Source organism: uncultured Methylobacterium sp. (assembly GCF_964242245.1).
Classification (GTDB): Bacteria; Pseudomonadota; Alphaproteobacteria; order Rhizobiales; family Beijerinckiaceae; genus Methylobacterium.
On sequence record NZ_CAXTBY010000010.1, the window covers coordinates 1 to 54315 of the forward strand.

Below are 54315 nucleotides of genomic sequence, written 5' to 3' on the forward strand. Positions count from 1 at the left end.
CCGGCCGGCACCTCGCGCGGCTTCGGCGTCGCCGAGTTCAAGCAGATCGGCGGCTTCATCGTCGAGGTGCTCGACGGCCTCGTGGCCAGGGGCGAGGCCGGCGACGCCGAGGTCGAGGCCGCGGTCAAGCACAAGGTCCACGCGCTGACCGACCGCTTCCCGATCTACGGCTGAGGGATCGTCGCCGCACGCCCTCCCCTTCCGGGGCGGGATGCACCACGTGACCGAACGGCCGCGGACCGAGGAGGTTCGCGGCCGTTCGCACGTCTCGACCATGAGAGGTCCGCCGGATGCGGTGTCCCTATTGCGGCGGCTCCGACACGCAGGTGAAGGACTCGCGCCCGAGCGAGGACGGCGCCGCGATCCGCCGCCGCCGGGTCTGCCCGGAGTGCAGCGGACGCTTCACCACCTTCGAGCGGGTGCAGTTGCGCGAGCTCGTGGTGCTCAAGCGCTCGGGCAAGCGCGTGCCCTTCGACCGGGACAAGCTCCAGCGCTCGATCGGCGTGGCGCTGCGCAAGCGCGCGGTCGAGCCGGACCGGATCGAGCGGCTGGTCGACGGCATCGCGCAGCAGTTGGAGAGCGGCGGCGAGGCCGAGATCCCCTCCGAGACGATCGGCGCGCTGGTGATGGAGGGGCTGAAGGGTCTCGACGATGTCGCCTACGTGCGCTTCGCCTCGGTCTACAAGAATTTCCGCGAGGCCAAGGATTTCGAGGATCTCCTTGGAACGCTGGGCGAGGCGGGTGCGGCGTCGGACGATGCGCCCGCGCCGAAGCGGCGCTCCGCGCGGGCGCGCCCGTGAGCGGAGCCGATGACCGCTTGATGCGGCTCGCCCTGGCGCTGGGCCGGCGCAACCTCGGCCGCACGTGGCCGAACCCGTCGGTCGGGGCGGTGGTGGTCGCGGGCGAGGCCGGTGCCGAGCGGATCGTCGGCCAGGGCGTGACGGCGCCCGGAGGCCGTCCGCACGGCGAACCCCTGGCGCTCGCCCAGGCGGGGGACGCCGCCCGCGGCGCGACCCTCTACGTCACCCTGGAGCCGTGCTCGCATCACGGCCGCACGCCGCCCTGCACCGATGCGGTCATCGCCGCCGGCATCGCGCGCGTCGTCAGCGCCCTGGAAGACCCGGACCTGCGGGTCTCCGGCCGTGGCCACGCCGCCTTGCGCGCGGCCGGCCTCGCGGTGGAGACGGGCCTGATGCGCGCAGAAGCCCTTCGCGACCATCGCGGCCACGTCGCGCGGGTGACGCGCGGCCGTCCGAGCGTGCACCTGAAGCTCGCCCGCACGCGGGACGGCTTTGCGGCCGCCTCCGGGCCGGAGCGCCTGCGCATCACGGGCGAGGTGGCGGGCGGCGCCGTCCACCTGTGGCGGGCGCACGCGGACGCACTCATGGTCGGGATCGGCACCGTGCGGGCTGACGACCCGTCGCTCTCCGTGCGCCTGCCCGGCCTCGCGGAGCGCTCGCCGCTGCGGGTGGTCCTCGATTCGGAGCTGCGCCTGTCGCCGGCGAGCGTTCTGGTCCGCGGCGCCCGCGACGTGCCCACCCTCGTCGCCACCACCCGCCGCGCGCCGGCTCACGCCAAGCGGATGCTCGACGCGTTCGGCGTCGAGGTGGTCTGCGTCGCCGACGACGCGCGGGGCCGCGTCGACCTGCGAGCCGTGCTGGCGATGCTGGCCGAGCGCGGGGTGACCCGGCTGGCGAGCGAGGGCGGGCCGCGGCTCGCGGACGCCCTCGCCGAGGCGGACCTGATCGACGCCTGTACCCTGATCACCGGCCCGTCCGAGCTCGGCGCGCGCGGCGGCCTTCCGGCCGTCGGCCCGCACCTCGCCGGACGGCTCGCGGGCGAGACTTTTCGCGCGGTCGAGAGCCTGGACCTCGGGCCCGACCGGGCCGTCACCTACGAGCGGAGATTTCCCTAGATGTTCACCGGGCTCGTCAGCGATGTCGGCACGATCCTCAGCGTGGCGGGCGACGCGCGCCTGCGCCGGCTGACCATCCGGGCCGCCTACGATCCGGCCACCCTCGCGCTCGGGGCCTCGATCGCCTGCTCCGGGCCGTGCCTCACGGCGGTCTCGGTCGAACCGACTGGGGGCGGCTGCGTCTTTTCCGTCGATGCGGCGGCCGAGACGCTGGCCCTGACGACCGTCGGCACGTGGCAGGCCGGCACCCGGATCAACCTGGAGCGCTCGCTCAGGATCGGCGACGAACTCGGCGGCCACCTCGTCACCGGCCACGTCGACGGCGTGGCCGAGGTCGTGTCGCGCGAGAGTGTGACCGCGGGCGACTGGGGCGCGAGCGAGCGCTTCACCCTGCGGGCGCCGACGGACGTCGCCCGCTTCATCGCGAAGAAGGGCTCCGTCTGCCTCGACGGCACCTCGCTCACGGTCAACGCGGTCGCGGGCGACACCTTCTCGGTGCTGCTGATCCCGCACACCCTTCAGGTGACGACGTGGGGCGAGCGGCGGGCGGGCGACCGCCTCAACCTGGAGGTCGACCTGATCGCGCGCTACGCGGCTCGGCTCGCCGAGGCGCGCGGGAGCGATGCGTGAGTTTGGTTCAGAACGAGCGGATCGCGTTGATCGCGGCCTGTCCGAATGCCACGGCTGGTGACCTGTTCACGGTAGGCGTCGTCCTGAGAGGCCTCAAGCCATGACAGACGTTCAGATCGTCGCCTTCGTCGTCGCCCCCCTGATGGCGGTCGCCGTCGGCTTCGGTGTCGCCCTCTGGTCCCGTTACGCGGATCGATGAAGGCCCGGAAGCCCGCTCAGCGCGGCGGGATCGAGTAGGTCCCGTTCGCCTGGGCGACGAGGTCGTCGGAGCCGGGCGCCGCGATCAGCACCTCGCCGACGGCGAGCCGGCGGCCGAGCTTCAGCAGCCGCGCCTGCGCGATCAGGTCGAGTCCCGCGGGCTTGCGCAGGAAGTTGAAGGTGAGGCTCGTGGTGACGGCGAGCGCCACGGGGCCGATCTGGGCGAGGATCGCGGCGTAGAGGGCGTAGTCGGCGAGCGCCATCATCGCCGGTCCCGATAGCGTGCCGCCGGGCCGCAGGAAGCGCTCGCTGCCGGCAAGCCGCATCCGGGCCGAGAGCGGGCCGACCGCCTCCAGGTGGTAGGCCCGCCCGCCCGCGTGCATCTGCGGGAATTCCCGGTCGAGGAAGCCTTGCGTCTCGGCCAAGGTCATCATCGTGGCAGCGCTCACGGTTCCCCCCCGCCTGCACGGCCGCGCCCGAAATCGACTTCGGCCGTCTCCTGTCCCTGCGCGACGATGCCGCGGCGGATGGCGCGGGTGCGGGTGAAGAGCCGGTGCAGGGCCTCGCCGTCGCCCCAGCGGATCGCCCGGGTCAGCGCCGACAGGTCCTCGTTGAAGCGGCCGAGCATCTCCAGCACCGCCTCGCGGTTGGTGAGGAAGATGTCGCGCCACATGGTCGGGTCGGAGGAGGCGATGCGGGTGAAATCGCGAAACCCGCCGGCGGAGAACTTCATCACCTCGGATTCCGTCACCGCTTCGAGATCGGCGGCCGTGCCGACGATGTTGTAGGCGATCAGGTGCGGCACGTGGCTGGTGATGGCGAGCACGAGGTCGTGGTGCTCCGGGGTCATCGTCTCGACGACGGCCCCGAGCCCCTGCCAGAGGGCGCGCACCCGCTCGACCGCGGCCTCGTCCGTGCCCTCCGGCGGCGTCAGGATGCACCAGCGGCCGGAGAACAGCGTCGAGAATCCGGCATCCGGGCCGGAATACTCCGTGCCGGCGACCGGGTGGCCCGGCACGAAGGCGACGCTCGCAGGAAGGTGCGGGCCGACCGCGGCGACCACCGAGGCCTTGACCGAGCCGACGTCGGAGACGACCGCGCCCGCCCTCAGCCGCGGCGCCATCTCCGCCACCACGGGACCGATGGCGCCCACCGGCACGCACAGGATCACGAGGTCGGCCTGCGCCCCGCCCTCGGCGGCGTCATCCGTGACGTGGTCGGCGAGGCCGAGATCGCGCACCCGCTCGCGCACGGTCGCGTCGGCGTCGATGGCGACGATCCGCTCGGCCAACCCGTAGCGGCGGGCGCCGCGGGCGATCGACGAGCCGATCAGGCCGAGCCCGACGATCGCGAGGCAGCCCAGCGGCGGCGCGGCCGTTGCCGGCACGGACGGCTCAGGCATCCGCACCTCGCGCGAACGCGGTCAGCGCATCGAGGAAGGCGCCGTTCGCCTCGGCGCCGCCGACGGTGACGCGCAGCGCCCCCGGCAGGCCGTAGGCGGAGACCCGCCGCACGATCACGCCGCGCCCCGTCAGGAAGGCGTCGGCGTCGGCCGCCGTGCGGCCGTGCGCTTCGGGAAAGTGGACCAGCAGGAAGTTGGCGACGCTCGGCGTCACGGCAAATCCCAGCGCCCGGACGCCCTCGGTCAGCCGCGGCAGCCACGCCGCGTTGTGGGCGATGGCGGCGGCGACGTGCGCCTCGTCGGCGAGCGCCGCCGCGCCCGCGGCGATCCCGGCCGTCGACAGGTTGAACGGCCCCCGGATGCGGTTGACCGCGTCGATCACGTGGGCGGGCCCGACCATCCAGCCGATCCGCAGGGCGGCGAGCCCGTGGATCTTCGAGAAGGTGCGGGTCATCACGACGTTCTCGGCCTCGCAGGCCAACTCCAGTCCATCAGCGTAGTCGCCGGCCCGCACGTACTCGGCGTAGGCCCCGTCCAGGACGAGGAGCACGTGCGGGTCGAGCCCGGCATGCAGGCGGCGCACCTCGGAGAACGGTAGGTAGGTGCCGGTCGGGTTGTTAGGGTTGGCGATGTAGACGATCTTCGTCCGCGGCGTCACCGCGGCCAGGATGGCGTCCACGTCCGCGGTGAGGTCGCACTCGGGCGCCACCACCGCCGTGCCGCCGGCCGCCAGGATCGCGATGCGGTACACCAGGAAGCCGTGCGCGCAGAAGATGCCCTCGTCGCCGGGGCCGACATAGGCGTAGGCCAGCAGCGACAGCAGTTCGTCCGAGCCCGCGCCGCAGACGATCCGCCCCGCGTCGAGCCCGTACCTTTTCGCGATGGCCTGCCGCAGGGTCGTCGAGGTCCCGTCCGGGTAGACTTCGAGCTTGGCCGCAGCCTCCCGCATCGCGGCGACCGCCGCCGGGCTGGGCCCCAGCGGCGTCTCGTTCGAGGAGAGCTTGTGGACCTTGTGCGCCCCGAGCGCCCCGCTTTTGCCGGGCACGTAGAGGTCGATCGCCATCACGCCGGGGCGCGGCACCGGTCGGGCGAGGGAGGAGGCGGCCATTCTATCGCGATCTGAGGCAGGGCTTCTGGACAGCGCCCGTCTACAGCATTTCGAGCACTGATGAAGCAGGCGCTGCGGGATGGCGCGGCTCGCGACCCGCGAGCATCGCAGCCGCCCGCATGGCCGCTCTCGCGCAGGCCCCGAAGCCGTGGATGTGCCCGCTCCGCCGAGCGCTGCGTACTCACACCCGAAACCGCGCCGCGTGGCTTCCGGTCTCGTCCAGCGCCGTGACCTCCGCGCCGGCGCGGTCCAGTGCATCCCGGAGCTGGCGGGCACCGACGCCGCCGGGCGCGGCGAGCAGCAGCCGCTCCGCGCCGGTCTTCTCTGCGCCGGTCTTCTCCGCGCCGGCCTTGGGCTTGGCGCGGGCCACCACCTCGCCGTAGAGGTCCTGCAGGGCGCGCTCGGCCCCGGCCGTCCACGCCGCGCAGCGGACGGCATGGAGCACCCAGTCGCGCTGGATCGCGGCCGGGTCGTCGAGGGGCTTGGCCACCACGAAGACCGGGGTGCCGGCCGGATGCGTCGGCCGCTCGATGAAGGGCAGCCGCGCGATCACCTTCGGGCGGCCGGTGCCGACGAGCCCGTCCCACCATGCCTCCCCCTTCGCGCCGCCAGCCGTCGCGCGCGGGTCGAAGCGGAAGATGCCGAGGTCGCCGCGGGAGGCGGCCACCGCCTCGATCACCGCCGAGCAGGTCGGATGAGGCCGGTAGGGCACGGTGAAGCCGAAGTGGAAGCGGGCCGAATCGCGCATCGCCGGGTCGCCGCCGGAGATGTCGGCGTGCACCGAGAACGGCGCCTGCACGAAGGTGAAGGTCGCGATGATGACGCGCCAGATGCCCTCCACCGTGTCGAGGGGTAAAAGCCCGCGGTGGCGCTCGGCCACGCGCCGCATCATCGCGGCCTCGCGCCCGGGACGGAAGGCGGAGCCCGAGGCCGAGGTGCCCTTCACCGCGATCAGGCGGTCGATGATCCCGCCGCGCTGGATCAGCAGGGCGTGCATCTCGGCGTCGATCCGGTCGATCTCGGCCCGCAGCGCGGCGAGATCCTCCGGCGGCGTCGCGTCTCGTTTGGAAAAGCGCATGGTGTGACGGGCTGAGGTCGGTTTCGGCTGGGCGCGCCTGGAAGCGTCTCACGAACTGCCCCAGGGTGCCTCGAATGCCAGGGACAGGACCGGCGGCGCCTGGCGCTTGGCGAGAATCTCTTAGGGCCCGCAACGCCGAAGGGCCAGCGCCCGGCCCACGCGCACCTGACGGCCGCGCCGATGGGGCGGGAGCGATCGTGCCCTTTCGTTGACGCATGAGGGCGCGCACATTACCTCGGTGCTGCGGCGGGCGCGGGAGGCCTGGGGTCTCGCAACCCTTTCAGCGAGCCCGACAAGAAGCCGTTTCCAGATCCGCCATGGACAATCCCCTCGACACCGCTCGGCGTCCGGAGCCCGAGCCCGAAGGCCGCGAGCGGTCCCAGGCCCGGGAGCCCGCGGGCCTCGTCGCCCGGTTCGGCACCGACCGGCCGCTGGCGATGGATTCGGGTGCGCAGCTCGCGCCGTTCCAGGTCGCCTATCAGACCGCCGGCACCCTCAACGCCACGCGCTCGAACGCGGTGCTGATCTGCCACGCGCTTACCGGCGACCAGCACTTCGCCCAGCCCCATCCGGTCACGGGGAAGCCCGGCTGGTGGCAGACGCTGGTGGGCCCGAGCAAGCCGATCGACACCGACCGCTACTTCGTCGTCTGCGCGAACGTGATCGGCTCCTGCATGGGCTCGACCGGGCCGGCCTCGACCGACCCGGGCACGGGCCGCGCCTACGGCCTCGACTTCCCGATGGTCACGATCCGCGACATGGTCCGCGCGCAGGCGATGCTGCTCGACCACCTCGGGATCGCCGACCTGTTCCTGTGCATCGGCGGCTCGATGGGCGGGATGCAGGTGCTGCAATGGGCCTCGCTCTATCCCGAGCGCGTGTTCGCGGCGATGCCGATCGCGACGGGCGCGCGCCACTCGGCGCAGAACATCGCCTTCCACGAGGTCGGCCGGCAGGCGATCATGGCCGACCCCGCCTGGGCCGACGGGCGCTACCTGGAGGCCGGCACCCGGCCGTCGAAGGGTCTCGGCGTCGCGCGGATGGGCGCGCACATCACCTACCTGTCCGAGCCCGCGCTCCATCGGAAGTTCGGCCGCCGGTTCCAGGGCGGCACGGCGCCGACCTTCTCGTTCAACGCCGACTTCCAGATCGAGAGCTACCTGCGCCACCAGGGCCTCAGCTTCGTCGAGCGGTTCGACGCCAACGCCTACCTCTACCTCACCCGGGCGATGGACTACTTCGACCTCGCGGCCGACCACGGCGGCGTGCTCGCCAACGCCTTCCGGGCGACCCGAACCCGGTTCTGCGTGATCGCCTTCACCTCCGACTGGCTGTTCCCGACCGCCGATTCCCGCGCGATCGTGCATGCGCTCAACGCGGCCTCGGCGCCCGTCGCCTTCGTCGAGGTCGAGAGCGACAAGGGCCACGACGCCTTCCTCCTCGACGAGCCGACCTTGTTCTCGGCCGCGCGCGGCTTCATCGACGCGGCCGCCCGGGCGCGCGGCCTGTGAGCGAGCGCGACGCGCAGGCGATCACCTTCGGAGACGCGGCCTCCGGCACGCCCTGGGAGGCGGCAGCCGACCTGCCGCGGGCAGCCGGGACGGGGGGAACCCGGGTCGATCACCTCGTGGTGCTCGGCCTCGTGCCGCCGGGTGCCCGCGTCCTCGACATCGGCTGCGGCGACGGCTCGCTGCTGGCGCTGCTGCGCGACCGCCGCGGGGTCGACGGGCGCGGCATCGAGCTGTCCCGCGAGGGCGTCAACGCCTGCTTGGCCCGCGGCCTGCCGGTGATCCAGGGCGATGCGGACACCGACCTCGAAAACTATCCCGACGACGCCTTCGACGTGGTGGTGCTGTCCCAGACCATCCAGGCGACGCGCAATCCGCGCCTCGTGCTGGAGCACCTGCTGCGCATCGGCCGGCAGGTGGTGATCTCGTTCCCGAACTTCGGCCACTGGCGGGTGCGCACCGAACTCGCCTTCCGGGGCCGCATGCCGATCACCGAGATCCTGCCCGAGGCGTGGTACGAGACCCCCAACATCCACCACTGCACGATCCGCGACTTCGTCGGCCTGTGCCGCGTCGTCGGCGCCCGCATCGAGAAGGCGGCCGCGCTCGATGCGCGCGGTCGCCCGATGCGGTTCTCGATGCCGTGGTGGTTCTGGAACCTGATCGGCGCGCAGGGGGTGTTCCTGCTGCGGCGGGGGAGCCCACCGCGGACCTGAGGGCGAACCGTCAATGCCCGTTCAGGAAGTCCAGCATCGCGGCGTCGAAGCGCTCGGTCGCCTCCATGTGGACGAGGTGGCCAATGCCCTCGAACACGATCGCCTTGCCGTCACGCATCCGCGCCGCGAGCGCCTGCGCGTTCTCGGCGTTGCGGCCCATCTTGGCCGCGAGCTCCGGCGGGGCGTAGGGCTTTCCGGGCGCGTTGCGGTCGGCCGCCCCCATGATGAACAGCGTCGGGACGTGAAGCAGCGGGATCTCGTGGACGACCGGCTGGCCCCAGATCATCGTGTAGGAATTGACGAAGGACTGAAGCCAGCGCGGATACTCGCCCGCACCCTTGACCCGCTCGCGGACTTCCACGAACGGCGCGATCGCCGATTCCGGAAGCGACAGAGCGTAGCTCGTCATCAACTGCTTGCGGTAGGCCGCCGCCGTCAGTTCACCCTCGCGCCTGAGCAGGGTGTCGTTGTCGACCGGCGGCACGCTGAAGCGGTAATCCTCCAGGCCGAGCGGCGCCTCCAGGACGAGGCTGTTGACGCGATCCGGCGCGGTGCGGGCAAGCCGCACCGCGAGCATCCCGCCCATCGAGTGGGCCACTACGTCGACGCGGCGCAGACCGAGGCTGTCGAGGAGACCGAGCGTGTCGGCGGCCATCCGGTCGAAGCTGAACGGGCCGACGGGCTTCGCGGACTTGCCGAAGCCGAGCTGGTCGGGGACCACCACCCGGTAGCCGGCTCCCGACAGCGCCGCGATCACCGGCGCCCAGTAGCTCGCCGGGAAGTTGCGCCCGTGCAGCAGCAGCGCCGTGCGCCCGTTGGCGGCGGCGGTCGGCGCCACGTCCATGTAGGCGAGGCGCTGGGCCTCCCCGTCGCGGGAGAGCGCAAGGAAGCGGACCGGGTACGGGTATGCGAAACCCTCCAGGCCGATGCCGAGAGGCTGCGTCGCGTCCTGTCCGCGTGCCGCCATCGGCAGCAGGGGGAGCAGGGCGAGCAGCAGGGTTGCAGGACGCATGATGGGCACTCCGGGTCGGATCGATCCGGACCGTGACATAGGGCGCACGCCGTGCCGCGAAGGCCGGGATTCCGCGAGTGCGTCGATGACCGGCGCGCGGGCCGCGCCATCGCCCCGACCGCCGCGACCTCACCCGCGGGCGGGCGGTTCAGGCGCTATGTCCCTCACCATGTCCCTCGCGGACCTGCCTGTTGCCGCCGCGAACCGCTATGGCCGACGCGGCGCGGGACGGTTCGCGACGGCCGACGCGTTGCCTGGGACACAGGACAGCAGGGTGCAGGACAGCCAAGTGCAGGACGGTCGAGGGCGGGACGAAGCGACCCAAGCGGGTAAGATACAGGACGGACTGCCGGTGCGCGAGCGCCTGCTGGCGATGTCGGCGGTGGGGCTTGCCATGACGATGGCGGTGCTCGACGGGGCGATCGTCAACGTCGCGCTTCCCGTCATGGCCAAGGACCTCGCGGTCGAGCCGTCGGCGGCGATCTTCGTGGTCAACGGCTACCAGATCGCGGTGACGGCGGCGCTCCTGCCCCTGGCCTCGCTGGGCGACATCCTGGGATACCGGCGGGTCTACCTCGCGGGGCTCGCCGCCTTCGTGGCGGCCTCGCTCGCCTGCGCCCTGGCCCCGAGCCTCGGGTTCCTGATCGCCGCGCGCCTCGCGCAGGGCTTGGGGGCGGCAGGGGTGATGAGCGTCAACATCGCGCTCGTGCGCTTCATCTACCCGAACCGGATGATCGGCCGCGGCGTCGGCAACGTCGCGCTCATCGTCGCCGTCGCGTCCGCTGCCGGCCCGACGGTGGCCGCCGCGATCCTGTCGGTGGCCTCCTGGCCCTGGCTGTTCCTGGTGAACCTGCCGGTCGGCCTGCTCGCGCTCGCGGTCGCCTCACGGACGCTGCCGACGACGCCGCGGAGCGGTGGGCGGTTCGACGGCCTGAGCGCGGTGCTCAACGCCCTCACCTTCGGCCTGCTGATCGTCGGCATCGACCGCCTCGGCGACGCGGGAGCACACGCCTGGGCGCTCGCCGAGATCGCGGGGGCGCTGGTGATCGGCGCGGCCTTCGTCTGGTACCAAGTGCGGCTGCCCGCACCCCTGCTGCCCGTCGACCTCCTGCGGATTCCCGCCTTCGCCCTCTCGATGGCGACCTCGATCAGTGCGTTTGCCGCGCAGATGATCGCCTACATCTCGCTGCCGTTCTACTTCCAGGACGTGCTGCACCTGTCCGGCACGCGGACCGGCTTCCTGATGACGCCCTGGCCGATCGCCATCGCGACGATGGCGCCGGTCGCCGGCCGGCTGGCCGACCGCTACCCGCCGGGCCTGCTCGGGGGCATCGGTCTGGCGCTGATGGCGGCGGGCATCGCAAGCACGGCGCTGCTGCCGGCGGCCCCCACCACCCTCGACATCGCGTGGCGCCTGACGCTCTGCGGCCTCGGCTTCGGGCTGTTCCAGACCCCCAACAACAAGGTCATCATCACCAGCGCCCCGCGCGAGCGCAGCGGCGGGGCGAGCGGCATGCAGTCGACCGCCCGGCTCACCGGCCAGTCCCTCGGCGCGGCGCTGGTCGCCGTGGTCTTCGGGCTGACGCAGGGCGCGGGCGCGGATCGCGCCGTCGTGGTGGCGCTGTGGTCCGCGGTGGCGCTCGCGGGCCTCGGCGCCTGCGCCAGCGTCCTGCGCCGGGGGCCGGGCGGGTAGACGTGCACGATCCGTTCGGTGCCCGCGCATGCCACCGGACCCGAGGTGGTGCGTTGACCGGGCGGAACAGGACGGATCATCGGCGATGGATATGGACCTGACGGGCCGGCGCGCCCTCGTGACCGGTTCGACCGGCGGCATCGGCTTCGGCATCGCCCGGACGCTCGCGGGCCTCGGCGCCAGCGTCGGCATCAACGGACGCACGCGCGAGCGCGTCGAGGCCGCGGTCGCCAAGCTGCGCGCGGAAACCGGGGCGGGCGAGGTGTTCGCCGCCGCGGCCGACGTCTCGACGGCCGAGGGCGTCGATGCGCTGCTCAAGGGACTGCCGACGATCGACATCCTGGTCAACAACACCGGCATCTTCGAGCCGAAGCCGTTCTTCGAGATTCCGGACGCCGACTGGCAGCGCTTCTTCGACGTGAACGTGATGAGCGGCGTCCGCCTGTCGCGCGCCTACGCGCCGGGCATGGTCGAGCGCGGCTGGGGACGCATCGTCTTCATCGCGAGCGAGTCGGCGATCAACATCCCCGTCGAGATGGTGCATTACGGGATGACCAAGACCGCCCAGCTCGCGGTCGCGCGGGGGCTGGCCGAGACCGTGGCCCGCACCGGCGTCACGGTGAACAGCGTGCTGCCCGGCCCGACGCTGTCGGAAGGCGTGGCCGCGTTCATGACGCGGATGGCGGAGGGCGCGGATTCGGCCGACCTCGACGCGATCGGTCGCCGCTTCATCGCGGAGCACCGCCCGACCTCGCTGATCGGGCGTCTTGCCGGCGTCGACGAGGTGGCCAGCATGGTGGCCTACGTCTGTTCCCCGGCCGCGAGCGCGACGAGCGGCGCGGCGCTCCGGGTCGACGGCGGCGTCCTGCGCGGCATCGCGTGATGGTTGACCCGCGGGGCGGCTTCGGCGCCGCCCCGTTCGATCGCGTTCGCCCGAGACCTGTCGTGCGGTCCAGCGATCGGGCCTTGGAAGCGGCTCAGGACTTCAGGTGGGCGGCCAAGTGCTTGTTCATCTCGAACATGCTGCACTTGTCCTTGCCGAAGATCTTCTTGAGCTTGTCGTCGGCGAGGATCTCGCGCTTGTTCTCGGGATTCTGAAGCTTGTGCTTCTTGATGTAGTCCCAGACCTTACTGACGACCTCGCCGCGCGCGATCGGGCTGGTGCCGACGATGGCGCCGAGATCGGCCGAGGGCTTGAGCGGCTGCTGGAGCGCGTTCGGCTTGGCCCCGGCCGGGGCCTTGGTCGCCTTGGGCGCGGCCTTCGTGGTCGCAGGCTTTGCCGCCTCGACCTTGGTCGCCTCAGGCTTGGTCGCCTTCGCCGCCTTGGGCGCGGCCTTTTCCGTCGTCTTGGTCGCCATGGGGTTCCTCCGGTTCTCACTGCGAGCGCAAACGTGACAACCCCGCAGCAGGGCGTAGCATAGCAGCAACAACTAAACGCTGCCGCGGGCGTTCCAAGGGGAAACAGGAACAGTTCCCGCGCCCATCCACAGGGCGTATCCGAAGGCTGGCCCCGGGCGCATGAATTCCGGACCTCGAAACCCCGTCCTCACCACAGTCCGCGCAGGGTGCCGGCATGCTCAGCACCGCCCGCGCCGCCGCGCGCCTGCGAGCGCTCGCCCCCGTCTGCGATCCCGGGGTCGGCATCGCCGCGGAGATCGATCCGCCCGCCGACGCGCGCCCGGGCGCCGGCCCGGTCTGAGACGGCGCGCGTCGGCGCCGCGCCGCGAACCGGCCACCCGCTCGGGCGTTGGCGCTGCTCATGCCGACGCTTGCCGGGCCGGCTCCGCACCGAGGGAACCCTTCGCCTCAGCATGTCGGACCTCACGCCGTTGACCCTCGACAGCACCGCCCACATCATCCAGGTGGCGCTGACACCCGTCTTCCTGCTCTCGGGCATCGCGACCCTGCTCAACGTGTTCGGGGCGCGCCTCGCCCGCGTGGCGGACCAGGCCGAGCGGGTCTCGGGGCTGCTCGCCGGCGCCACGGAGCTGGAGCGCGGGACGATGGGACGGCGGCTCGACCGGCTGCGGCTGCGATCGCTCCTGCTCGATGCCGCGGTGATCCTCGCGGCGCTCGCCGGGGTCTCGACCTGTGGCGCGGTGCTCACGCTGTTCGTGGGGGCGCTGCGCGACGCCACCGTGGCGAGCGTGCTGTTCGGCTCGTTCGGCGCGGCGATCCTCTGCACCCTGTGCGCGCTCGTCGCCTTCGGCGTCGAGGTGCTGCTCGCGAGTCGCGGCGTCCGCGACCGCGTCGCCCAGCGGCGCCTCGACGCCGAAGCAGGTTCCGAGGCCTGATCGGCCGCGGAACCAGCGGCACCCGCGGGCTTTCCCTCTCGACGGAGTGGCCTTCCCATCGCGGAGGATGACAGATGCCGACCGAACTGCCGAACGAACGCAGCATCCGCAAGCCCGGTTCGATGGAGCTCGATCCGTCGGGCGAGGGCGTCGCGATCGACGAGACCGCTCGGCTGATCGCCTCGAACAAGGTCGAGGGCACGGCGGTCTACGACCGGGCCGGCACCCATCTCGGGGCGGTGCACAACTTCATGGTCGACAAGGTCTCGGGCCAAGTCGCCTACGCCGTGCTCGCCTTCGGCGGGTTCCTGGGGCTGGGCGAGAACCACCATCCCCTGCCGTGGAAGGCGCTGACCTACAGCGTCGAACTCGGCGGCTACGTCGTCGACATCGACCGCGACACCCTGGCCGGCGCGCCGAGCCACGGTCCCGGCGAGGACGGTTTCTCGAATCCCGCCTATGGCGGTCGTCTCGACGACTACTACGGCCGGCGCGCGCCGACGGCCTGAGCCCGACCGTCGGGAACAGTCAAGAACAGCGGTGGTCGACCGGTCACCGCTCCCGGTTCAGGATCAGCGAAAGGGTCAGAACTTGCCGCCGAGGCCGACGCTGCCGCCGGGCGTGAGCGCGGGCGTCATTCCGCTGGAGCCCGAGCGGGAGGCGGTCTCGCCCTCGATCTCGTCGCGGCCGATGCGGCGGGACCCGTCGCTGCCCGCGCGTGCCGCGTTGCGCTTGTCCTTGGGCAGGTCGAGGCTGCGCGTCGGCGCGGTCTGAAGCGGCTGGCCGTCCGCGTCGACGTTGGCGGTGCGCGCCGCGCGGCCGGGCAGGTTGCCGCGCAGCGACGGCGGCGGCCCGACCTCGGTGGCCGGCATCACGCCGCCTCCGCCCCCGAGCGCGCCGCCGAGGGCTTGGCAGCCGGCAAGCGCGGTCGCGAGGCACAGGGCGGCGGCGATTACCGACGCCGGCCGGCGCGGCCGGAACGAGGCAGGCGAGGGCGTGGCTGGCACGGACATGGGCGCGATCCTGTTCCACCGACCGTCGGCGTCGATCACGCGGCCGGGTTCGTCGGGCGGCTGTCTACGGTGCGGTTGGGGCGAAAACCAGACGGCGGAAAGGCGTCCCGGCGATTTGCCGGGCCTGCGGGACCGCAGCCCGGCCCGGAACTTGCCGCCCTCGACCCCGCCGCCGGGTTCACAACTTTGCCTTGGTGCTGCGGCACCCAGGCGCCGTCGGCCCGGAGGAACTGCCCGATACGGCCACGGTTGGGCCGTCGCGACGCCATCACCCGAGGAACCTGCGTGACCACAACGATCCGGATGATCGCGACAGCGACGATCACCCTTTGGGGCGCCGCTCTCACCGGGGCCGCGACGGCGCAGACGAACGGGGATGCCCCGCCCGCCGTCCCGCAGCAGCAGGGGACGCCCGCGACCGTCCTCGACACGCAGGATTACGAGAGCCTCCTCGGCAAGAGCGTGCGCAGCGCCAACGGCGACGAACTCGGCCGCGTGATCGACCTGATCATCGACAAGGAGGGGCGGCCCCGCGCAGCGATCATCGATTTCGGCGGCTTCCTCGGCGTCGGCTCGCGCAAGATCGCCGTCGATTGGCGGGCGCTCCGCTTCACCTCGGACGGCAAGGTCGGCCGCCTGTCGCTGCAGCTCAGCCGCAACCAAGTCCGCGTCTCGCCCGAGTACAAGGCCGGGGAGCCGATCGTGGTGCTCGGACCCGCGAGTCCCGGCCCGAACGAGGGCGATCCGACGGCAGCGGCCGCGCCGATGCCGGCCGCGCCCGCCACGGGTCCGGCGCCTCCGCCCGCCAAGCCCGCGCCTGACAGGTCTTCGGCCGACAAGCCGACGACCGACAAGGTGCCCGACAAGGTGCCCGATAAGTGACGGTGGCCCGGACGAAGGACCGTCGCGTCATCCCCGCGCGCGAGGCGCAGCGCCCGCCCCGCCCCGACCACGAGCTCCGCGGCCGGCCCGTCCGGCTGCGCGAGACCGTCGCGGAGCCCGCGGGGGACGCGAAGCCCGTCTCCACCGGGCCCTCGCGCGCGAGCCGCCGCGGCCTCGACGCCTTCGCCTTCTTCGTCGCCAACCTCCAGACCGGCTTCGGACCGTTCCTGGCGGTCTACTTCACGCAGTCGAAGTGGACGCAGGCCGACATCGGCTTCGCGCTCACCGTCGGCAGCCTCGTCAGCCTGCTCGGCCAAGTGCCCGGCGGCGCCTTCGTCGACGCGATGCGTTCCAAGCGCTTCGCCGCGGGGGTCTCGGTGGCGGCGATCTCCGGCAGCGCGCTGGCGCTGGCGCTCTGGCCGAACTTCCTCATCGTCCTGATCGCGATGGCCGCGCACGCGGCGGCGAGCTGCATCCTGACGCCGGCGATCGCCGCGATCAGCATCGGGCTCGTGGGTCACGACCACGCCGGCGAGCGGCTCGGGCGCAACGCCAGCTTCCAGGCGATGGGCAACGCGCTCGCCGCGGCCGGCATGGGCGCCTGCGGCTACTACCTCTCGAACGACGCGGTGTTCTACCTCACGGCGGTCCTCGTCGTGCCGACGATCATGGCGCTCTCCGCGATCCGCGCCGACGAGATCGGCCATGGGGTGAGAACCCGGGAGGCCGGGCCCGCGGACCTACGGGCGGGCGGCGTGCGCGCGCTGCTCACCAACCGGGCGCTCCTGAGCTTCGCCGCCTGCATGACGCTGTTCTTCCTCGCCAACGCGGCGATGCTGCCGCTCGTCGGCAGCGTCCTGACCCTGCGGGCGAGCGAGACCGCCACCGCGCTCGTCGCCGCCTGCATCATGGTCCCCCAGGCGGTGCTCGCGCTCCTCGCCCCCGCCGTCGGCCGGGCCGCCGAGCGCTGGGGCCGCTATCCGATCCTGCTCGCGGGCTTCGCCGCGCTGCCGGTTCGGGGCCTGCTCTTCGCCTATACCGGAAACCCCTACCTGCTGGTCGCAATCCAGGTGTTCGACGGCGTCTCGGCGGCCGTGCTCGGCGTGATGGTGCCGCTCGTCGTCTCCGACCTGACCCGCGGGACGGGACGCTTCAACCTCGCGCTCGGCGCGGTCGGCACCGCCATGGGCGTCGGCGCCGCGCTCTCGACCGCGCTCGCCGGGCTGATGGCCGACCGGCTCGGCAGCCACGCCGCCTTCCTCGGCTTGGCGACGGTGGGTGCCGCGGCCTTGATCCTGGTCGCCCTGATCATGCCCGAAACCCGGCGCAGGGACGCACCGTGAGGCGCGGGCGGCATCGGATTCGCATACGCCAGATCCGCGGGCCGGGACGTTCCCGACGCGCCGACATCAGGCCTTCACGATGAAGCCCCATCAGGCGCGTGGACGGTCTTCTCCGCGGAGGCGGGACCGCTTGCGCTCAACCGCCGTTCAGCGTCCGTCGATAAAACGCCTGCCCACGGGCGGGGCTCTGCAACGTATGGCGACGTCGTTGCGTTGCTCCGCCGAGGATTTTCGCAGTGCGCGTCGCGTCGTCGTCCCGCCCGCCTTCCATCCGCCGGCCCTCCGCGTCGCCTGAAATCGAGATGCTCATCGCGATGGAAGACCTCTGCCAATACGCCGACCGGCCCTTCGCGTTCGTCGGCCGCTACCTCAGGCGCCGCGCCCTCCCGCACGCCGTCATCCTCGCCGCGGTGCTCGGCGCGGTCGGCTTCTCGGTCTCGACCGACTACGCCCTCAAGGGCGTGGTCGACGCGCTCAGCAAGGGCCCGCAGGCCGGGCTGATCTGGGGGGCGCTCGCGGTTCTCATCGCCTTCATCGCCGCCGACAACATGCTCTGGCGGGTGGCCTCGCTGGTCGGCTCCTTCACCTTCGTCGGCGTCACCGGCGACATCCGCCGCGACCTGTTCCGGCACATGACGGGGCACTCGCCGAGCTTCTTCGCCGACCGGCAGCCGGGTACGCTCGCGTCCCGCATCACCGCGACCTCGAACGCGATCTTCACGGTCGAGAACATGTTCGTGTTCAACGTGATGCCGCCGTGCGTGGCCGCCTTCGGCTCGATCCTCTACATCGGCACCGTCAACCTCACGATGGCGCTGGTGCTCGCCGGCATCTTCGCCGCCGTCGTCGTGCTGATGTTCAAGATGGCGGCGGCCGGCAAGCCGCTCCACCACGACTTCGCCTCCAAGGCCGCCTCCGTCGACGGCGAGATGGTGGATCTCGTGGGCAACATGCCGCTGGTGCGCGCCTTCTCGGCGTTCAAGCGCGAGTACCAGCGCTTCGACGGCACCATCGGCGTCGAGATGCGCGCGCGCCGCTCCTCGCTGCTCTACCTCGAGAAGCTCAGGATCGTGCACGCGATCCTCACCGTGCTCGCGGTGCTCGGCCTGCTCTACTGGGCGATCACCATGTGGGAGGCGGAGCAGGCGACCAACGGGCAGGTGGTCCTCGTCTGCACGCTCGGCATCCGCATCCTCGCCGCCACCCGCGACCTCGCCGTGGCCCTCGTCGACGCGACGCAGCACACCGCGCGCCTGTCGGAGGCGCTGCACACCCTGCTCCAGCCGCACGACCTGATCGACCATCCGGAGGCCGCGCCGCTCTCGGGCAGCGGCGCCAAGATCGATTTCCAGCACGTCGCCTTCGCCTACCCGGACGGGCGCTCGGTGTTCACCGACTTCGACCTCGCGATCGAGCCGGGCCAGCGCGTCGGCCTCGTCGGCAAGTCCGGTGGGGGCAAGTCGACGCTCTTCTCGCTGATCCAGCGCTTCTACGACGCCAAGGGCGGCAAGATCCTGATCAACGGCCAGGACATCGATCGGGTGACGCAGGACAGCTTGCGCGAGGCGATCACGGTCGTGCCCCAGGACGTGTCGATGTTCCACCGGACGCTGCGCGAGAACATCCGCTACGGCCGGCCCGAGGCCTCTGACCAAGACGTGTGGAAGGCGGCCGAGGCCGCGCACTGCACGGACTTCATCAACGCCCTGCCGGAGGGCTTCGACACGATCGTCGGCGACCGCGGCGTGAAGCTCTCGGGCGGCCAGCGCCAGCGCATCGCCATCGCCCGCGCGATCCTCAAGGACTCGCCGATCCTGCTCCTCGACGAGGCCACCTCGGCGCTGGACGCCGAGTCCGAGGAGGCGATCCGCCACGCGCTCGCCAACCTGATGAAGGGCCGCACCGTCATCGCCATCGCCCACCGCCTCTCGACGCTGAAGGATTTCGACCGGATCGTGGTGCTGGAGGGCGGGCGCATCATCCAGGACGGTTCCCCGGACAAGCTCACCCACCTCGACGGGTTCTACCGCGAGCTGATGAAGAAGGAATCGATGGGCATGGCGCTCGTCGCGGCGTGAGGGAGCCTATCTCGTGACGAAGGCGGTGCCCGGCCCCGAGCACCATCGCGTCCGTCAGGCCACCTTCATCGCCCTGAACATGAATCGCTTGGCCTCGTCGTCCATCTCGGCCTTGAAGGCGTGGCGCCCCTTCAGGGCCTCGGCCCGCCGAGCGGCCGGTCGCGCGTTGACCGTGCCGAGCAGCCGCCCCACGTTCGGGAATTCCAGGATCGCGTCCTCGCCCAGCACGAAGGGCAGCATCCGCGCCCAGCCCCAGACCGCCATGTCGACGATGCCGTATTCGGCGAGCATGAAGGCGCGGCCGGAAAGGTGCGCGTCGAGCACGCCCCAGTGGCGGCGCGCCTCGAACACGTAGCGCTCGGCGGCGTAGCCGGCCCGCTCGTCTTGCGGGGCGAAGTGGCGGAAGTGGACGCACTGGCCCGAGAACGGCCCGATGCCGGTGGCCACGAACATCAGCCAGGACAGCATCTCACCCCGCGCCGCCTCGCCGTGGGGCAGGAAGGCGCCGGCCTTCTCGGCCAGATGCAGGAGGATCGCGCTCGAATCGAACACGGTGGCGTCGCCGTCGACGATCGCCGGCACCTTCGCGTTCGGATTGATCGCGGCGTAGGCGCCCGCGAACTGCTCGCCCCTGCGGGTGTCGACCGGGATCGGCTCGTAGGCGAGCCCCGTCTCCTCCAGGCAGAGCGCCACCTTCATCGGGTTCGGCGAAAGGTTGTAGTAGAACCGGATCATCGGCCATCCTGCCTGCTTCGGACGCACCGCGGTTCGGCACGCCGGCCTTGTAGCCCATCGGCGCAGGCCGAGGGCACCCGGGAGGGACGACATCGTGACGGCCCTGTCGCGCCTGACCGCCGCCGCGATCGCCTCGACGGCCTGGGCGGGTCTCGGGATCCAGTTCGCCTCCACCTATGGCCGCAGCGGATCGATGTCCGGGACGCTCTGGGCCATGCTGCGGTACTTCACGGTCACGACGAATCTCGCTGCGGCGATCCTGCTCACCGGATTAGCCGCGAGCGTCGCGGCCTGCGTCGCGCCGCGTGTGCTCGCCGGCATCGCCCTGGCGATGGGGCTCGTCGGCATCGTCTACCACACGCTGCTGCGTGGCCTGCTCGCCGTCAGCGGCGGCGATGCCATCGCCGACCGGCTTCTGCACGCGGCGATGCCCGTGATGGTGCCGCTGTTCTGGCTCGCCTTCGTGCGGAAGGGCGCGCTCGGCCGCAGCGACCCGTTTCTGTGGCTGCTCTATCCGGCGCTGTACTGGCTCTACGCGCTGGCCCGCGGGCTGGCGGATGGCCGCTACGCCTATCCGTTCCTCGACGCCGAACGCCTCGGCTGGGGACGAACCGCCCTGAACGGTGTCTGCCTCGCGCTGGGCTTTCTGGCGGCCGGCTTCGCCCTCGTCGGCCTCGACGCCACCCTCGGGCGCCGGGCGCGCTGACCGCGCCCTATTCCACCACCACCTTGTAGCTCTGCCCCGGCTTGACCGGCACGCCGCGCTCCAGCCCGTTGAGGACGAGGAAGCGCTCCAGCGCCCGGTCCGGCACGGCCATGCGGCGGGCGAGATCCTCCGCGCTCGCGGACGGCGCGCTCACGATCTGAAGGCGGAGCGGCTTCAGCGCCGCGGCCTCAGCGGGTGACACCGCGGCGAGGCTCTCGATCCAGCGGCGGAAGGCGGCCTCCGGGTCCGTCGCGCCCCTGGCCGCCATGATCATCCGGAAGGTCGCGTCGCCGACGCGGATCGCCGCCAGCCGGAAGGTCCAGTCCTTGCCGCGCGAGAGCGCCGTCGCCGCCGGGTGGCCGCCGACCGTCCGGGTCTCGAACGAGCCTGGATCGATCGTGTCGTTCCAGGTCGCCCTGAGCACCGCGTCGAGGCCCTGGTCCGCCGCGGCCTCGACCTGATCGAACAGCAGACGCCGGCTGCCCTCGCCGGTGGTGCCGAGCACCGCGCTGCGAGTGTTCTCGATAGACACGCCGTCCGGCACCTCGAAGGCGATGCCGAGGCCCGGGTGGACGAAGCGGCGCCCGCGCACCGCGCCGTCGCCGGGATTGTCGCCGTAGACGACTCCGTCGATAGCCGCGAGGTACGCCGTCCGGTCGTCGGTTCCGATTCCCGGAGCGCCCGTCCGGCGGGCCGCGCGGGTGACGAGGCCGATGCGCTCGGCGGTGCCCGGATGGGTCGCGAGCATGTCGGTCTCGGACGGCCTGCCGCCGGACTTCAGTTCCAGCGTCCGGTTCAGCGCGGTGAGGAACCGGCCGGCGCCGAAAGGGTCGTAGCCGGCCTTGGCGAGCGTGCGCACGCCGGCCGCATCCGCCTCGAGCTCCTGCTCGCGGGAGAAGCGGGCGAGCGCGAAGCGGGACTGGCTCTGCAACTGCGCCCCGGTCACGGGATCGTTGAGCACGTCGGCCACCACGCGGCTCACGAGCTGGGACCTCAACTCCAGTTCGGTCCGGGCGGTGGCGTGGCTGAGTGTGACGTGGGCGATCTCGTGGGCCAGCACCGCGGCGATCTCCGAGGTGTCGCTGGCCAGCGCCACGAGCCCTCGGGTGACGTAGAGCCGGCCGCTCGGCAGGGCGAAGGCGTTGACCACGGGCGAATCGAGCAGCGTCACCGCGTAGGTCTGGTCCGGCCGGTCGCTCGCCCGGACCAGCCGGTCGGTGACCTCGGCGAGCAGGTGCAGGGTGGCGGGCGCCCGGTACTCGCCGCCGAAGGAGGCCACGAGCTTGAGGTGGTCGGACTCGTTGGCGGTGTGCGCCCGGCCGGTGGTGCGCGGCGCCCCGGCGGGCACCGCGACGGCGGCGGGCGCCAGCACGGTGCCGGTCTGCTCGCCCGCGCAGGCCGAGAGGGCGAGCAGCAGCGCGAGGCCGGCGACCGCGGACGGCTTCACCGCGCCGCGCCGCTCCGCGAAGCCGCACCCGTTGACGTCCCCAACGCCCGCCATGCCGTTCAGCGCCGCAGCGCCCGCTCCCTGTCCGTGCCCGCGCCGGAGGCCGCCGTCGGCGGCTCCTCCAGCACCTCGATCATCTCCGGCACCACCACGTCGAGGCTCGCGCCGCGCCGGACCTCGACGACGCCGCGCACCCGCACCGGCCTGCCCCGGAGGCGGTCCGCACTCAAACCATGTTCGAGCATCCTGCGCCAAGTGCGTTTCGACACCGTCACCGTGAGACCGTCCGCGCCCTGGGCCACGAAGTCCAGGTAGGTCCGCGCCGGGCGCTCGCCGACGTGGCGGACGATGCCGCGGACCACCACGAACCGGCCGGCCGCCTCGCGCAGGGCCGCGCCGTCCCCCGCCTCCGTCACGGGTCGGCGCCAGAGGCCGAGCGTGCCCGCCCGCGCGGTCTCCTCGACGGCGAGCAGGGCGGGACGGCACAGGGCGTCCCCCTCCCCCGCGTCGGCCAGGGCCAGCCCGGCACCGATCAGGCCGCCCGCGAGATCGACGGTCCGATCCTCGGCCTCCGCCGTCGCGTCGATCCGCCCGCGGCCCCAGCGGTCCGGCTCGCCGCGGGCGACGACCGTGAGCCTGCGGCCGCGATGGGCCATCAGCCAGTCCGTCGCGGCCTTCGCGGCGTCCGGGTCGTCGGGCCAGCGCAGCGATCCGAGCACCGCGCGCGCGCCGGACCCGAGCACGATCTCGCCGCGCGGTCCGACGGCTTCGAGGACCTCCTCGCGCGCCGCGGCGGGGCGGCACTCGGCCGGCCCCGACCGCGGCGCGGCCCGAGCCGAGGTCGCGGCCAGCACGAGGGCGCACAGGCCCGCCGCGAGCCCCCGCATCATCCTGCCCGCGCTCCCTTCCACGACACCCCTCCCCGCATCGGCTCCGTCGCGCGATCGATGATGGCGCGGATCGCGCCCGCACCGGCAGGGACGGGCACGATCCGTCTCACGGGCAACGGCCGCCGATCCGGTTGGCCTCGCCCGGCGAGGGTGATACAGAGGCCACGGTACGTCTCCGTAGCTCAGCTGGACAGAGCACAGGTTTCCTAAACGCAAATTGGGCGCCGCATCGGGAAACCGCGCGGCGGATCCGCTCAAATTCGGGGAACGCTCCCGGCGCCGCGCGCGCCCTGCCGATCCCGAGCCAAGCCCGCGCACGCCACGCACGGGAAGGTGTAGAGACTAGACGGGCGGCACCTAAGGGCTCCTCCGGGCGCCTAGGGCGAAGGGATAGTCCAGGCCACGAACGCGGGCTCCGGCCCGCGGCGGCGAAAGCCGAAGTGGTATGAAACCTGGGGTCGCAGGTTCGAGCCCTGCCGGGGACGCCACCAGCCACGAAGGCCTTGACCCGCCTGAAACGCTGCCGACGTCGGTGCCTCGCAGCCACGTCCGATCGCGTTGCACTCGGTCGTGCCTCGAAGTCGTTGCTTCGCCGCGCTCTCCATCGCCGAACCGGCGTCCAGTTCGGCGGGGCGCGCTCCGGCCGTCGCCGGTCCTGGCATCCGGCGATGCGACCGCCGCAGTCGAGCCGACGCCGGGGGGAAGCGCATTTCCGCCGCTATGTTTCAGGAGAACGCGTGGGCTGAGCGGAGGTGCGAGATGGAAGCGAGCGGCGTGATACGGGCGGACGCGCCCAGGCGCTCGGCGAGGGAAGCCTACCTTCACGTGCTGGCCGCGCTCATGCTGCGCGACATGCGCACGCGCTTCGGCGGGTCGCACTGGGGCTACGCGATCGTCGTGCTGTGGCCGGTCGTCCACGTCTTCATGCTGGTGCTCATCTACGTCCTGCGCAACCTGCCCGCGCCGATCGGGGACAACCGACCCCTGTTCTTCGCCAGCGGCGCTGTTCCCGTGCTCGCATTCCAATACATCTCGCGCGAGGTGATGAAAGCGGTCATAGCGAACCGGCCGCTCACGTACTATCCGCAGGTCAAGCTGTTCGACGTCCTCTTCGCGCGCATCCTCGTCGAGATCGTAACCGGCTTCCTGGGATTGCTGACGGTCTTCGCGATCCTCGTCGCCAGCGGGGTCAATCCGGTGCCCGTCGCGCCGTTCACCGCCATGTGCGGCTACCTCGCGGCGATCCTGCTCGGCATCGGGGTCGGAACGATCAACGTTGCCATCATAGCCTTCTTTCCTGCCTGGATGATGGGCTTCATCCTGTTCACGATCATCATTTACATCACCAGCGGCGTGATGTTCTTGCCGAATTTTCTACCAGAGCCAATCTACCAAGTACTCAAATATAATCCAGCGGTACAAGTCATCGAGTGGGTTCGCCTCGGTTACTATCCTGATCTTCCTGTGACGGTCGATTATGCCTACACCGTCCTGTTCGGATTGACGTGTCTGACGATCGGATTGTTCCTGGAGAAGCACGTCATTCGGAAATTGACCTGATCCGTAGGGTGCCCGGCGGAGAGATCGGTGCGATGTCTCCGGGAAGCCCGTCGCGTCCCGAAGGAAGCGCCGGGCGTCACGTGGGACCATCCCACCGCCCGTCGTCGGAACGCCGGCGGCATGGTCAAGGCCATCGCCGTCGGACGGCGAGGAACCGCCGAGCCATCACGGGCTCGGATGTCAGATGCGGCGGCCGGAGCCATCCGGATCAGCGCCCACCACCTCGATCAGCATCGCGTCCGTGCGCGGCCGGCCGTACTCGTCGATGACCTCGACGCTGGCCCGATGCGTGCCAGGGGACAGGTCGGCCGGCAGCCGCATCGTCCAGATGTGCGTCGAGGGCTCGGCCTTGACCCACGGCTTCTTCGTCGCAGCGTTGCGGGCGTAGACCTGCTCGACGAAGGGGTCCGGGCGGCGCACCTGCCGCATCGCCATCGGCGGCCGATCGCCGATCCGGCAGGTCACCCGGGTCTTCGGGCCGCCGTCGAAGACGTTGACGACGAGGTCGGTCGCGCCGGCGGCCTCCGCCGGGATGGGGGAGCCGAGCAGTTGCTGGACCGTGTAGTCGCGGGCGACCTCCGGGTTGCGGCCGTGGAACTGGCTCTCCAGGCAGATCCGCATGGCGCGCTCGGGCTCCGCCGCCGGCACGAGCCGGGTGGCGTAGCGGGCGCCGTCGACCGAAAGCACGTGGTAGCCGTTCGGATTGCCGTCCCGGCTGTCGGCGCAGGCGATGCCGCGGCGGTCGAGGGGGCCGCTCCACCACGAGCCGGAGACGGCGGTCAGCACGTGGTGGTGGTGCGCGCCGTCGACCCCGAGGTAGTGGTGCTCCGTCGTATGGGTGTGCCCGGCCACGCTCAGGCTCGGCCGACCGGCGAGCAGCGCGAGGAGCGCGTCCCGGTCCGCGGTGGTGTTGGCCGGGTCGCTCGGTGCGGTATCGGTCACCAGCGGGATGTGCATCGCGACGACGACGAGGCGGTCGGGTGGCGTCCCGCGCAGGACGTTGGCGACGAAGGCGAGTTGGCGCTCGCCGAAGCGGCCCTCGTAGCGCCCGCCCTGGCCCGGCCGGTCCGTCGCGACGCCGAGGTAGCGCACGTTGTCGAGCATCAGGAACAGGGCCGCGCCGTGATGGAAGGCGTAGTAGGGCGCGCCGTAGACCCGCTTGAAGGTCTCGCGGCTCTCGCCCGCGTCGGGCGCCTCGAAGTTGAGGTCGTGGTTGCCGCCGATGTGCCACCACGGGATGCCGACGCCGCCGATCAGCCGGTTGTAGCGGGGATAGAGCGCGAGGTCGTCGAACATGATGTCCCCCGTCGTCATCCCGAAGGCGGCGCGGGTGCCCAGCACCCCGGCCACCGCCGTGTCGCGGACGTAGCCGAGTTCGGCCGCGCTCTCGGGCTGGGGATCGGTGAACAGGATCACGTCGAAGGCCGACGCTTCCTCGGCGCGGGTCAGGCCGAAATCCACCGAGGCCGGCAGCGGACCGGTCGGGTCGATGCCGCGGAAGCGGAGTTCGAGGTCGGGGCGCGTGCCGCCCGGCTGGTGGATGTAGGAGAAGCGCGGCAGGTTGTTGCCGTCGCAGGCGACGCGCCAGCCCGCGGGCTTGACCACGAAGATCACCGATCCATCCTCGACGGGCAGGGCATAACGGCCCTCGCGGTCGGTTCGGACGACGTCACGCCCGTTCGAGACCATCACGTCGGCGATGCCGGCATCGCCCGGCTGCCGGCGCCCGGTCCCGGACCGGTCCTCGAACACGATGCCGGTCACCGTGCCCGAGGGGGCGCCTTCGGCCCGCACAGGTCCGGCCAGCGCGATGCCGACCGCGGCCCCGAGGGTGGCGACCGCCTCGCGCCGCGTGGGCCCGGCATCGGCGGCATCCGTCATCGCTGTCTCCCTGGCATCCGAGGACGTCGACCGGTCTGCCCGCGTCGCCCCACCGCGGTCGAGCCGCTCAGAAGACGTGGCGGAGGATGAAGAAGAGGATGCCGGCGAGCGTGATCGCGGCCGGGAGCGTCAGCACCCAGGCGAGCGCCATGTTGCGCACGGTCGACATCTGCAGGCCCGAGCCGTTGGCGGCCATGGTGCCGGCCACGCCGGAGGACAGGATGTGGGTGGTCGAGACCGGCAGGCCGTAGAGCTCGGCCAACCCGATCGTACCGGCGGCGACCAGCTCGGCCGAGGCCCCTTGCGCGTAGGTCAGGTGGGTCTTGCCGATCTTCTCGCCGACCGTGACCACGATGCGCTTCCAGCCGACCATGGTGCCGAGGCCGAGCGCCAAGGCGACGCAGACCTTCACCCATCCGGGGATGTAGCGCGTGCCGTCGTTGAGCAGGCTGGTATAGGCCTTGAGCGTCCCGGTCTCCGCCTCGGAGAGGCTTGCCCCGGCCTTGGGCAGGAGGCGGATCGCGTCGGAGGCGAGGTACATGTCGTTGCGCAGGTTCGAGGTCTGCGCCGCCGGCACCTGCTTGATCGCGCCGTAATTCTGAACGTTGGCCGCGATGTCGGTGGAGAGGGCGGCAAGCGCGCCGTACACGGCCGGCTGGTTCAGGTCCTTGGTGCGCAGGGCGTCCGCGACCTGCTTGCGCGCCGCGGCCGCCTCGGTCGCCGCCGCACCGGCGGCGTGGCTCGCGAACACCGCGCTTGCCGCCTGCGAGGTCTGGACGAACTTCGGCGTGGTGTCGTCGGACATGGTGCGGTTGAGGGCGTAGGCGGTCGGCGCCGCGCCGATCAGGATCAGCATGATCAGGCCCATGCCCTTCTGCCCGTCGTTGCCGCCGTGGAAGAACGACACGAGCGTGCAGGTCAGGATCAGCAGGCCGCGAATCCACAGCGGGGGCGGCGTATCGCCCTTGGGGGCCTCGTAGAGGTCCTTGCGCCGGACGGTGTACTTGAGCGCGAGGAGCAGGAGGGCGGCGGCGAAGAAGCCGCAGAGCGGGCTGAACAGCAGCGCCTTGAACACGCCGAGCGCTTGGCCCCAATCGACGCCGGAGGTGGCCGAACCCTCGGCGGCCATGAGCTGGTTGGCCAGCCCGACGCCGATGACCGAGCCGATCAGCGCGTGCGAGGAGGAGTTCGGCAGGCCGAAGGCCCAGGTGCCGAGGTTCCAGATGATCGCGGCGATGAGCAGGGCGAAGATCATCGCGTAGCCCGCCCCCGAGCCGACCTGAAGGATCAGTTCGACCGGCAGCAGGGTGACGATGGCGTAGGCGACCGCGCCCGAGGACAGCAGCACGCCGAGGAAGTTGAAGGTGCCGGACCAGATCACCGCCACCAGAGGCGGCATCGAGTGGGTGTAGATCACGGTGGCGACCGCGTTGGCGGTGTCGTGGAAGCCGTTCACGAACTCGAAGGCCAGCGCGATCAGCAGGGCGAGGCCCAGCAGCGCGAAGGCCCCGACCGCGAGCGGCGCCTCGCCCACCGCGTTCATGTCGGCGATCAGGCTGACGACCGCGTAGCCGAGGCCGGCGACGAGGACGAGCAGGAAGGCGACCACGCCGCCGAGGTGCATCCCGTGATCGAGCTTCGGGCCGGTCGCCTGTATGGGCTGCCCTGTCGAGAATGCGGTCGGCGCCGTGGCGGAATCGGACATCTAGATCTCGCTGAGGGTTGGGCTTCGCCGTCGACCGCTTAGGCCGCCTGCATGACGCTCCGGTGACAAGCTTTCCGAAATCCGCCGCCGGTCGTTTGCCGGACGGAAGCTTTCCCGCACGGTCGCGCCGAGACTGTCGAGCGAGACTGTCGAGCACGCCTCACCGCTCAGCGAGACGCCCTCGGTGAGCACGAACGGACCAGTCCCCCACGGACCGGGCGCGTCGATCACTCACCAATGGCCTTCGGCCGACACCCTCTCCGGGTCGATGAAGCCCCACGCGCTCCAGAAATCGCGTCGAGGGCAGGTGCATGCCCGGCAGCTTCATCACCGCAGCCGAATCGCCGCCGGGGAAGCGCATCCGGATGGTCTCGTCGTCGACCGCCTCGCAGGTCTCATCGCGGGCGAAGTTGAGGAAGGCCCCGGGGGAATGCGGGTTCGTCCATTCCTGCACATTGTCGAAGTCGAGCTTGAACATCGCGGCATCGAACCGCTCCCCGTCCCGGTGGACGGCCTCGCGCATCGTCAGTTCCAGCGTCTCGCCGTCGAGCCAGCCCCAGCCCTCGGCGAGGCTCGGCTGGCCGATCCCGTCGTGATCGACGCGGTTGGCCTCCTCCAGGGTGTTCCAGGTGACGGAGAGCCAGTTCACCGGCGAGGGATCGATCACCGTCACGGTGGTGTGGGGTCCCCGGTCGCAGGCGTGTCCATGCCTCCTCCTCGTGTTTGCAGAGCCCGCATGGCGTGCGGGCAGGGCATCCCTGCGCACCGGACGCGGCGCCCTCAATGCCCTGGGTCGAGGCTCGGGCGCATCTCGCTCGCGCGCAATGGACCACCCGATGCCGTCGACGTGATCCTCGGCGGACCGAATGGCATCCATGCCCCGCAACCGCGGGCTTGCGCGATCGCGGCGAGGCCATCCTCATGGGCGGGCGGGCGCCTACCTTGTCTTCCGCGCGGCACGATCCGCGCCGCGATCCGGAAAGCGTCAGGCATGGACACATCGACGGGCCACGGCCGCTACGGCTACAGCGCGCTGCCCGACCGGACGCCCTACGACTGGCCGGGCGGCAGGCGGCTGGCCGTCTACGTGGCGCTCAACCTCGAGACCTTCGACTTCGGCGCGGGGCTCGGTGCCGAACTCGCGCCGGGCGGCCCGCAGCCGGACGTGCTCAACTACGGGTGGCGCGACTGGGGCAACCGCGTCGGCGCGTGGCGGATCAAGGCGATGCTCGACGTGCTGGCCCTGCCCGCGAGCGTGCTCGTCAACAGCCGCCTCTACGCGGATTGCCCGGGTCTCATCGCGGCGTTCCGCGCGCGCGGCGACGAGATCGTCGGCCACGGCCGGACCAACGCCGAGCGCCAGGGCACCCTGGACGAGGCGGAGGAGCGGGCACTGATCGCGGAGGCGACCGCGATCCTGACCCGCGAGGAGGGCCGCGCACCCGCGGGCTGGCTCGGCCCGTGGATCTCGCAGTCGCGGGTCACGCCCGATCTTCTGGCCGAGGCCGGCTACCGCTACCTCCTCGACTGGGCGCACGACGACCAGCCGGTCTGGTTCGCGACGCGCGGCGGCGGTCGCATCCTCTCGGTGCCCTACCCGCAGGAGTTGAACGACATCCCGGCGATCGTCGCGCGCAAGGAGACCGGGCGTCAGTTCGCCGATGCTGTGGGCGACGCCTTCGACGAGATGCTGGAGCAGTCCCATTCCGCGCCGCTGGTGATGGGTATCGCGCTGCATCCCTACATCGTCGGGCAGCCGCACCGGCTGAGGCCGCTGCGCGCCGTGCTCGCCCGCATCGTCGCCCGCCGGGACGAGATCTGGCTGACGACGGCCGGCCGGATCGCGGACCACGTGGCCGCCCTGCCGGCATGAGGACCCGATCCTCCACGCCTCGGACGGTCGCACCCTGCCCGGCTCCGCCGCCCGCCACGGACCGGACGCATCCGTTCCGAGGCTGAGATCGCTGGAAACGCGCGTTGTCGCGCCTGCCCGCCTGACGCGCGAACGCGTTACGCAACCGGAAGGCAGCCTGCGACATTCTGTAGGTTTGCGCGACCCTTAACCCCCGAGCGATGCCGTCCATGACCGACCCGATCCGCCCCCCGACGCCCACCGCCGGACGAGAGTCCCTTCTCTGGACGCTGGCGCTGGCCACGACGCTGGTCGGCATCGCCGCCCTCCCCTACCGACGCGGGCAGGATCGCGGCGGCGGAGCGTCGGGTCAGGGGCCGCGGGAACCGTCGCCGTCCCATGCCGGAGACGACGCGCGCGCCGTGGCGCAGACCGAGGGCAATCGCGGGCGGCAGGCCGCGACGCCTTCCGAGATCCCGGCGAGCGGCTGGAAGGACATCGGCCTGCGGGTGTTCCACGACCTCTCGGAGAACCGGCTCGTCTCGGTCGCGGCCGGCGTGACCTTCTACGTGCTGCTGGCGATCTTCCCCGCGGTCGCGGCGCTCGTCTCCTGCTACGGGCTGTTTGCGGATGTCGCCACCATCAACGACAACCTCGCCAGCCTCCAGGGGGTGATGCCGTCCGGCGCCCTCGAAATCGTCGGCGAGCAGGTGAAGCGCATCGCCGCCAAGGGCGGCGGCACCTTGGGGCTGACCTTCTTCACCGGAATCCTGCTCTCGCTCTGGAGCGCCAACGGCGGCATGAAGGCGGTCTTCGACGCGCTCAACATCGTCTACGAGGAGCGCGAGACCCGCAACTTCGTCTGGCTCAACCTGCGCTCGCTCGCCTTCACCGCGGGCGCGCTGCTGTTCATCGTCCTCGCCCTGGTGGCGATCGTGGTCCTGCCGGTGGTGTTCAACACCCTCGGCCTGTCGTCGGACGCGTGGTACCTCGCGCTGCTGCGCTGGCCGGCGCTGCTCGTCGCGGTGCTCGGCGGCCTCGCCCTGCTCTACCGCTACGGCCCGTGCCGCGACGCGCCGCGCTGGCGCTGGGTGACGTGGGGCAGCGCGCTCGCGGCCGTGTGCTGGCTCGCCGCCTCGCTCGGCTTCTCCTGGTACGTCGGCAACTTCGGCAAGTACAACGAGACCTACGGGTCGCTCGGCGCCGTGATCGGCTTCATGACCTGGATTTGGCTCTCGACGGTGATCGTGCTGCTCGGCGCCGAGGTCAACGCCGAGATGGAGCACCAGACCGCGCAGGACACGACGGTGGGCCGGCCGCAGCCGCTCGGCACGCGGCGCGCGCGGATGGCCGACACGGTGGGGGCGGCGAGCTGAGGCGGCCTTCAGCCGGGCCGCGATCCGGGTTAGGCTCACGCCATGGATCGCGGCGCCGCCATCGACATCCTCCGGGCGAACGAGGCCGCGCTGCGCCGCCTCGGCGTGCGGCACGTCGCGTTGTTCGGCTCGGTCGCCCGCGGCGAGGCGCACGCGGGGAGCGATCTCGACGTGATGATCGATCTCGATGAGGACGTGGTGCGCGACGTCTACGATTACGCCGGTGTCATCGGTTTTCTTGCGGACCTGTTCCCGATCGCGGTCGATGTCGCCAGCCGGACCATGTTGAGGCCGCACGTCCGGCCGAGCGCGGAGCGCGACGCGATTCATGCTTTCTGAGGCTGGACGCGACGCGCTGCCCGGCATCCTCGAGAACGCCGAGGCCGCGCTGGACTTCGTTGCCGGGATGGATCTCGCTGCCTTCGAGGCGGATCGGCGCAGTCTCTACGCCGTGACCCGTTGCCTCGAAATCATCTCCGAAGCGAGCCGTCGCCTCGATGCCGAAACGCGGGCGCGCCACCTGCACATCCCGTGGCGGCAGATCGCCGACGCCGGCAACGTCTACCGGCATCGTTACAAGAGCGTCTCCGCGGCGCTGGTTTGGCGGACGGTTCACGACAGGATGGCAGACATCTTGGTCTTGTGCAGGACCGAATTGCGCCAGCCGGACGCCGATCCGTGAGCACCGCGACGACGCGCTCCCAGTTCTCCGGTAAGATCGCGCGATGACCAGCAGCGCAGCCGAACCCGCGATCGTGCCCGAGCCTTCCCCCGTCGGTCCCGGCGATCAGGTGATCCTGGTGGACGGCTCGTCCTTCATCTTCCGCGCCTACTTCCAGTCGATGAACACGAAGGAGGGGGACAAGTACAACTTCCGCCCCTCCGACGGCCTGCCCACCGGGGCGGTGCGGCTGTTCTGCACCAAGATCGCGCAGTTCGTGCAGGAGGGCGCGGCCGGCACGATGCCGACGCATCTCGGCATCGTCTTCGACAAATCCGAAAACTCGTTCCGCAAGGAGATGTTTGCCGACTACAAGGGCCATCGCCCGGACGCACCCGACGACCTCAAGCGGCAGATGCCGCTGATGCGCGACGCGGTGCGCGCCTTCGGCCTGCACGCGATCGAGATGGAGCGCTACGAGGCCGACGACCTGATCGCCACCTACGCGCGCCAAGCCGAGGCGCGGGGCGCGGGCGTCATCATCGTCTCCTCCGACAAGGACCTGATGCAGCTCGTCGGGCCCCTGGTGCGGTTCTACGACTTCGAGTCGGGCGCCAGGGGCAAGCCCGGATACCGCCCGGAGCGCAACCTCGACGTCGAGGCCATCGTCGCCAAGTGGGAGGGGCTGGCGCCGGCCCAGATCGGTGACGCGCTCGCGCTCATCGGCGACACCTCCGACAACGTGCCGGGGGTGCCCGGCATCGGCCTGAAGACGGCGGCGGCGCTCATCAAGGAGTTCGGCAGCCTCGACGGGCTCCTGGAGCGGGCGGGCGAGATCAAGCAGCCCAAGCGCCGCGAGACCCTGCTCGCCAACGTCGAGCAGGCGCGTCTCTCGCGAAGACTCGTCGCCCTCGTCGAGGATGTCGCGGTGCCGGTGGCGCTCGACGACTTACGCCTGCCCAATCCCGACCCGGAACGCCTCGTCGGCTTCCTCAAGGCGATGGAGTTCAACACGCTGACGCGCCGCATCGCCGCGATGCTGCACGTCGACCCCGAGGCGGTGAAGCCCGATCCGCGGCTGCTCCCCGGCGGCGCGCCGCACGCCTACGCCAACCCGCAAGGGGGCAGCGACGCGGTGCCGTTCTTCGGCGATGCCGTGCCGCCGGACTCGGAGACCGCGGCCGCCGGACCCGAGCGCCCGGACGGGGCGGCGCCCCCCGCCTCCGCCGAGATCGATCCCTTCGCCGACCTCGGCCTTCCGGACGCGGCGCCGAAGCCGCGCGGCCCGGCCGAGCCGACGCCCTCGAACCTCGTCGCCGCGCGCGCGGCCGAATCGATCAAGCCGTTCGACACGGCCGCCTACGAGACGATCCTGACGCTCGAACACCTCGACGCCTGGATCGCGGAGGCCGAGGAGGCCGGCGTGATCGCCGTCGACACCGAGACCGACAGCCTCGACGCGCACCACGCCAACCTCGTCGGCGTCTCGCTCTGCGTCGGCCCGGGCCGGGCCGCCTACATCCCGCTCGCGCACGTGCGCGCGGTGGAGGGGCCGCCGAACGCGGGCGACCTGTTCGGCGGCGGCGCGGCCGCGACCGATCTGGTCGAGCCGCTGCCCGGGCAGATCCCCCTCGACGACGCGGTCGCGCGGCTGAAGCCGCTGCTTCAGCGGCCCGGCGTGCTCAAGGTCGCGCAGAACCTCAAGTACGACTGGCTGGTGTTCTCCCGCTACGGGATCGACGTGGCGCCGTTCGACGACACCATGCTGATCTCCTACGTGTTGGACGCCGGCAAGGGCGGCCACGGCATGGACGAATTGGCCCGCCGCCACCTCGGCCACCAGCCGATCACGTTCTCGGACGTGGCCGGCACCGGCCGGGCCAAGGTCACCTTCGACCGGGTGCCGCTCGACAAGGCGACCGCCTACGCGGCCGAGGATGCCGACGTGACGCTGCGGCTGTGGCGGATGATGAAGCCGCGCCTCGTCGCCGAGCGGCGGCTTGCCGTCTACGAGACCCTGGAGCGTCCGCTCGTGCGGGTGGTGGCACGGATGGAGCAGCACGGCATCCGCGTCGACCGCAACATGCTCTCGCGGCTGTCGGGCGACTTCTCGCAGATCCTCCTGCGGCTGGAGGAGGAAATCCAGGAGGATGCCGGCGAGCGCTTCCAGGTGTCGTCGCCGAAGCAGATCGGCGACATCCTGTTCGGCAAGATGGGCCTGCCCGGCGCCAAGAAGACGCCGTCCGGCCAGTGGGCGACGCCCGCGACGCTGCTGGAGGAACTGGCACAAGGTGGATACGCGCTGCCGAAGAAGATCCTCAACTGGCGCCAGCTCGCCAAGCTGAAATCGACCTACACCGACTCGCTCCAGGAGCACGCCGACCGGGGCACCGACCGGGTCCACACCTCGTTCTCGCTCGCCGCCACCACCACCGGCCGCCTGTCCTCGTCCGAGCCGAACCTGCAGAACATCCCGATCCGCACCGAGGAGGGCCGCCGCATCCGCCGCGCCTTCGTGGCCAATCCCGGCAACCGCCTGATCTCGGCCGACTACTCGCAGATCGAGCTGCGCCTGCTCGCCCACATGGCCGACATCCCGCAACTGCGCCAAGCGTTTGCCGACGGCATCGACATCCACGCGGCCACCGCCTCGGCGATGTTCGGGGTCGCGCTCTCCGAGATGACGCCGGACCTGCGGCGGCGGGCCAAGACCATCAACTTCGGCATCATCTACGGCATCTCGGCCTTCGGGCTCGCCGACCGCCTCGGCATCGGCCGCGAGGAGGCGTCCGCCTTCATCAAGCAGTACTTCGAGCGCTTTCCCGGCATCCGCGACTACATCGACACCACGAAGAAGACCTGCCGCGACAAGGGCTACGTCACGACGCTGTTCGGGCGCGTGTGCCACTATCCCCAGATCCGCTCCAACAACCCCTCCGAGCGCGCCAGCGTCGAGCGCCAGGCGATCAACGCCCCGATCCAGGGAACGGCCGCCGACATCATCCGCCGGGCGATGACCCGGATGGATTCGGCCTTGCGGGCGAAGGAGCTCGACGTGCGGATGCTGCTGCAGGTGCACGACGAGCTGGTGTTCGAGGCGCCGGAGGAGGAGGTCGCGCGGGCGATCCCGATCATCGCCGGGGTGATGGAGGAGGCGCCGGCGCCCGCGCTGAGCCTACGCGTGCCGCTGGTGGTTGAGGCGCGGGCGGCGGGGAATTGGGAAGAAGCGCATTGAGAAGCGATGGGACGCGGGGGCTTATCGGCGCCTAACTATCGAAGCGTCGATCGTCGCCGATCAGCAAATCCCGCATGTTGCCGGGTACGGGAAATCCGTAGCCATCGCCGAGCGCCCCCCCAGGCCAACCTGCCCTTCGCGTGAGGCTCGCTTTTGTAAAGCTCAAGCCCGATCTTCTGAAGCGTGAGATGGATCGCCTGCACGGCATCGAACCCGGCACCGTAGCTCGACCGCGTGCCCTCGGGCCATTCGATCTCGTAGCGGCAGATCCAGGCGCCGTCGTCCAACTCCGGCGCATGAAGATGCACGGGCATCTCCCGCGTTCCATCAAGATCGCGCAGGGTCAAAATTCAGGTGGCGATGATCATGCGTTGCCCGACGGCGAGGAATGTGCCGGCTCTCCCATCGAACCACCCCGTTCCCGATGAATGCCCTCGTCCGGCCCCATCGGCAGATCGCTGCGGGACGCCGTGAGCTGGGGCAATTGACGGAGCCACTCATTGGAGGCCCTGCGATGAGCGATTCCGCGCGCATCGACCACCTCGAAATGCGCCTGACCGAGCAGGACGCGACGATCGACGCCCTCGACCGCACCGTCACCGAGCAGTGGCGGCTGATCGACCGGCTCACGCGCCAAGTCGCGGCGCTGACCGAGCGGGTGGAGGAGGCCGGCACCCGGGCGGCGACGGGGGCGGCCGAGCCTCCGCCGCCGCACTACTGAGCGCGGCCCCGCCCTCATCCGGGGAAGGGCCGGGTGAGTCGGTTCAGAAACTCGCCTGGGTGACGAACTTGGTGGCGAGGTAGCCATCGAGCGCCTCGGTGCCGCCCTCGCTGCCGTAGCCGGATTCCTTGACGCCGCCGAAGGGCGTCTCGGGGAGCGCGATGCCGTGGTGGTTGATCGAGACCATGCCGCTCTCGACCGCGTTCGACACCCGCGCCGCCCGCTCGGACGAGCGGGTGTAGGCGTAGGCCGCGAGCCCGTAGGGCAGGCGGTTGGCCTCCGTGTAGGCCTCCGCGTCGTCCGAGAACCGCTGGATCGCGGCGACCGGCCCGAACGGCTCCTCGTTCATGATCCGGGACGTGAGCGGCAGATCAGTGAAGATTGTGGGCTCGAAGAAGTTGCCCCGGTTGCCGATGCGCTCGCCGCCGGTGCGGAGCGTTGCGCCCTGCGCGCTCGCGTCGGCCACCAGCGCCTCCATCGCCTCCAGGCGGCGCCCGTGGATCAGCGGGCCCATCTTCGTGTCGGGATCGAGCCCGTCGCCGACCTTCAGAGTGCTGGCCAGACGCGTGAAGCCGTCCACGAACCGGTCGAACACCGAATCGTGGACGAGGAAGCGGGTCGGCGCGACGCAGACCTGGCCGGCGTTGCGGAACTTGTTGGCGCCGAGCACGGCGACCGCCTTCTCGACGTCGGCATCCTCGAACACGATCGCCGGCGCGTGGCCGCCGAGCTCCATTGTCGCCCGCTTCATGTGCTGGCCGGCGAGCGCGGCGAGCTGCTTGCCCACCACCGTCGAGCCAGTGAACGAGATTTTCCGGATGACCGGATGCGGGATGAGATAGGCGGAGATCGTCGCCGGGTCGCCGTAGACGAGCGACAGGCAGTCGCCGGGCAGGCCGGCGTCGAGGTAGGCGCGCACCAGTTCGGCGCAGCTCGCGGGCGTGTCCTCCGGTCCCTTCAGGATCACCGAGCAGCCGGTGCAGAGCGCGGCGGCGATCTTGCGCACCGCTTGGTTGATCGGGAAGTTCCAGGGCGTGAAGCAGGCCACCGGCCCGACGGGCTCGCGCACCACGAACTGCAGCACGCCGTCCGCGCGGGGCGGGATGACGCGGCCGTAGGCGCGCTTACCCTCCTCCGCGAACCAGTCGGTGACGTCGGCGGCCACCAGCGTCTCGATGCGGGCTTCGGCCAGCGGCTTGCCCTGCTCCAGGGTCATGATGCGGGCGATGTCGTCCACCCGCTCGCGGAGCAGGTCGGCGGCGCGGCGCAGCACCTTGGCCCGGTCGAAGGCCGAGACCTTGCGCCACTGCGCGAAGCCGCGGTCGGCGGCGGCGAGCGCCCGGTCGAGGTCGGCGTGCGTGGCGACGGCGCACGCGCCGATGGTCTCGCCGGTGGCGGGGTTGAGGACCGGCAGCGTCTCGCCGTCCGAGCCCGCGCCCCAGGCGCCGCCGATGTGGAGCTTCACGTCCGGATACATGATGGCGGTGCGATCCCTGCTCGGCCGGCACGGGGCCGGCGACGGGAGGCAATGTCGGGCGCGCACCGACCCCGGGCAAGGCGGGCCGGCGAATGGCGGCGGCGGGACGCCCGCGTCAGGCGGCGATGCGGCGGCGGGCCGGCTCGGGGCCCTTCACCACCGCAGGACCGCCGCGACGGGCGCGCAGGGTGCCGCCCTTCGGCACAACCTGCCAGCCGCCCTTGGCGCCGTCGATCGGCTCCGAGACCACGACGAGGCCGGCCTCGGTCTCGCGGAAGTACAGGCTCGGCGGGCGGGCGTCGCACGCCCAGCGATAGGCGACGATCTCGTCGCCGTCGGTGAACAGGGCGGTGAAGCGCAGGGGCTCGGTGACGGAGGCCGCCCGCATCAGGTCGCGCACGGTGGCGAGCGTCTCGGCCATGGCGCCGATCGGGTCCTCGGCGAGCCCGTTGGCCAGCGCCAGGAGGAAGATCGCCTCGGAATCGGTGCTGCCGCGGCGGCCGTCGTAGAAGGCGTCGGGGATCAGCGCCTCGAGGCGGCGCTTGATCCGGTGATAGCCGCCGATCTGGCCGTTGTGCATGAACAGGTGGCGCCCGTTCACGAAGGGATGGCAGTTGGTGCGCGCGGTCGCCGTTCCGGTGGAGGCCCGCACGTGGGCGAAGAAGGTGCGGGCGCGAACCTGGGCGCACAGGTTGACGAGGTTCTCGTCCGACCACGCCGGGGAGATGTCGCGGTAGATGCCGGGCTCCGTCCGCTCGCCGTACCAGCCGATGCCGAAGCCGTCGCCGTTGGTCTCGGTCTTGCCCTGCTCGGCGTGGAGCGACTGGTGCACCAGCGAATGCGCCGGGGCGCAGACGAGGTCCGACAGGAACACCGGCTCACCGCTGTAGGCGAGAAAGCGGCACATGGCTGAGGCCGATCCGTTCTGTTCGCGATGCCGCGTGCCCGCCGGGCCGCCCCGTCTTGCAAGCCCGGTGCCGCGCCGTCATCCGGCCGTAACAGTCCGGCCGAGGAGATGAACAGTTCGCTAACACACTCCGCAGTGCCCGGACTCCGTGCGCCATGGAGGGCGGCGAACGAGCCGCAGGGCAGGCATGCGGCGTGAGACGAATTCAGACTCTTGTTACCGGCTTCCGCACGGCGCAGCATGACCGGCCCGGGAATCAGCGGCCCGAGGACGAGGCCGCATCGCCCGAAGGCATCCGGCATCCGCGTTCGCGCCATCCGCAACATCCGAGAAGGAGTTTCAATGGGCCATGCCCGTGCCGCCTGTGCCGTCGCCCTCGTCGTCGAGGACGATGCCGCGGTCCGCAACCTCGCCGCCGCCGTGCTGGAGGAGACCGACCTGGGGGTGATCGCCTGCGAGAGCGCCGAGGCCGCGATCTCCGTGCTGGAGCGCGACGACGTCACCGTGGCGCTGCTGTTCGCGGACGTGCGCTTGCCCGGCGCGATGGACGGGCTCGCGCTGGCGCGCACCGTCGGGCGCCGCTGGCCGGACGTGCGGGTGGTGGTCACCTCCGGCTACGACGCGCGCGGGGACGCGCGTCTTCCGGAGCAGGCGGTGTTCATGCAGAAGCCCTGGCGGGCGCTGGACGTGCTGGTTCAGGCCGAGCACGCCACCGCTGCCGCCCGCGCGGCCTGACGCTTCGGCAGGCCGCTCACGCCGCACGCGAGACCCGCGCCGCGCGAGCGGCCGGGCCTGTTCGGAGGTTGTTGGTCCGAGCCGAGAGGGCTCGGCGCGCGCCTTACGAGACGACGGGGTTCGCCGGCCCGCCAGCGCCGCCCGGCTGAGACGGGGTCATGGACGGGAAGCCGGGCCGGCGCGGACCGCCGGCGCCGAAACGCGGCTTCGGCTTCGGCGCAGCGATCAGCCCTTCGCGGATCGCGGTCTTGCGGGCCTGCTTGCGGGCGCGGCGGACGGCCTCGGCCTTCTCGCGCGCCCTGCGCACGGACGGCTTCTCGTAAGCCTTCCGCTGCTTCATCTCGCGAAAAATGCCTTCGCGCTGCATCTTCTTCTTGAGGACGCGGAGCGCCTGATCGACGTTGTTGTCGCGAACGAGTACCTGCAACGGACTGGACCCTCTAGAACCTGCTGGGACGTGGCATTCGATCAGCGCCGAGCCCGAGACTCCCGCGCCCTCAGCGGGAAACCAACGGCGCCCCGGACCCGGGGATCGCCCGGGGGGACGTGGACAGGATGATCTCGATTCGGCGCGAAGTCTGTACCTTCGGCAGGCTCTTACACCAAGCGCCCGGGACTTCCAACCGGCGGTCCAACCGGTTCGCCCACGTCGTCGCAGATCACAGGACGGCGCCGAGGCGGAGGCCCTGGAGCCTCGCGAGGCCGCACCGCGGCGTGCGGCGTCGCGACCGGATTGAGCGCTGATGCGATGCGCGCCGGCGGATGATCTTCCGGAGGCCCGTTACCATCTCCGAGGAATGAGCCGCGCGGGTGCGGTGCCAAGGGACATCGATGCCGAGCGACGACGCGCAGCAATTCGCCAGCGACAACTATTCCGGCATCTGCCCCGAGGCCTGGAACGCGATGGCGGCGGCCAACCGCGGGCATGCCCCGGCCTACGGCGAGGATGCGTGGACGACGCGCGCGGCGGACGCCTTCCGCAGCCTGTTCGAGCACCGTTGCGAGGTGTTCTTCGCCTTCAACGGCACGGCGGCGAACGCGATGGCGCTGGCCTCCCTGTGCCGGCCGTACCAGAGCGTGATCTGCGCCGACGCGGCCCATGTCGAGACCGACGAGTGCGGCGCCCCGGAGTTCTTCTCCAACGGCTCGAAGCTGCTGACGGTGCGCACCGAGAGCGGCAAGCTCGCGCCGGACGCGATCCGCGCGCTGGCCACGAACCGCAGCGACATCCACTTCCCGAGGGTCCGCGTCGTGACCGTCACGCAGCCGACCGAGACGGGACAGGTCTATTCCCTGGCCGAGCTGCGGGCGATCTCCGCCGCCTGCCGCGACCTCGGCCTATCCCTGCACATGGACGGGGCGCGCTTCGCCAACGCCTGCGCGCATCTCGGGTGCAGCCCGGCGGACATGACGTGGCGGGCAGGGGTCGACGTGCTCTGCTTCGGCGGCACCAAGAACGGCATGCACGCGGGCGAGGCGGTGGTGTTCTTCGATGCCGCGCGGGCGGAGGATTTCGGCTACCGCTGCAAGCAGGCCGGCCAGCTCGCCTCGAAGATGCGCTTCCTGTCCGCTCCCTGGGTCGGGATGCTGGAGGGCGGCGCGTGGCTCGCGAACGCGCGGCACGGGAACACCTGCGCGCGGGACTTCGCGGCGGCGATCGCGGACCTGCCCGGCATCGCGCCGATGTTTCCCGTCGAGGCCAACGCGGTGTTCCTGGCCATGTCCCCGGACCGGATGGCCGCCCTGCGGGCGCGGGGCTGGCGCTTCTACACCTTCATCGGCGGCGGCGCCCGGTTCATGTTCGCCTGGGACGCGAAGCGCGAGCGTATCGCGGAACTCGTCGCGGACCTGCGCGCGGTCGCGTCCGGGACGCCTTGAGCCGCCCCCGGCCGGTCTCCAAGACCTATCGCGCCAGCCAGTCCGGCATCCGGTCGAGGCCGATCAGCGCGTCGTAGGTCTGGCGCGGGCGCACGATCGCGGCGTCGGCTCCGTTGACCAGCACCTCGGGCACGAGGCGGCGGCTGTTGTAGGTGCCGGCCTGGACCGCCCCGTAGGCGCCCGCCGTCATCACCGCGATCAGGTCGCCCGCTGCCACCTCGGGCATCTCGCGCTGGAGGGCGAGGTAGTCGCCCGTCTCGCAGACCGGGCCGACCACGTCCGCCGTGATGCGGGGCGCGTCCGGGGCCGGCTCCCGCACCGGGCGCAGGGCGTGGTAGGCCTCGTAGAGGGTCGGGCGGATCAGGTCGTTCATCGCCGCATCGACGATGACGAAGGTGCGGCCCTCGCTGTGCTTCACGTAGAGCACCCGGGTGAGGAGGATGCCGGCATTGCCCGCGATCATCCGGCCGATTTCGAAGACCGGACGCAGGCCCAAGGCAGCGAGGTGCGGCCGGAGCGTCGCGGCGAGCGCCGCCGGATCCGGGGGTAGAGCGTCGTCGTCGCGGTACGGGATGCCGAGGCCGCCGCCGAGATCGATGTGGCGGAGTTCGTGCCCTTGCGCGATCAATCGACCGGCGAGGTCGACGAGCAGGCGGCCGGCATGCTCGAACGGCGCAAGATCGGTGATCTGGCTGCCGATGTGCATGTCGACGCCGTGGATCGCGAGTCCCGGCAGTCCGGCCGCCATCGCGTAGACCGCGGGCGCCCGGGTGATCGGCACGCCGAACTTGTTCTCGTACTTGCCCGTCGAGATCTTGGCGTGCCCGCCCGCGTCGATGTCCGGGTTCACGCGGATCGAGATGGGGGCTACCGCGCCCATGCCGCTCGCCACTTCCGAGAGGGCGAGCAGCTCGGGCTCGCTCTCGACGTTGAAGCAGTAGATCCCGGCCCGGAGCGCCGCCGCCATCTCGTCGCGGGTCTTGCCGACGCCGGAGAACACGATCCTCTGCGAGTCCACGCCGGCCCGGAGCGCGCGCAGCAATTCGCCCTCGGACACGATGTCCATGCCGGCGCCGCGCCGTGCGAGCGTGGCCAGCACGGCCTGATTGGAGTTCGCCTTCATCGCGAAGCACACGAGCGCGTCGTCGTCCCTGAAGGCGTCCGCGAACACGCGGAAATGCCGCTCCAGGGTTGCGGTGCTGTAGCAGTAGAGCGGCGTGCCCACGGCCTCGGCGAGGCCGGTCAGGTCGACCTCCTCGGCGTGCAGGCGGCGATCGCGGTAGTGGAAATGATGCATCTGGGCCGGGCCCTGAAGGCTGAAAGTGTTCTACGCCACAGTCGAGCCTGCGTCCGGAGATCTGGGCACGCGTCTCCGTCGGAGACTCGCCTTACAGCAGAGGATCGAGAAGGAAGCTATCCTTCGGGATCTTGTAGCCGCGCTTGGCCCCGCGGCTGGTCTGGACCGGTGCCTCTGTGCCCGAGGGTGGAATGGCGGAGGCCGAGAGCTCGTCGCCGGCCTGGACCGCAAGCGGGTCGGGCTCGGCGGAGCCGCCACCGAGGCCGATGCTCTGCGGGAGCGAGCGGGCGCCGGTAGCGGTCGGCGCGCCGGTCTTCTGCGGTTTGACGCCGGCATCCGGTGGTTCGAGGGCGCCGCGACGCCCGCACCCCGTGACCGCGAGCGCAACGAGGATCGCCGCGAGGGGAAGCGTCAGGGCACGGATGGGCGGCATCGCGGACGGTCCGGCGGCTCTCGTGTGGCAATCCTCCCGAGGGAGCGGATCACCTTAGCCGTTGCAGGGGCGGGAGGCGAGCGCGGGCGGGCCGCAGGCCCCACGCGCGGCCGACGCTCAGCCCTTCTTGTTGCCCTGGCTCGCCTGATAGGCGTCGATCGCCCGGCGGCAGTTCTCGGACAGCGACTTCCAGTTCTTCTCGAAGCAGGCATCGAGCTTCGCATCCTCGGGGGCGAGGTTGCCGCAATAGTTGAGGTAGTCGCCGGTGCAGTACTTCTTGATCGTCTCGTTGCCGCGCCGCGTCTCCGGGGCGGCAAGGGCGGGCACGGCCAGCGAAGCGGCGGCGAGGACGAGGGGCGTCATCTTCAGGGCCATGGGAGTCTCGTTCCATCTGTCGGATCGGGTGAGGATGGGGCTGCGATGATGCCTTTGCATGGTCGAAACAAGGCATCCGCCGGCGGATTCAAGGGCGCAGGACGCGGATTCGATCTCGGCGGACGCCGAAGGCGGTCCCGGCTCAGCGCGCCTGCGCCGTCATCGGATAGGCGCCGACCGCGGGCAGGCGCTCGCGCCGGATGAGCATGTCGGCGACCTCCGCGATGCGGCGACGGAGATCGGCGTTCTCGTGCTCGACCGCGTCGCCGCGCTCGGCGATCGCCCGCGCCAGGGCCGCCTCGGTCGCCGCCAAGCTGTCGCGCAGGGCGCCCTCGCGGCCGGCGTCGTCCGTCCCGGCCTGCTCCAAGACCGGAGCAGAGGCCGCGGCACGGGCGGCGAGCAGGCTGTCGAGGAGGTCGGCATGGGCCTCCTCCAGCGCGAGCAGGGTCGCGAGGCTGGCCGAACCGTCCTCGCGCGCGGTGTCCAGCTCGCTCTCCAGGCGCAGGCGCAGGCGTGAGGCCGACGCGATCTCGGTATCGCGCGCGGCGACGTCGCGGTTGAGCGCCGCCACCTCCATGGTGCGGGACCCCAGCGCCGCCATGTCGGCGTGACGCTTGTCCTGCGCCGCCTCGACCAACCGCTCCAGTCGACGCTGACGCACCGCGAACTCGGCGCGCAGGAAATCCCTCTCCGCGGCGATCTCGGTCGCCGAGAGGGGCAGCATCGCCTCGGTGCGCCGCCGGGCGAGGCGGGCGGCGCGCGCGTTCACCGCCGGCAGGAGCAGCAGCGCGCACAGACTCGCCGCCAGGAAGCCGAGGGCGAAGACCATGACGGTTTCGATCACGCGAACACACTCGTTCCTGGCGCCGGGCGGGCCCGGCCTGGAGCCGTCTGCGACGAAACGGACCCCGGTTCGTCGAAACGTGCGATCAAGCGGGTCCCTCGATCCCCCGAGCCGATGCGATCGGACCGGAGACGGCGCTTGGCAGACGCACAGTCTAACCCGGTTTCACCCTGCACGAAAACCGAGGGCCGCCGCGTCCTGCGCCTCAGAACGGATTCCAAGTCGGCTGGCCGGTGAACTTCAGGTAGCCGACGTTGATGCCCAGCCGCGCGCCGACGCCGGTGCGGATCGGCACCACCACGATGCCGCCGTTGGTCACCGCCGTCATGCCGAAGCCGCCGACGAGGTAGGCCGAGCCGTCGACGCCGCCGAAGCGCCGGTAGATCCCCCGCACCGCCGGCAGGTTGTAGACCAGCATCATCGTGCGGTCGCCGTCGCCGCCGACGTCAAAGCCGAGGGTGGGCCCCTGCCAGTAGATCCGGTGCGTGCCCGCGTTGCGGGTGTAGAGGGTGCCCTCGCCGTAGCGGACGCCGCCGACGATGGCGCCGGACGCCTCCTGGCCGAGGATGTAGCCGTTCGGCTCGCCCCAGCGCCGGGTCGCCTCCTGCACCGTCAGCGCCAGTCCGCGCGAGACCGTACCGAAGAAGCGGTGGCCCGAATCGACGACCTCGCGGGGCCGGAAAGAGCCCGGCGCGTCCGGATCGTCGACGGCCCGGGCCGCCGCCCCGGTCAGCGCGAGGCCCAGCATCGTCCCGAGACCCGCGCCGAGCGCGCGCCGCGTCGGAGTGCGCGTCGGCCTGCCCGGACCGTCGACTCGATCGTCACCTGCCGTCATCGTTCCTCCTCGGCCCGCTCGGGGCGCCATCCTCGCTCGGGACCGGCCGCGCTGGACCGGTGGCTCGAAGTTCCTCGCGGAACACCCGACGCATCGTCGTCGCTCGATCGGGCCTCTCGCGAGGCGCTCTTGCTTCCATCCCCGAGAAATGCGGCAGAAGCATCGTTCCCGCCGTCGTCGGGGCGAAGCAGACCCGCCCTTCGACGCCTATCCTGAGGATCAGACGGCAAGATGTGGTTAACGCGCCGTGACCTCCCGCTCCTCGGCCTGATCGGTCTCGCCGACCCATCCGCGGCCGGTCCGATCCTGCCCGGTGCGCTCGCGCTCTCAGGCTTCGACCCGGTGAGCTGCTTCCTGCCCGACGGGCCTCGGGCCGGCCTGCCGCGGTTCGAACTCGCGCACCGCGGCCGGACGTGGCGCTTCGCCAGCGCGGCCAACCGCGCGGCGTTCGTCCGCGAGCCAGAGACCTACGCCCCGCGGCTCGGCGGCCACGACGCGGCCGGCATCCTGGACGGGCGGCTCGTCGATGCGGACCCGCTGGTCTTCGCGGTGATCGCCGGGCGGCTCTACCTGTTCCGCGATGCCGGGCGGCGCGCCCGGTTCCTGGCGGACGCGGCGCTCGTCGACCGGGCCGAGGCGCTGTGGCCGGGCCTGCGCCGTCTCACGGAGGGAGGACCGGAGTGAGGGCGGGCCGCGGCGCCTCCCCGTCCCGCGGCCGGATCATCGGGCCGCGGTCGGGCAGCACGACGCGGGCGGCGAGCGCCGGATCGCCCAGCGCCGCGAAGGGGCCGTTGCGGTAGGCGAGCGCGTGGCGCCCGTAGATGATCGGCCGGCCGGTCGGCGTGACGACGCATCCGCCCGCCGCGGTCAGGATGTGGTCGCCGGCCGCCGTGTCCCATTCCATGGTCGGGCCGCAGCGGATGTAGAGGTCGGCCTCGCCGGACGCGATCAGGCAGAATTTCAGGGCGGAGCCGGCCGAGCGGCGCTCCGCGACCGGCAGCGCGTCGAGGCAGGCCTCGGTCTCGGCATCGCCGTGGCGGCGACTGCCGAGGGCGACGAGACCGGCCGTCGGCGTCGCGCGCGCGTGGACGGTGCGGAATCGGCCCGGACGACCGTGGCGGATCGGCGCCTCGTGCGCGTGCGTGCCCGCGTGCCAGACACGGCCGAGGCCGGGGGCGCTGAGCGCCGCGGCGATCGGGCGGTTGCCCTCGATCAAGGCGATGCAGACGGCGTATTCCAGCGTGCCCGCGAGGAAGTCGCGGGTGCCGTCGAGGGGATCGACGAGGAAGAACCGGTCGGCCGGCGGCACGTCGTGGCAGGTCTCCTCCGCCACCACGGGAATCGCCGGGAAGGCGTCCGCGAGGGCTGCGAGGATCAGCCGCTCCGCGTCCAGGTCGGCATGGCTCGACGGCGATCCGTCGACCTTCAGCACGTGCGGACAATCGCTGCCGTGATGCGTGATGAGGACTTCGCCGGCCGCGCATGCGATCTCCGCCAGCGCAACTCCGATGCGCTCGCGCTCGGAGCCGGAGAGCGCCGCTGCCGATGACGTCGCCGTGGTCATGACCGTGTTCTGCCCGAGCCTCCGGTCCTTGTCGACCTCGCGACGCTGTAGAGCGCGGAGGGGGACCGCAGGGAGCGTCGAGGCACCTGTCCCGAACGTCGAGGCTCGCGCGGCGCGGGGTTAGAGCATGTTCCGTGATCGCCGGATCACGGAACATGCTCTCTCTCCATGTGGGGTCGCCTTTCTTTCACGCGAGCCGGCAACCACCTCATCCCGGGACCATGCACCTATGGGCCGCGCGATCGAAAAGGACGAATCGCGCTGCGGCCATCCCCCAAACGGATGATGTGTTCGCGCGAAAACCCCGGTGTTGTCAGGCTTCAGCTTGGGCGGAGGCGGCAATGGCGAGCATGCGGGATTTCCCGATCTGGACCCGGGGCCGGGCGCAGCGGCACATCGAGCGGGGATGCAGCATCCGGTTCGTCGGCCTGATCGTCGGCAGCGCGGGGAAGCGGGCGGCGGACCCTGCGATGCCCGCCGAGCCGACGGAGGCGCCGATGTCCAACATCCTCCCGTTCCGCGCGCCCGCCGCCGTCCGGCCCCGGGCGCCCGGCGCGTTGGATGTCGGCGGCGCTTGAGGCGTCCGGCCCTGTCCGGCCCGGCCGGGACGCGTCAGAAGTGCTCGACCCACGGGCGGAGTTCCAGCTCCTGCGTCCAGGCGCTGCGGTCCTGGCGCAGGATCTCGCGGTAGCTCCGCGCGATCGCCTCCGGGTCGAGGTGGCTGTCGGGGGCGTCCGGCGGCTCGCCGCCGCGGGCCGGGTTCCGGATCGCGCCGTCGATGACGACGTGCGCCACGTGGATGCCCTTCGGCTGCAACTCGCGCGACAGGCTCTGACTGAGCCCGCGCAGGGCGAACTTGCCCATGGCGAAGGCGGCCGATCCGGCAAAGCCCTTGACGCTCGCCGAGGCGCCGGTGAGCAGGATCGCCCCGTGGCGGGCCGGCAGCATGCGCCGGGCCGCCGCTTGCGCCACCAGGAAGCCGCCGAAGGCCGAGACCGCGAGCGCCTGCGCGACCGCCTCCGGATCGAGTTCGGCGATGCCGCCGCGCACGCGCCCGCTGGCGTTGTAGACGACCACGTCGGGCGGGCCGCCGAGCGCCGGCTCGATGGCCGCGAACAGCGCTTCCACCTCCCCCGGCCGGCTCGCGTCGCAGGCGTGGACCGCAGCACCCGTCTCGCGGGCCAACCCGTCGAGCTTCTCGATGTTGCGGGCCGCGAGCCCGACCTTCAATCCGTCGGCGGCGAGTTGCCGGGCGAGCGCCGCGCTGAGCCCGGAGCCCGCTCCGACGATCAGGGCGCGGTGGTAGGTCGGAATCATGAGGCGGCCTCTCCCGGTGTTTCTGTGTGAGACATGTGTCCGGGCGGGAACGCCGGGCAGACGCCCGCGGTTCGAGGCGCCCTCAGTCCCGCCGGTCGCGGAAGAACGCGCGCAGCAGCGCGGCGGCTTCCTCCTCGCGAAAGCCGCCGTAGACCTCCGGGGCGTGGTGGCAGGTCGGCTGGTTGAACACGCGCGGGCCATGCTCGACGCCGCCGCCCTTCGGGTCGAGGGCGCCGAAGTAGAGCCGCCGGATGCGCGCGACGCCGATCGCGCCCGCGCACATCGGACACGGTTCGAGCGTCACGTAGAGGTCGCAGCCCGGCAGGCGCGCGTCGCCGAGGGCGGCGCAGGCGGCGCGGATCGCCAGGATCTCGGCATGCGCGGTCGGGTCGCGAAGCGCGCGCGGCCGGTTGTGCGCCACCGCGAGCACCCGTTCGCCCCGGACGACGACGGCGCCGACCGGCACCTCGCCCTCCGCCGCCGCCCGGCGGGCCGCCGCGAAGGCGAGGTCGAACGGGCTCGTGCGGGGCTGGGTCGGATCGGACACGGGATCGTTCCTACCGCTTGCGGGGGCGCCGGGAAGCGCGCCTTACCTTCGATCGGCGGAACGTTCCGCGCCGGTCGGCCGTTCACGTCTCGACGCGGCATCGCCGCACTAGAGACGCGAAGGAGACAGCCATGAGCAGCACCACCGACAAGATCAAGGGCGCGGCCAACGAGGCGGTCGGCAAGGCCAAGCAGGGCATCGGCGATGCCACCGACAACACCAAGATGAAGGCCGAAGGCACGGCGCAGGAGCTCAAGGGCAAGGCCCAGGGCACCGTCGGCGACGCCAAGTCGACGGTCGGCAAGTAATCCGACCGTTGCAAGCCGGGTCGTTGCTGCGCGCATCGCGCCACGCCCGGGGTTTGGTGACCTCGCCGAGGGCGCCGTGCCTGACGTGAGGTGCGGGCGGGCTTCGGGTTCAATCGAAGCGTGCCTCGCACGATCGGGCGGTCCTTCGGGGCCGCCCTTTTTCGTGGTCCGGCCCGCCGAGGCGGACGCATGACGGCTCCCGATCTGCGGGCGGAATGTGGGCTTTCGGCTGCCTATCGCACCCGGCGCGCCCGTTAGGGCTCACCCTGGTGCTTCGCCGGTCGATCCTGACGGATGCGGTCCGCCTCGCGCGGGGGAGCCTGCTCTGCTATGGGCTGGCCGATGAGCGACAATCCGACGAACCCAATCCCGGACGAGCCCGTCCGCGGCTCCGATCCGGCGCAGAGACGCGACGCGGAGTCCTGGAGCCCGGCGACGGACGCGAACGTCCGGTCCGAAGCATCGGAGGCGCAGCCGCGGGCGCGGATCGCCCGCGATCGGTCCAAGGACCGCACGAAGGACCGGCACGCCAACGCGCGGCCGGCCAAGGATCGCGGCGGCGACGCCCCTTTGCGTCGTCGGCCCGCCCCCGCCGAGGCCGCTCCGGTCGAGCCGGACTTGGTCGAGCCGGATTTGGTTGAGACGGATTCGGTCGACGCCGACCTCATCGCGCCTGCATCCGCGGAGCCGACCGAGCCCGCATTGGCCGAACCCGCCGAGGCGCCCGCAATCCTTGCCGCGCCCGAGCCCGCCGCGACGCCCGACGGCGAGCGCATCGCCAAGGCGATCGCCCGCGCCGGCCTCGCCTCCCGCCGCGACGCGGAGGCCATGATCGGCGCGGGCCGCGTCACCCTGAACGGCCGCGTGCTCGACTCGCCCGCGATCAACGTGACGGACGCCGACCGCATCACCGTCGACGGCGAGCCGCTGCCCGCCCGCGAGCGCACCCGGCTGTGGGTGTTCCACAAGCCGCGCGGCCTCGTCACCACGGCCCGCGACCCGGAGGGGCGCCAGACCGTGTTCGAGGTGATGCCCGAGGAGATGCCCCGCGTCGTCGCCATCGGCCGCCTCGACATCAACACGGAAGGCCTGCTGCTGCTCACCAACGACGGGGGTCTCGCCAAGGTCATCGCCCATCCCGATACCGGGTGGCTGCGCCGCTACCGCGTCCGCGCCCACGGCGACACCACGCAGGCCGAGCTCGACAAGCTTCGCCACGGCGTCACCATCGACGGGATGGAGTACGGCGCGATCGAGGCCAGCCTCGATCGCGTGCAGGGCGACAACCTGTGGCTGACGCTCGGCCTGCGCGAGGGCAAGAACCGCGAGGTCAAGCGCATCCTCGAGCATCTCGGCCTGTCGGTGAACCGGCTGATCCGGCTCTCGTTCGGCCCGTTCCAGCTCGGCGACCTCGAAGTGGGGCTCACCGAGGAGATCCGCACCAAGGTGCTCAAGGAGCAGCTCGGCAAGGGCCTCTCCGAGCAGGCGGGCGTCGATTTCGAGAGCCCGGTGCGCGAGCCCATCGCCCCGTTCGGCTCGCCGAAGAAGGCGCAAGGCCCCGCCGATCAGGGCGAGCGCCCGCGCCGGGACGACGCGCCCCGCGCCCGTGCGCCCTCCGGCGGCCGCCCGATGCGCCCGGCCGCGCCGGCCCGCATGCCCACCGGCGGCCTCGGCTCCGGCCCGCGCCGCTCGGTGTGGCGGGCGGACCAGGATCAGAACCCGGACGCCGTCCGTCCGGGCAAGGTGCCGCGCCGCGGCGCCGACCCGAAGGCCGAGCGGGCGGTCGCTGCCGAGCGCGGGCGCGAGCGCGTCGGCGCGATCAACGCGGGCGAGCGCCGCGTCCTCGTCGAGCGCCTGTCGGCGAGCCCGGCCACGCCCGACGCGGAGGCGCCCCGCCGCCGCTACGCCCGCGACGAGAGCGGCGCCAAGCCCCCGCGCCAGCCCCGGCGGGACGACCGCGACGGTCAGGACGGCCCGCGCCCGGACCGCGCCCGCGAGCCGCGCTTCGACGCCGGCCCCGCGCGCGCAGCCCCGCGGACCGACCGCGGCACGGGCTTCCGCGGCGGCGAGGGCGGCGACCGCCCGCGCGCCCGCAGCACCACGGGGGAGCGCCGCGACGGCGCCCGGTCCGAGGGGCGCCCGGAGGGCGGCCGCATCGAGGGCGGCAAACCCGGCGGCAGCGGCAAGCCGGGCGGCTACGGCGGCAAGCCCGGCGGCTTCGCCAAGCCCGGCAGCTTCGCCAAGCCCGGCGGTTTCGTCAAATCGGGCGGCGACCGCGAGGGCGGCTACAGGGGCCGGACCCAGGGTGGCAAGCCCGGGGGCGAGGGCGGCTTCAGGCCCCGCACGGAGGGCGGCTACAAGGGGCGTACCGAGGGCGGCGGCCAGGGGCGGCCCGGTGCGAGCGCCGGCCGGCCGGCGGGGGCCAAGTTCGGCGGCAAGCCGGGCGGCTTCGGCGGAAAACCGGGCGGGTTCGGAGCGAAGCCCGGCGGGCGCCCCGGCGGCGCGCGACCGACCGGCGGCGGCCGGCCGCCCCGCAGCGGCGGTCGGTGAGGATCGTCGGCGGAGACTGGCGCGGGCGGCCGATCGGCACCCCGCGCACCGACGCCATCCGGCCGACCTCGGACCGCCTGCGCGAGGCGCTGTTCAACGTGCTGGCGCACGCCTACGGCGACGCGGTGCCGGGTGCCCGCGTGCTCGACCTGTTCGCGGGGACCGGCGCCTTGAGCTTCGAGGCGCTGTCGCGCGGGGCGGCCTACGCGCTCCTCGTCGACGAGGGCGCCGAGGCCCGCGCCGTGATCCGCGGGAACATCGAGAGCTTCGGCGCGGAAGGCGCCACCCGCCTGTTCCGCCGCGATGCGACGCGGCTCGGCCCCGCGGGCACCGTCGGGCGCTTCTCCCTGGTGTTCTGCGATCCGCCCTACGGCCGCGACCTCGCGCCCGCGGCGCTGGCGGCCGCCGCCGCGGGCGGCTGGCTGAGGCCGGGGGCGCTCGCCGTGATCGAGGAGGCCGAGCGCGCGCGCCTCGCCCTGCCCGCGGGCTTTGCCGAGCTGGAGCGGCGCGCCTACGGCGATACGGCCGTGACGCTTGCCCGCTTCATGGGCTGAGGCTTGCATTGCGCCGCACCCGATCGAAAGGCTCCATCGTTGCCCGACCCGCTGCCGCTCGTTCTCCTCACAACCCCGATCCACGCCGACGCGGTGGCGCGGCTGGCGCCCCACGCCCGGGTCGTCACGGCGCCCGACACCGGGCCTGCGACCCTCCGGATGCTGGCCCGCGAGGCCGCGGGCATGATCGTGCGCGCGCAGCTCCCCGACGACATCCTCGACCACGCCCCGCTCTTGCGCGGCATCGTCCGCCACGGGGTCGGTCTCGACTTCGTGCCGATGGCCGCGGCCACCGCCCGCGGCATCCCGGTGGCGAACCTGCCCGGCAGCAACACCCAGGCCGTGGCCGAGCACGTCTTCGCCGCGCTGTTCGCCCTGCGGCGGCGGGTTCACCGGATCGACGCGACGCTGCGCGGCGACGGCTGGCTCGCGGCCAAGACCATGGCCAACGATCTCGCCGAGATCGGCGGCACGACGCTCGGCATCCTCGGGGTCGGCGAGATCGGCCGGCGCGTGGCCGGCATCGCCCGGCACGGCTTCGGCCTGCGGGTGCTCGGCCATTCCCGCAGCGCGAGCGATCACGGCGGCCTGATCGAGCCGGTCTCGCGCGAGGCCCTGTTTGCCGAGAGCGATGCGGTGGTGGTCGCCTGCCCGCTCACCGAGGCGACGCGGGGTCTCGTCGACGCGGGCTTGATCGGCCGGATGCGCCCGGGCGCGCTCCTGATCAACGTCGCCCGCGGGCCGATCGTCGTGACCGACGCCGTGGTCGCCGCGCTCAACGCCGGCCGCCTCGGCGGCGCGGCGCTCGACGTGTTCGAGGCCCAGCCGCTCGCACCCGACCACCCGCTCCACGCCTGCCCGAACCTGCTGCTGACGCCGCACGTGGCCGGCACCACGGCGACGAGCCTGCGCACCATGGGCCTCGGCTCGGCCGAGGAGATGCTGCGCATCCTGCGCGGCGAGCCGCCGCTGAACCTCGTCAATCCCGAAGCACTCGGGCGCTGAGCGCGGCGGGTCGGTGGTCGATGTCCGCCTCGGCCGAGCCCGCCAGGGCCGAGGCGGCCAGGACGAAGGCCATGAAGAACAGGAAGAACTGATTGATCGAGAGTTCCTCGAACATCAGCGACGGCACCGTGAACAGGACGACGTAGTAGGCGAACGGTCCGAACCGCGCCGGCCGGAGGAGGATTCTGCCCGCGCCGAGAACGAACAAGAGCGCGACCATGACGCCGCTCTGGATGGCAAGGGACAGGATTCCGTTGTGCGGCGTTCCCAGCCCCGTCATCTCCCGCAATTGGTTCTGCGTCGCGATCGCGCCGATCCCGAAGGGATTGGCGACGATCATCCGAAGGGCCGCGACGGTCGTGTCCAGCCGCTCGCCGATGTTCGACTCGGTGTTGCCGTCCGACAGGAACCGCTTCTCGATGGCGGATTGAAACTGCTCCGGCACCGGAACGTGGCCGGTGGCGCCGAAGACCATGACGAGCCCGCACAGCACCGCGAGGGCGCAGGCGACGTAGAGAGCATTGACGCTCCTGCGGACGAGGAGCGCGAGACAGACCAGGGGCACCAGCAGCCCGGCCCGGTTGTTCGTCATCGGGAAGCTCGCCAGCAGGCCCAGGACGTACAGCACGTAGATCTCGGTTCGCCGGTACCGGAACCAGAGGTACATCGCCGCCGCGCCCGTCAGGGCGAACACGTGCCCGGTCATGTTGCCGGCGGTCCACAGGCCGCCGAGCTTGTCCTGCATGAACAGGGCGATCTCGGGATCGACCCCATCCAGCGGGACCGCCAATCCGTAGGGCGCGAGGTCGATGCTGACCGAGGCCGCGATCAGGGCACCGAGGGACCCGATCATGCCGATCAGGATCCCCGACGAGAACCATGCCGGGCCGGACGGGTCCCTGAACAGGATCACGAGCTGAACGCACTGGACGAAGTACAGCAGCAGGACGAGGGTGAGGTAGACGTCGCCTTCCTGCTTGCCCGCCTTGAAGACCAGCGAGGCCCCTAGGAGCGCGACCACCAGCCCGATCGGCACGAGCCTGCTCAGGATGGCCGACATCACGCCTGGACGGAGCAGGAAGTAGGGGATCGTCAGGAACGGGATCAGGTCCGACAGGCGCTGGAACGGCAGCCCGAACGTCGATGTCTCGACGTTGAACTGCAGCGCGAGGCCGATCACGAGGAGGCAGATCTTGTCGAGCCGCGTCAAGGTCGCGACCATGGGCGCACCCGCCCCGTGCGTGCGCGCGCTCGAACCGGCGTTCTCTTCGGCGACGCGCATCGTCTCCTCCGTGACGGTGCCGCTGTGCGCGGTGACCAGCCCCTGCGGTGCCGACGTCCGGCCGGTGTCTCTCACGGCAGGACCGCAAGGCGAGGGGCAATCCGTTCCCGAGGAGGCTGCTCCGAACCCGGCATCCGCTCCGCCCTCCGCCCATGGTCGAGGGCCGCCCCCGACAGCACCCGCGCTGCGGCGCGGTTCGGCCAGCGCAGTGTCGCACGAACGATCTTTAGAGTTCCTCACGAAATGCCCGGCTTGCCGTCGCCGCACGACCGGAAGCGGCGCTCGAACGGGACGGTTCGCGACGTGCTGTTTCGGACCTCACGGCTTTCAGACGTCTCTGCGCCGCCTCGCACCGCATCCCGAGCGCCGGTCGCGCATGATCGGAAATGGTAAAGGCTACAGGATCGATAATTTACCGTATTTGGATATCTCTCAGCGGTATTCTTTGAAAATTGAGCCTTCGACCCCTCGATGAGGATACGATAGGTCGATGTCGACCGATGAACCTGTCGGACAGCCTCGTTGATCATGCGCCTTCGAACCCGATCGATCATGGCCGCCGGGCGCGCCGTGGTGCCCGAGGAGCGGGCACCGTGCGCGCCGCGCGAGGCGCGGGCGAAGGCGCCGCACTACGCGGCGGTGGACGGCCTCCGGGCGCTCGCGGTGATCGCGGTGCTGGCCTTCCACCTGAGGGAGACGATGCTTCCCGGCGGCCTGATGGGCGTCGACATCTTCTTCGTCATCTCCGGCTTCGTGGTGACGGCCTCT

At 71.7% G+C, this 54315-nt stretch carries 56 protein-coding genes and 1 pseudogene (1 of these 57 only partly in view); 31 read left to right on the forward strand and 26 right to left on the reverse strand.

The genetic code is table 11. The features are described 5' to 3' along the window. From glyA to ACFE8Y_RS04340, 4 genes and pseudogenes are all read left to right on the forward strand, one after another. A pseudogene (gene glyA, locus ACFE8Y_RS04325) lies at positions 1 to 174 on the forward strand (serine hydroxymethyltransferase); the annotation flags it as partial. Between the two features lie 116 nt (positions 175 to 290). After that, the gene (gene nrdR, locus ACFE8Y_RS04330) at positions 291 to 800 is read left to right on the forward strand and encodes a transcriptional regulator NrdR (RefSeq protein WP_375463164.1); all 510 of its coding nucleotides are present in this window, start codon (positions 291 to 293) and stop codon (positions 798 to 800) included. Between the two features lie 20 nt (positions 801 to 820). Continuing rightward, complete coding sequence (ribD, locus tag ACFE8Y_RS04335) at positions 821 to 1915, forward strand: bifunctional diaminohydroxyphosphoribosylaminopyrimidine deaminase/5-amino-6-(5-phosphoribosylamino)uracil reductase RibD (RefSeq protein ID WP_375463165.1); 1095 nt, start codon at positions 821 to 823, stop codon at positions 1913 to 1915. Continuing rightward, positions 1916 to 2545, forward strand: a complete 630-nt coding sequence (locus ACFE8Y_RS04340; protein WP_375463166.1) for a riboflavin synthase — start codon at positions 1916 to 1918, stop codon at positions 2543 to 2545. It abuts the gene before it with no gap. Positions 2546 to 2760: 215 nt separating this feature from the next. Here the strand turns inward: ACFE8Y_RS04340 and ACFE8Y_RS04345 are convergent, their stop codons facing one another. The 4 genes from ACFE8Y_RS04345 to ACFE8Y_RS04360 form a co-directional block, all read right to left on the reverse strand. Next, on the reverse strand, positions 2761 to 3174 hold the full coding sequence (locus ACFE8Y_RS04345) for a PaaI family thioesterase (protein WP_375463222.1): 414 nt from the start codon (positions 3172 to 3174) through the stop codon (positions 2761 to 2763). 14 nt (positions 3175 to 3188) lie between these two features. Beyond that, the gene (locus ACFE8Y_RS04350) at positions 3189 to 4145 is read right to left on the reverse strand and encodes a prephenate/arogenate dehydrogenase family protein (protein ID WP_375463167.1); all 957 of its coding nucleotides are present in this window, start codon (positions 4143 to 4145) and stop codon (positions 3189 to 3191) included. Further along, positions 4138 to 5253: a pyridoxal phosphate-dependent aminotransferase gene (locus ACFE8Y_RS04355; protein WP_375463168.1), complete on the reverse strand. Its 1116-nt coding sequence runs from the start codon at positions 5251 to 5253 to the stop codon at positions 4138 to 4140. Before ACFE8Y_RS04355 ends, ACFE8Y_RS04350 begins: the two co-directional genes overlap by 8 nt. Before the next feature lie 181 nt (positions 5254 to 5434). Then, positions 5435 to 6331, reverse strand: a complete 897-nt coding sequence (locus ACFE8Y_RS04360) for a chorismate mutase (protein ID WP_375463169.1) — start codon at positions 6329 to 6331, stop codon at positions 5435 to 5437. A 317-nt stretch (positions 6332 to 6648) separates the two neighbouring features. Between ACFE8Y_RS04360 and ACFE8Y_RS04365 the strand changes: the two genes are divergently transcribed. Continuing rightward, on the forward strand, positions 6649 to 7842 hold the full coding sequence (locus ACFE8Y_RS04365) for a homoserine O-acetyltransferase (RefSeq protein WP_375463170.1): 1194 nt from the start codon (positions 6649 to 6651) through the stop codon (positions 7840 to 7842). Positions 7843 to 7862: 20 nt separating this feature from the next. Further along, on the forward strand, positions 7863 to 8555 hold the full coding sequence (gene metW / locus ACFE8Y_RS04370) for a methionine biosynthesis protein MetW (RefSeq protein WP_375463223.1): 693 nt from the start codon (positions 7863 to 7865) through the stop codon (positions 8553 to 8555). A 10-nt stretch (positions 8556 to 8565) separates the two neighbouring features. On the opposite strand, the gene ACFE8Y_RS04375 is transcribed toward metW, so the two are convergent. Continuing rightward, on the reverse strand, positions 8566 to 9567 hold the full coding sequence (locus tag ACFE8Y_RS04375; RefSeq protein WP_375463171.1) for an alpha/beta hydrolase: 1002 nt from the start codon (positions 9565 to 9567) through the stop codon (positions 8566 to 8568). Positions 9568 to 9940: 373 nt separating this feature from the next. Between ACFE8Y_RS04375 and ACFE8Y_RS04380 the strand changes: the two genes are divergently transcribed. Beyond that, positions 9941 to 11260: an MFS transporter gene (locus tag ACFE8Y_RS04380; RefSeq protein WP_375463224.1), complete on the forward strand. Its 1320-nt coding sequence runs from the start codon at positions 9941 to 9943 to the stop codon at positions 11258 to 11260. A gap of 85 nt (positions 11261 to 11345) precedes the next feature. Beyond that, complete coding sequence (locus tag ACFE8Y_RS04385) at positions 11346 to 12143, forward strand: SDR family NAD(P)-dependent oxidoreductase (RefSeq protein WP_375463172.1); 798 nt, start codon at positions 11346 to 11348, stop codon at positions 12141 to 12143. A 94-nt stretch (positions 12144 to 12237) separates the two neighbouring features. On the opposite strand, the gene ACFE8Y_RS04390 is transcribed toward ACFE8Y_RS04385, so the two are convergent. Continuing rightward, complete coding sequence (locus tag ACFE8Y_RS04390; RefSeq protein ID WP_375463173.1) at positions 12238 to 12618, reverse strand: SWIB/MDM2 domain-containing protein; 381 nt, start codon at positions 12616 to 12618, stop codon at positions 12238 to 12240. 215 nt (positions 12619 to 12833) lie between these two features. On the opposite strand from ACFE8Y_RS04390, the gene ACFE8Y_RS04395 reads away from it, so the two are divergent. From ACFE8Y_RS04395 to ACFE8Y_RS04405, 3 genes are all read left to right on the forward strand, one after another. Then, positions 12834 to 12959 (forward strand): hypothetical protein, encoded by a 126-nt coding sequence (locus ACFE8Y_RS04395; protein ID WP_375463174.1) that lies wholly within the window; start codon positions 12834 to 12836, stop codon positions 12957 to 12959. A gap of 112 nt (positions 12960 to 13071) precedes the next feature. Beyond that, complete coding sequence (locus ACFE8Y_RS04400; protein ID WP_375463175.1) at positions 13072 to 13554, forward strand: DUF2721 domain-containing protein; 483 nt, start codon at positions 13072 to 13074, stop codon at positions 13552 to 13554. Positions 13555 to 13628: 74 nt separating this feature from the next. Continuing rightward, on the forward strand, positions 13629 to 14063 hold the full coding sequence (locus tag ACFE8Y_RS04405; protein ID WP_375463176.1) for a PRC-barrel domain-containing protein: 435 nt from the start codon (positions 13629 to 13631) through the stop codon (positions 14061 to 14063). 75 nt (positions 14064 to 14138) lie between these two features. Here ACFE8Y_RS04405 and ACFE8Y_RS04410 read toward each other — a convergent pair whose 3' ends face one another. After that, positions 14139 to 14567, reverse strand: a complete 429-nt coding sequence (locus ACFE8Y_RS04410; RefSeq protein ID WP_375463177.1) for a hypothetical protein — start codon at positions 14565 to 14567, stop codon at positions 14139 to 14141. A 285-nt stretch (positions 14568 to 14852) separates the two neighbouring features. Here ACFE8Y_RS04410 and ACFE8Y_RS04415 point away from each other — a divergent pair, with 285 nt between their 5' ends. From ACFE8Y_RS04415 to ACFE8Y_RS04425, 3 genes are all read left to right on the forward strand, one after another. Next, positions 14853 to 15449, forward strand: a complete 597-nt coding sequence (locus tag ACFE8Y_RS04415; RefSeq protein ID WP_375463178.1) for a PRC-barrel domain-containing protein — start codon at positions 14853 to 14855, stop codon at positions 15447 to 15449. Next, positions 15446 to 16792: an MFS transporter gene (locus tag ACFE8Y_RS04420; RefSeq protein ID WP_375463179.1), complete on the forward strand. Its 1347-nt coding sequence runs from the start codon at positions 15446 to 15448 to the stop codon at positions 16790 to 16792. Before ACFE8Y_RS04415 ends, ACFE8Y_RS04420 begins: the two co-directional genes overlap by 4 nt. A 314-nt stretch (positions 16793 to 17106) precedes the next feature. Beyond that, entirely contained in the window at positions 17107 to 18870 is a 1764-nt protein-coding gene (locus tag ACFE8Y_RS04425) for an ABC transporter ATP-binding protein (protein WP_375463225.1), read from the forward strand. Positions 18871 to 18924: 54 nt separating this feature from the next. Here the strand turns inward: ACFE8Y_RS04425 and ACFE8Y_RS04430 are convergent, their stop codons facing one another. After that, positions 18925 to 19605, reverse strand: a complete 681-nt coding sequence (locus tag ACFE8Y_RS04430; RefSeq protein ID WP_375463180.1) for a glutathione S-transferase family protein — start codon at positions 19603 to 19605, stop codon at positions 18925 to 18927. Between the two features lie 94 nt (positions 19606 to 19699). On the opposite strand from ACFE8Y_RS04430, the gene ACFE8Y_RS04435 reads away from it, so the two are divergent. Further along, complete coding sequence (locus ACFE8Y_RS04435; protein WP_375463181.1) at positions 19700 to 20311, forward strand: Pr6Pr family membrane protein; 612 nt, start codon at positions 19700 to 19702, stop codon at positions 20309 to 20311. Positions 20312 to 20318: 7 nt separating this feature from the next. On the opposite strand, the gene ACFE8Y_RS04440 is transcribed toward ACFE8Y_RS04435, so the two are convergent. Together ACFE8Y_RS04440 and ACFE8Y_RS04445 are read right to left on the reverse strand one after the other, a co-directional pair. After that, positions 20319 to 21812: a M48 family metalloprotease gene (locus ACFE8Y_RS04440; RefSeq protein ID WP_375463182.1), complete on the reverse strand. Its 1494-nt coding sequence runs from the start codon at positions 21810 to 21812 to the stop codon at positions 20319 to 20321. A 5-nt stretch (positions 21813 to 21817) separates the two neighbouring features. Continuing rightward, positions 21818 to 22648 (reverse strand): pentapeptide repeat-containing protein, encoded by an 831-nt coding sequence (locus ACFE8Y_RS04445; protein WP_375463183.1) that lies wholly within the window; start codon positions 22646 to 22648, stop codon positions 21818 to 21820. Positions 22649 to 23407: 759 nt separating this feature from the next. Between ACFE8Y_RS04445 and ACFE8Y_RS04450 the strand changes: the two genes are divergently transcribed. Beyond that, on the forward strand, positions 23408 to 24208 hold the full coding sequence (locus ACFE8Y_RS04450) for an ABC transporter permease (protein WP_375463184.1): 801 nt from the start codon (positions 23408 to 23410) through the stop codon (positions 24206 to 24208). 180 nt (positions 24209 to 24388) lie between these two features. On the opposite strand, the gene ACFE8Y_RS04455 is transcribed toward ACFE8Y_RS04450, so the two are convergent. The 3 genes from ACFE8Y_RS04455 to ACFE8Y_RS04465 all read right to left on the reverse strand — a co-directional run bounded on the left by ACFE8Y_RS04455 (position 24389) and on the right by ACFE8Y_RS04465 (position 28467). After that, positions 24389 to 26089 (reverse strand): calcineurin-like phosphoesterase C-terminal domain-containing protein, encoded by a 1701-nt coding sequence (locus ACFE8Y_RS04455; protein ID WP_375463185.1) that lies wholly within the window; start codon positions 26087 to 26089, stop codon positions 24389 to 24391. 67 nt (positions 26090 to 26156) lie between these two features. Beyond that, on the reverse strand, positions 26157 to 27794 hold the full coding sequence (locus ACFE8Y_RS04460; protein WP_375463186.1) for an inorganic phosphate transporter: 1638 nt from the start codon (positions 27792 to 27794) through the stop codon (positions 26157 to 26159). Between the two features lie 160 nt (positions 27795 to 27954). After that, entirely contained in the window at positions 27955 to 28467 is a 513-nt protein-coding gene (locus ACFE8Y_RS04465) for an ABC transporter substrate-binding protein (protein WP_375463187.1), read from the reverse strand. Positions 28468 to 28785: 318 nt separating this feature from the next. On the opposite strand from ACFE8Y_RS04465, the gene ACFE8Y_RS04470 reads away from it, so the two are divergent. From ACFE8Y_RS04470 to polA, 5 genes are all read left to right on the forward strand, one after another. Then, the gene (locus tag ACFE8Y_RS04470; RefSeq protein ID WP_375463188.1) at positions 28786 to 29667 is read left to right on the forward strand and encodes a polysaccharide deacetylase family protein; all 882 of its coding nucleotides are present in this window, start codon (positions 28786 to 28788) and stop codon (positions 29665 to 29667) included. Between the two features lie 200 nt (positions 29668 to 29867). Beyond that, positions 29868 to 31022 carry a YihY/virulence factor BrkB family protein gene (locus ACFE8Y_RS04475; protein ID WP_375463189.1) on the forward strand — a complete coding sequence of 385 codons (1155 nt, stop codon included), beginning with the start codon at positions 29868 to 29870 and terminating at the stop codon, positions 31020 to 31022. 42 nt (positions 31023 to 31064) lie between these two features. Then, positions 31065 to 31361: a nucleotidyltransferase family protein gene (locus ACFE8Y_RS04480; protein ID WP_375463190.1), complete on the forward strand. Its 297-nt coding sequence runs from the start codon at positions 31065 to 31067 to the stop codon at positions 31359 to 31361. Next, a complete protein-coding gene (locus ACFE8Y_RS04485) occupies positions 31351 to 31704 on the forward strand; it encodes a DUF86 domain-containing protein (RefSeq protein WP_375463191.1) in 354 nt (117 codons plus the stop codon). Before ACFE8Y_RS04480 ends, ACFE8Y_RS04485 begins: the two co-directional genes overlap by 11 nt. Before the next feature lie 43 nt (positions 31705 to 31747). Next, positions 31748 to 34918: a DNA polymerase I gene (polA, locus tag ACFE8Y_RS04490; RefSeq protein ID WP_375463192.1), complete on the forward strand. Its 3171-nt coding sequence runs from the start codon at positions 31748 to 31750 to the stop codon at positions 34916 to 34918. Positions 34919 to 34953: 35 nt separating this feature from the next. On the opposite strand, the gene ACFE8Y_RS04495 is transcribed toward polA, so the two are convergent. Next, a complete protein-coding gene (locus ACFE8Y_RS04495; RefSeq protein ID WP_375463193.1) occupies positions 34954 to 35232 on the reverse strand; it encodes a DUF6968 family protein in 279 nt (92 codons plus the stop codon). 200 nt (positions 35233 to 35432) lie between these two features. On the opposite strand from ACFE8Y_RS04495, the gene ACFE8Y_RS04500 reads away from it, so the two are divergent. Further along, entirely contained in the window at positions 35433 to 35639 is a 207-nt protein-coding gene (locus ACFE8Y_RS04500; protein WP_375463194.1) for a SlyX family protein, read from the forward strand. Positions 35640 to 35682: 43 nt separating this feature from the next. On the opposite strand, the gene ACFE8Y_RS04505 is transcribed toward ACFE8Y_RS04500, so the two are convergent. Together ACFE8Y_RS04505 and ACFE8Y_RS04510 are read right to left on the reverse strand one after the other, a co-directional pair. Continuing rightward, positions 35683 to 37116 carry an NAD-dependent succinate-semialdehyde dehydrogenase gene (locus ACFE8Y_RS04505; protein ID WP_375463195.1) on the reverse strand — a complete coding sequence of 478 codons (1434 nt, stop codon included), beginning with the start codon at positions 37114 to 37116 and terminating at the stop codon, positions 35683 to 35685. Between the two features lie 115 nt (positions 37117 to 37231). Then, on the reverse strand, positions 37232 to 38023 hold the full coding sequence (locus ACFE8Y_RS04510; protein WP_375463196.1) for a class II glutamine amidotransferase: 792 nt from the start codon (positions 38021 to 38023) through the stop codon (positions 37232 to 37234). 342 nt (positions 38024 to 38365) lie between these two features. Here ACFE8Y_RS04510 and ACFE8Y_RS04515 point away from each other — a divergent pair, with 342 nt between their 5' ends. Then, positions 38366 to 38758, forward strand: coding sequence for a response regulator (locus ACFE8Y_RS04515; RefSeq protein ID WP_375463197.1), 393 nt, complete (start codon positions 38366 to 38368; stop codon positions 38756 to 38758). Positions 38759 to 38861: 103 nt separating this feature from the next. Here ACFE8Y_RS04515 and rpsU read toward each other — a convergent pair whose 3' ends face one another. Beyond that, positions 38862 to 39185: a 30S ribosomal protein S21 gene (gene rpsU, locus ACFE8Y_RS04520; protein WP_375463198.1), complete on the reverse strand. Its 324-nt coding sequence runs from the start codon at positions 39183 to 39185 to the stop codon at positions 38862 to 38864. Between the two features lie 404 nt (positions 39186 to 39589). On the opposite strand from rpsU, the gene ACFE8Y_RS04525 reads away from it, so the two are divergent. Further along, on the forward strand, positions 39590 to 40636 hold the full coding sequence (locus ACFE8Y_RS04525; protein ID WP_375463199.1) for a threonine aldolase family protein: 1047 nt from the start codon (positions 39590 to 39592) through the stop codon (positions 40634 to 40636). 25 nt (positions 40637 to 40661) lie between these two features. On the opposite strand, the gene lysA is transcribed toward ACFE8Y_RS04525, so the two are convergent. The 5 genes from lysA to ACFE8Y_RS04550 form a co-directional block, all read right to left on the reverse strand. Continuing rightward, positions 40662 to 41933, reverse strand: a complete 1272-nt coding sequence (lysA, locus tag ACFE8Y_RS04530) for a diaminopimelate decarboxylase (protein WP_375463200.1) — start codon at positions 41931 to 41933, stop codon at positions 40662 to 40664. Between the two features lie 91 nt (positions 41934 to 42024). Beyond that, a complete protein-coding gene (locus tag ACFE8Y_RS04535) occupies positions 42025 to 42366 on the reverse strand; it encodes a lipoprotein (protein WP_375463201.1) in 342 nt (113 codons plus the stop codon). A gap of 117 nt (positions 42367 to 42483) precedes the next feature. Beyond that, positions 42484 to 42741 (reverse strand): 3',5'-cyclic-nucleotide phosphodiesterase, encoded by a 258-nt coding sequence (locus ACFE8Y_RS04540; RefSeq protein ID WP_375463202.1) that lies wholly within the window; start codon positions 42739 to 42741, stop codon positions 42484 to 42486. A gap of 142 nt (positions 42742 to 42883) precedes the next feature. Continuing rightward, a complete protein-coding gene (locus ACFE8Y_RS04545) occupies positions 42884 to 43585 on the reverse strand; it encodes a hypothetical protein (protein ID WP_375463203.1) in 702 nt (233 codons plus the stop codon). A gap of 205 nt (positions 43586 to 43790) precedes the next feature. Next, complete coding sequence (locus ACFE8Y_RS04550; protein ID WP_375463204.1) at positions 43791 to 44420, reverse strand: DUF1134 domain-containing protein; 630 nt, start codon at positions 44418 to 44420, stop codon at positions 43791 to 43793. A 231-nt stretch (positions 44421 to 44651) separates the two neighbouring features. Here ACFE8Y_RS04550 and ACFE8Y_RS04555 point away from each other — a divergent pair, with 231 nt between their 5' ends. Continuing rightward, positions 44652 to 45104: a YHS domain-containing (seleno)protein gene (locus ACFE8Y_RS04555; RefSeq protein WP_375463205.1), complete on the forward strand. Its 453-nt coding sequence runs from the start codon at positions 44652 to 44654 to the stop codon at positions 45102 to 45104. On the opposite strand, the gene ACFE8Y_RS04560 is transcribed toward ACFE8Y_RS04555, so the two are convergent. After that, a complete protein-coding gene (locus ACFE8Y_RS04560) occupies positions 45082 to 45984 on the reverse strand; it encodes a 3'(2'),5'-bisphosphate nucleotidase CysQ (RefSeq protein ID WP_375463206.1) in 903 nt (300 codons plus the stop codon). The genes ACFE8Y_RS04555 and ACFE8Y_RS04560 overlap by 23 nt on opposite strands. 341 nt (positions 45985 to 46325) lie before the next feature. Between ACFE8Y_RS04560 and ACFE8Y_RS04565 the strand changes: the two genes are divergently transcribed. Beyond that, positions 46326 to 46562, forward strand: a complete 237-nt coding sequence (locus tag ACFE8Y_RS04565; protein WP_375463207.1) for a hypothetical protein — start codon at positions 46326 to 46328, stop codon at positions 46560 to 46562. Positions 46563 to 46596: 34 nt separating this feature from the next. Here ACFE8Y_RS04565 and ACFE8Y_RS04570 read toward each other — a convergent pair whose 3' ends face one another. Continuing rightward, complete coding sequence (locus ACFE8Y_RS04570) at positions 46597 to 47301, reverse strand: SDR family NAD(P)-dependent oxidoreductase (RefSeq protein WP_375463208.1); 705 nt, start codon at positions 47299 to 47301, stop codon at positions 46597 to 46599. Positions 47302 to 47383: 82 nt separating this feature from the next. Continuing rightward, positions 47384 to 47848: a nucleoside deaminase gene (locus ACFE8Y_RS04575; protein ID WP_375463209.1), complete on the reverse strand. Its 465-nt coding sequence runs from the start codon at positions 47846 to 47848 to the stop codon at positions 47384 to 47386. Between the two features lie 131 nt (positions 47849 to 47979). Between ACFE8Y_RS04575 and ACFE8Y_RS04580 the strand changes: the two genes are divergently transcribed. The 4 genes from ACFE8Y_RS04580 (at position 47980) to ACFE8Y_RS04595 (ending at position 52265) form a co-directional block, all read left to right on the forward strand. Further along, on the forward strand, positions 47980 to 48156 hold the full coding sequence (locus ACFE8Y_RS04580) for a CsbD family protein (protein ID WP_375463210.1): 177 nt from the start codon (positions 47980 to 47982) through the stop codon (positions 48154 to 48156). 342 nt (positions 48157 to 48498) lie between these two features. Next, a complete protein-coding gene (locus ACFE8Y_RS04585; protein ID WP_375463211.1) occupies positions 48499 to 50706 on the forward strand; it encodes a pseudouridine synthase in 2208 nt (735 codons plus the stop codon). Beyond that, positions 50703 to 51260, forward strand: coding sequence for a 16S rRNA (guanine(966)-N(2))-methyltransferase RsmD (gene rsmD / locus ACFE8Y_RS04590; RefSeq protein WP_375463212.1), 558 nt, complete (start codon positions 50703 to 50705; stop codon positions 51258 to 51260). Before ACFE8Y_RS04585 ends, rsmD begins: the two co-directional genes overlap by 4 nt. Before the next feature lie 39 nt (positions 51261 to 51299). Then, positions 51300 to 52265, forward strand: a complete 966-nt coding sequence (locus ACFE8Y_RS04595; protein WP_375463213.1) for a hydroxyacid dehydrogenase — start codon at positions 51300 to 51302, stop codon at positions 52263 to 52265. On the opposite strand, the gene ACFE8Y_RS04600 is transcribed toward ACFE8Y_RS04595, so the two are convergent. Beyond that, the gene (locus ACFE8Y_RS04600; protein WP_375463214.1) at positions 52240 to 53547 is read right to left on the reverse strand and encodes an O-antigen ligase family protein; all 1308 of its coding nucleotides are present in this window, start codon (positions 53545 to 53547) and stop codon (positions 52240 to 52242) included. The genes ACFE8Y_RS04595 and ACFE8Y_RS04600 overlap by 26 nt on opposite strands. 552 nt (positions 53548 to 54099) lie before the next feature. Between ACFE8Y_RS04600 and ACFE8Y_RS04605 the strand changes: the two genes are divergently transcribed. Further along, positions 54100 to 54315 carry the 5' end (the start) of an acyltransferase family protein gene (locus ACFE8Y_RS04605; RefSeq protein ID WP_375463215.1) on the forward strand. Its footprint extends 1902 nt past the window's final position, so only the first 216 of its 2118 coding nucleotides appear in the window; the start codon lies at positions 54100 to 54102; its stop codon lies off the right edge, out of view.

Excerpts from the sequence above, each read along its gene's own strand:
- nrdR (WP_375463164.1), top strand. The coding sequence starts at position 291 with ATGCGGTGTCCCTATTGCGGCGGCTCCGACACGCAGGTGAAGGACTCG.
- ribD (WP_375463165.1), top strand. The coding sequence starts at position 821 with ATGCGGCTCGCCCTGGCGCTGGGCCGGCGCAACCTCGGCCGCACGTGG.
- ACFE8Y_RS04340 (WP_375463166.1), top strand. The coding sequence starts at position 1,916 with ATGTTCACCGGGCTCGTCAGCGATGTCGGCACGATCCTCAGCGTGGCG.
- ACFE8Y_RS04345 (WP_375463222.1), bottom strand. The coding sequence starts at position 3,174 with ATGACCTTGGCCGAGACGCAAGGCTTCCTCGACCGGGAATTCCCGCAG.
- ACFE8Y_RS04350 (WP_375463167.1), bottom strand. The coding sequence starts at position 4,145 with ATGCCTGAGCCGTCCGTGCCGGCAACGGCCGCGCCGCCGCTGGGCTGC.
- ACFE8Y_RS04355 (WP_375463168.1), bottom strand. The coding sequence starts at position 5,253 with ATGGCCGCCTCCTCCCTCGCCCGACCGGTGCCGCGCCCCGGCGTGATG.
- ACFE8Y_RS04360 (WP_375463169.1), bottom strand. The coding sequence starts at position 6,331 with ATGCGCTTTTCCAAACGAGACGCGACGCCGCCGGAGGATCTCGCCGCG.
- ACFE8Y_RS04365 (WP_375463170.1), top strand. The coding sequence starts at position 6,649 with ATGGACAATCCCCTCGACACCGCTCGGCGTCCGGAGCCCGAGCCCGAA.
- ACFE8Y_RS04375 (WP_375463171.1), bottom strand. The coding sequence starts at position 9,567 with ATGCGTCCTGCAACCCTGCTGCTCGCCCTGCTCCCCCTGCTGCCGATG.
- ACFE8Y_RS04380 (WP_375463224.1), top strand. The coding sequence starts at position 9,941 with ATGTCGGCGGTGGGGCTTGCCATGACGATGGCGGTGCTCGACGGGGCG.
- ACFE8Y_RS04385 (WP_375463172.1), top strand. The coding sequence starts at position 11,346 with ATGGATATGGACCTGACGGGCCGGCGCGCCCTCGTGACCGGTTCGACC.
- ACFE8Y_RS04390 (WP_375463173.1), bottom strand. The coding sequence starts at position 12,618 with ATGGCGACCAAGACGACGGAAAAGGCCGCGCCCAAGGCGGCGAAGGCG.
- ACFE8Y_RS04395 (WP_375463174.1), top strand. The coding sequence starts at position 12,834 with ATGCTCAGCACCGCCCGCGCCGCCGCGCGCCTGCGAGCGCTCGCCCCC.
- ACFE8Y_RS04400 (WP_375463175.1), top strand. The coding sequence starts at position 13,072 with ATGTCGGACCTCACGCCGTTGACCCTCGACAGCACCGCCCACATCATC.
- ACFE8Y_RS04405 (WP_375463176.1), top strand. The coding sequence starts at position 13,629 with ATGCCGACCGAACTGCCGAACGAACGCAGCATCCGCAAGCCCGGTTCG.
- ACFE8Y_RS04410 (WP_375463177.1), bottom strand. The coding sequence starts at position 14,567 with ATGTCCGTGCCAGCCACGCCCTCGCCTGCCTCGTTCCGGCCGCGCCGG.
- ACFE8Y_RS04425 (WP_375463225.1), top strand. The coding sequence starts at position 17,107 with ATGGAAGACCTCTGCCAATACGCCGACCGGCCCTTCGCGTTCGTCGGC.
- ACFE8Y_RS04430 (WP_375463180.1), bottom strand. The coding sequence starts at position 19,605 with ATGATCCGGTTCTACTACAACCTTTCGCCGAACCCGATGAAGGTGGCG.
- ACFE8Y_RS04440 (WP_375463182.1), bottom strand. The coding sequence starts at position 21,812 with ATGGCGGGCGTTGGGGACGTCAACGGGTGCGGCTTCGCGGAGCGGCGC.
- ACFE8Y_RS04445 (WP_375463183.1), bottom strand. The coding sequence starts at position 22,648 with ATGATGCGGGGGCTCGCGGCGGGCCTGTGCGCCCTCGTGCTGGCCGCG.
- ACFE8Y_RS04450 (WP_375463184.1), top strand. The coding sequence starts at position 23,408 with ATGGAAGCGAGCGGCGTGATACGGGCGGACGCGCCCAGGCGCTCGGCG.
- ACFE8Y_RS04455 (WP_375463185.1), bottom strand. The coding sequence starts at position 26,089 with ATGACGGATGCCGCCGATGCCGGGCCCACGCGGCGCGAGGCGGTCGCC.
- ACFE8Y_RS04460 (WP_375463186.1), bottom strand. The coding sequence starts at position 27,794 with ATGTCCGATTCCGCCACGGCGCCGACCGCATTCTCGACAGGGCAGCCC.
- ACFE8Y_RS04470 (WP_375463188.1), top strand. The coding sequence starts at position 28,786 with ATGGACACATCGACGGGCCACGGCCGCTACGGCTACAGCGCGCTGCCC.
- ACFE8Y_RS04475 (WP_375463189.1), top strand. The coding sequence starts at position 29,868 with ATGCCGTCCATGACCGACCCGATCCGCCCCCCGACGCCCACCGCCGGA.
- ACFE8Y_RS04480 (WP_375463190.1), top strand. The coding sequence starts at position 31,065 with ATGGATCGCGGCGCCGCCATCGACATCCTCCGGGCGAACGAGGCCGCG.
- ACFE8Y_RS04485 (WP_375463191.1), top strand. The coding sequence starts at position 31,351 with ATGCTTTCTGAGGCTGGACGCGACGCGCTGCCCGGCATCCTCGAGAAC.
- polA (WP_375463192.1), top strand. The coding sequence starts at position 31,748 with ATGACCAGCAGCGCAGCCGAACCCGCGATCGTGCCCGAGCCTTCCCCC.
- ACFE8Y_RS04495 (WP_375463193.1), bottom strand. The coding sequence starts at position 35,232 with ATGCCCGTGCATCTTCATGCGCCGGAGTTGGACGACGGCGCCTGGATC.
- ACFE8Y_RS04500 (WP_375463194.1), top strand. The coding sequence starts at position 35,433 with ATGAGCGATTCCGCGCGCATCGACCACCTCGAAATGCGCCTGACCGAG.
- ACFE8Y_RS04505 (WP_375463195.1), bottom strand. The coding sequence starts at position 37,116 with ATGTATCCGGACGTGAAGCTCCACATCGGCGGCGCCTGGGGCGCGGGC.
- ACFE8Y_RS04510 (WP_375463196.1), bottom strand. The coding sequence starts at position 38,023 with ATGTGCCGCTTTCTCGCCTACAGCGGTGAGCCGGTGTTCCTGTCGGAC.
- ACFE8Y_RS04515 (WP_375463197.1), top strand. The coding sequence starts at position 38,366 with ATGGGCCATGCCCGTGCCGCCTGTGCCGTCGCCCTCGTCGTCGAGGAC.
- ACFE8Y_RS04525 (WP_375463199.1), top strand. The coding sequence starts at position 39,590 with ATGCCGAGCGACGACGCGCAGCAATTCGCCAGCGACAACTATTCCGGC.
- lysA (WP_375463200.1), bottom strand. The coding sequence starts at position 41,933 with ATGCATCATTTCCACTACCGCGATCGCCGCCTGCACGCCGAGGAGGTC.
- ACFE8Y_RS04535 (WP_375463201.1), bottom strand. The coding sequence starts at position 42,366 with ATGCCGCCCATCCGTGCCCTGACGCTTCCCCTCGCGGCGATCCTCGTT.
- ACFE8Y_RS04540 (WP_375463202.1), bottom strand. The coding sequence starts at position 42,741 with ATGGCCCTGAAGATGACGCCCCTCGTCCTCGCCGCCGCTTCGCTGGCC.
- ACFE8Y_RS04550 (WP_375463204.1), bottom strand. The coding sequence starts at position 44,420 with ATGACGGCAGGTGACGATCGAGTCGACGGTCCGGGCAGGCCGACGCGC.
- ACFE8Y_RS04555 (WP_375463205.1), top strand. The coding sequence starts at position 44,652 with ATGTGGTTAACGCGCCGTGACCTCCCGCTCCTCGGCCTGATCGGTCTC.
- ACFE8Y_RS04560 (WP_375463206.1), bottom strand. The coding sequence starts at position 45,984 with ATGACCACGGCGACGTCATCGGCAGCGGCGCTCTCCGGCTCCGAGCGC.
- ACFE8Y_RS04565 (WP_375463207.1), top strand. The coding sequence starts at position 46,326 with ATGGCGAGCATGCGGGATTTCCCGATCTGGACCCGGGGCCGGGCGCAG.
- ACFE8Y_RS04570 (WP_375463208.1), bottom strand. The coding sequence starts at position 47,301 with ATGATTCCGACCTACCACCGCGCCCTGATCGTCGGAGCGGGCTCCGGG.
- ACFE8Y_RS04580 (WP_375463210.1), top strand. The coding sequence starts at position 47,980 with ATGAGCAGCACCACCGACAAGATCAAGGGCGCGGCCAACGAGGCGGTC.
- ACFE8Y_RS04585 (WP_375463211.1), top strand. The coding sequence starts at position 48,499 with ATGAGCGACAATCCGACGAACCCAATCCCGGACGAGCCCGTCCGCGGC.
- ACFE8Y_RS04600 (WP_375463214.1), bottom strand. The coding sequence starts at position 53,547 with ATGCGCGTCGCCGAAGAGAACGCCGGTTCGAGCGCGCGCACGCACGGG.